General features: G+C 35.4%; 37 protein-coding genes and 1 tRNA gene (2 of these 38 only partly in view). 20 read left to right on the top strand and 18 right to left on the bottom strand.

From position 1 onward, the window contains the following. Nucleotides 1-712, top strand: partial view of a RagB/SusD family nutrient uptake outer membrane protein gene (locus AVL50_RS22630; protein WP_063850880.1) — the 3' end only. Its footprint begins 887 nt before the window's first position; only the last 712 of its 1,599 coding nucleotides appear in the window; its start codon lies beyond the left edge, outside the window; the stop codon is at nt 710-712. A 387-nt stretch (nt 713-1,099) separates the two neighbouring features. Continuing rightward, a complete protein-coding gene (locus AVL50_RS22625) occupies nt 1,100-1,654 on the top strand; it encodes a DUF4136 domain-containing protein (RefSeq protein ID WP_062618708.1) in 555 nt (184 codons plus the stop codon). A gap of 60 nt (nt 1,655-1,714) precedes the next feature. Here the strand turns inward: AVL50_RS22625 and AVL50_RS22620 are convergent, their stop codons facing one another. Then, nucleotides 1,715-2,947: a threonine/serine exporter ThrE family protein gene (locus tag AVL50_RS22620; protein WP_062618707.1), complete on the bottom strand. Its 1,233-nt coding sequence runs from the start codon at nt 2,945-2,947 to the stop codon at nt 1,715-1,717. Nucleotides 2,948-3,122: 175 nt separating this feature from the next. Beyond that, nucleotides 3,123-3,482 carry a helix-turn-helix domain-containing protein gene (locus AVL50_RS22615; protein ID WP_062618706.1) on the bottom strand — a complete coding sequence of 120 codons (360 nt, stop codon included), beginning with the start codon at nt 3,480-3,482 and terminating at the stop codon, nt 3,123-3,125. 198 nt (nt 3,483-3,680) lie between these two features. Here AVL50_RS22615 and AVL50_RS22610 point away from each other — a divergent pair, with 198 nt between their 5' ends. Then, the gene (locus AVL50_RS22610) at nt 3,681-4,280 is read left to right on the top strand and encodes a nitroreductase family protein (protein WP_062618705.1); all 600 of its coding nucleotides are present in this window, start codon (nt 3,681-3,683) and stop codon (nt 4,278-4,280) included. A gap of 69 nt (nt 4,281-4,349) precedes the next feature. Here AVL50_RS22610 and AVL50_RS22605 read toward each other — a convergent pair whose 3' ends face one another. Further along, a complete protein-coding gene (locus AVL50_RS22605) occupies nt 4,350-5,690 on the bottom strand; it encodes a DUF1566 domain-containing protein (RefSeq protein WP_082795966.1) in 1,341 nt (446 codons plus the stop codon). Between the two features lie 183 nt (nt 5,691-5,873). Here AVL50_RS22605 and AVL50_RS22600 point away from each other — a divergent pair, with 183 nt between their 5' ends. Further along, nucleotides 5,874-11,798: an alpha-2-macroglobulin family protein gene (locus AVL50_RS22600; RefSeq protein ID WP_172826903.1), complete on the top strand. Its 5,925-nt coding sequence runs from the start codon at nt 5,874-5,876 to the stop codon at nt 11,796-11,798. A 138-nt stretch (nt 11,799-11,936) separates the two neighbouring features. Here the strand turns inward: AVL50_RS22600 and AVL50_RS22595 are convergent, their stop codons facing one another. From AVL50_RS22595 to AVL50_RS22575, 5 genes are all read right to left on the bottom strand, one after another. Then, nucleotides 11,937-13,169, bottom strand: coding sequence for an alanine dehydrogenase (locus tag AVL50_RS22595; protein ID WP_062618703.1), 1,233 nt, complete (start codon nt 13,167-13,169; stop codon nt 11,937-11,939). A 21-nt stretch (nt 13,170-13,190) separates the two neighbouring features. Beyond that, the gene (gene tsaE / locus AVL50_RS22590; RefSeq protein WP_216639078.1) at nt 13,191-13,628 is read right to left on the bottom strand and encodes a tRNA (adenosine(37)-N6)-threonylcarbamoyltransferase complex ATPase subunit type 1 TsaE; all 438 of its coding nucleotides are present in this window, start codon (nt 13,626-13,628) and stop codon (nt 13,191-13,193) included. Nucleotides 13,629-13,800: 172 nt separating this feature from the next. Continuing rightward, nucleotides 13,801-14,493: an outer membrane beta-barrel protein gene (locus AVL50_RS22585; RefSeq protein WP_062618702.1), complete on the bottom strand. Its 693-nt coding sequence runs from the start codon at nt 14,491-14,493 to the stop codon at nt 13,801-13,803. A gap of 205 nt (nt 14,494-14,698) precedes the next feature. Beyond that, the gene (locus AVL50_RS22580) at nt 14,699-16,216 is read right to left on the bottom strand and encodes an alpha-L-fucosidase (RefSeq protein WP_062618701.1); all 1,518 of its coding nucleotides are present in this window, start codon (nt 16,214-16,216) and stop codon (nt 14,699-14,701) included. A 12-nt stretch (nt 16,217-16,228) separates the two neighbouring features. Continuing rightward, complete coding sequence (locus AVL50_RS22575; protein WP_062619168.1) at nt 16,229-19,066, bottom strand: glycoside hydrolase family 2 protein; 2,838 nt, start codon at nt 19,064-19,066, stop codon at nt 16,229-16,231. A gap of 163 nt (nt 19,067-19,229) precedes the next feature. On the opposite strand from AVL50_RS22575, the gene AVL50_RS22570 reads away from it, so the two are divergent. The 5 genes from AVL50_RS22570 to AVL50_RS22550 all read left to right on the top strand — a co-directional run bounded on the left by AVL50_RS22570 (nt 19,230) and on the right by AVL50_RS22550 (nt 28,547). After that, nucleotides 19,230-20,402, top strand: a complete 1,173-nt coding sequence (locus tag AVL50_RS22570) for a hypothetical protein (protein WP_062618700.1) — start codon at nt 19,230-19,232, stop codon at nt 20,400-20,402. Between the two features lie 321 nt (nt 20,403-20,723). Further along, nucleotides 20,724-25,025 carry a DNA-directed RNA polymerase subunit beta' gene (gene rpoC, locus AVL50_RS22565; protein ID WP_062619167.1) on the top strand — a complete coding sequence of 1,434 codons (4,302 nt, stop codon included), beginning with the start codon at nt 20,724-20,726 and terminating at the stop codon, nt 25,023-25,025. Nucleotides 25,026-25,616: 591 nt separating this feature from the next. Continuing rightward, nucleotides 25,617-26,771 carry an NAD(P) transhydrogenase subunit alpha gene (locus AVL50_RS22560; protein ID WP_062618699.1) on the top strand — a complete coding sequence of 385 codons (1,155 nt, stop codon included), beginning with the start codon at nt 25,617-25,619 and terminating at the stop codon, nt 26,769-26,771. Nucleotides 26,772-26,803: 32 nt separating this feature from the next. Next, nucleotides 26,804-27,124, top strand: coding sequence for an NAD(P) transhydrogenase subunit alpha (locus AVL50_RS22555; protein WP_044204502.1), 321 nt, complete (start codon nt 26,804-26,806; stop codon nt 27,122-27,124). Between the two features lie 34 nt (nt 27,125-27,158). Then, entirely contained in the window at nt 27,159-28,547 is a 1,389-nt protein-coding gene (locus AVL50_RS22550) for an NAD(P)(+) transhydrogenase (Re/Si-specific) subunit beta (protein WP_062618698.1), read from the top strand. 69 nt (nt 28,548-28,616) lie between these two features. Here the strand turns inward: AVL50_RS22550 and AVL50_RS22545 are convergent, their stop codons facing one another. Both AVL50_RS22545 and AVL50_RS22540 read right to left on the bottom strand, forming a co-directional pair. After that, entirely contained in the window at nt 28,617-30,395 is a 1,779-nt protein-coding gene (locus tag AVL50_RS22545; RefSeq protein WP_082795965.1) for a DUF4153 domain-containing protein, read from the bottom strand. A gap of 104 nt (nt 30,396-30,499) precedes the next feature. Then, a tRNA-Met gene (locus AVL50_RS22540) sits at nt 30,500-30,575 on the bottom strand. A 337-nt stretch (nt 30,576-30,912) separates the two neighbouring features. Between AVL50_RS22540 and AVL50_RS22530 the strand changes: the two genes are divergently transcribed. The 6 genes from AVL50_RS22530 (at nt 30,913) to AVL50_RS22505 (ending at nt 39,470) form a co-directional block, all read left to right on the top strand. Continuing rightward, complete coding sequence (locus AVL50_RS22530; RefSeq protein WP_062618695.1) at nt 30,913-33,174, top strand: tetratricopeptide repeat protein; 2,262 nt, start codon at nt 30,913-30,915, stop codon at nt 33,172-33,174. 96 nt (nt 33,175-33,270) lie between these two features. Beyond that, nucleotides 33,271-33,774 carry a 5-(carboxyamino)imidazole ribonucleotide mutase gene (gene purE, locus AVL50_RS22525; RefSeq protein WP_062618694.1) on the top strand — a complete coding sequence of 168 codons (504 nt, stop codon included), beginning with the start codon at nt 33,271-33,273 and terminating at the stop codon, nt 33,772-33,774. A gap of 148 nt (nt 33,775-33,922) precedes the next feature. Continuing rightward, nucleotides 33,923-34,837, top strand: coding sequence for an AraC family transcriptional regulator (locus AVL50_RS22520; protein WP_062618693.1), 915 nt, complete (start codon nt 33,923-33,925; stop codon nt 34,835-34,837). A 291-nt stretch (nt 34,838-35,128) separates the two neighbouring features. Continuing rightward, the gene (locus AVL50_RS22515) at nt 35,129-35,944 is read left to right on the top strand and encodes an SDR family oxidoreductase (protein WP_062618692.1); all 816 of its coding nucleotides are present in this window, start codon (nt 35,129-35,131) and stop codon (nt 35,942-35,944) included. A 297-nt stretch (nt 35,945-36,241) separates the two neighbouring features. Then, complete coding sequence (gene dnaK / locus AVL50_RS22510) at nt 36,242-38,161, top strand: molecular chaperone DnaK (protein WP_062618691.1); 1,920 nt, start codon at nt 36,242-36,244, stop codon at nt 38,159-38,161. A gap of 166 nt (nt 38,162-38,327) precedes the next feature. Continuing rightward, entirely contained in the window at nt 38,328-39,470 is a 1,143-nt protein-coding gene (locus AVL50_RS22505) for a M48 family metallopeptidase (RefSeq protein WP_062618690.1), read from the top strand. A gap of 36 nt (nt 39,471-39,506) precedes the next feature. Here AVL50_RS22505 and ald read toward each other — a convergent pair whose 3' ends face one another. Beyond that, nucleotides 39,507-40,631 (bottom strand): alanine dehydrogenase, encoded by a 1,125-nt coding sequence (gene ald / locus AVL50_RS22500; protein ID WP_062618689.1) that lies wholly within the window; start codon nt 40,629-40,631, stop codon nt 39,507-39,509. A 234-nt stretch (nt 40,632-40,865) separates the two neighbouring features. Continuing rightward, on the bottom strand, nt 40,866-41,846 hold the full coding sequence (locus tag AVL50_RS22495; protein WP_062618688.1) for a M23 family metallopeptidase: 981 nt from the start codon (nt 41,844-41,846) through the stop codon (nt 40,866-40,868). 530 nt (nt 41,847-42,376) lie between these two features. Between AVL50_RS22495 and AVL50_RS22490 the strand changes: the two genes are divergently transcribed. From AVL50_RS22490 to AVL50_RS22480, 3 genes are all read left to right on the top strand, one after another. Beyond that, nucleotides 42,377-43,852, top strand: coding sequence for a hypothetical protein (locus AVL50_RS22490; protein WP_062618687.1), 1,476 nt, complete (start codon nt 42,377-42,379; stop codon nt 43,850-43,852). Nucleotides 43,853-43,958: 106 nt separating this feature from the next. Then, nucleotides 43,959-44,927, top strand: a complete 969-nt coding sequence (locus AVL50_RS22485; protein WP_062618686.1) for an energy transducer TonB — start codon at nt 43,959-43,961, stop codon at nt 44,925-44,927. 274 nt (nt 44,928-45,201) lie between these two features. Further along, the gene (locus tag AVL50_RS22480; protein WP_062618685.1) at nt 45,202-45,774 is read left to right on the top strand and encodes a hypothetical protein; all 573 of its coding nucleotides are present in this window, start codon (nt 45,202-45,204) and stop codon (nt 45,772-45,774) included. Nucleotides 45,775-46,029: 255 nt separating this feature from the next. Here the strand turns inward: AVL50_RS22480 and AVL50_RS22475 are convergent, their stop codons facing one another. From AVL50_RS22475 to AVL50_RS22465, 3 genes are all read right to left on the bottom strand, one after another. After that, nucleotides 46,030-46,740, bottom strand: coding sequence for a hypothetical protein (locus AVL50_RS22475; RefSeq protein WP_062618684.1), 711 nt, complete (start codon nt 46,738-46,740; stop codon nt 46,030-46,032). Between the two features lie 343 nt (nt 46,741-47,083). Beyond that, nucleotides 47,084-49,693, bottom strand: coding sequence for an alanine--tRNA ligase (gene alaS / locus AVL50_RS22470; protein ID WP_062618683.1), 2,610 nt, complete (start codon nt 49,691-49,693; stop codon nt 47,084-47,086). A gap of 182 nt (nt 49,694-49,875) precedes the next feature. Further along, entirely contained in the window at nt 49,876-51,099 is a 1,224-nt protein-coding gene (locus tag AVL50_RS22465) for a serine hydrolase (protein WP_062618682.1), read from the bottom strand. Between the two features lie 736 nt (nt 51,100-51,835). On the opposite strand from AVL50_RS22465, the gene AVL50_RS22460 reads away from it, so the two are divergent. Further along, nucleotides 51,836-54,547 (top strand): family 14 glycosylhydrolase, encoded by a 2,712-nt coding sequence (locus AVL50_RS22460; RefSeq protein WP_062618681.1) that lies wholly within the window; start codon nt 51,836-51,838, stop codon nt 54,545-54,547. A 238-nt stretch (nt 54,548-54,785) separates the two neighbouring features. Continuing rightward, on the top strand, nt 54,786-55,760 hold the full coding sequence (locus AVL50_RS22455) for an AraC family transcriptional regulator (RefSeq protein ID WP_062618680.1): 975 nt from the start codon (nt 54,786-54,788) through the stop codon (nt 55,758-55,760). An 89-nt stretch (nt 55,761-55,849) separates the two neighbouring features. On the opposite strand, the gene AVL50_RS22450 is transcribed toward AVL50_RS22455, so the two are convergent. The 3 genes in view from AVL50_RS22450 to mutS are tightly spaced (at most 24 nt apart) and all read right to left on the bottom strand, a layout consistent with a single transcriptional unit that may run on beyond the window. After that, nucleotides 55,850-56,815, bottom strand: coding sequence for a glycosyltransferase family 2 protein (locus AVL50_RS22450; protein WP_062618679.1), 966 nt, complete (start codon nt 56,813-56,815; stop codon nt 55,850-55,852). A 24-nt stretch (nt 56,816-56,839) separates the two neighbouring features. Then, nucleotides 56,840-57,373 (bottom strand): DUF4199 domain-containing protein, encoded by a 534-nt coding sequence (locus tag AVL50_RS22445; RefSeq protein ID WP_062618678.1) that lies wholly within the window; start codon nt 57,371-57,373, stop codon nt 56,840-56,842. A gap of 8 nt (nt 57,374-57,381) precedes the next feature. Continuing rightward, on the bottom strand, nt 57,382-57,671 hold the 3' end of the coding sequence (mutS, locus tag AVL50_RS22440) for a DNA mismatch repair protein MutS (protein ID WP_062619165.1). Its footprint extends 2,284 nt past the window's final position; only the last 290 of its 2,574 coding nucleotides appear in the window; its start codon lies beyond the right edge, outside the window; its stop codon occupies nt 57,382-57,384.

The following is a 57,671-nucleotide window of genomic DNA, read 5'->3' as shown; positions in this document are numbered from 1 at the left end:
TGTTTATTTCACACAAGCAGGTGGACCAGAAGATGGAGACCCAATTAAAGAAGGTTTTGCAGGTGTACGTTCTGGTATTGATTTACCAGACGGTAGAGGTGACTATCAGTACTATTCAAGAATTAATACTGAGTTTATTAACCAAACAACGCCGATCGTATTGATGACTTCTGCAGAGGTTTATTTCTTAAGAGCTGAAGCAGCATTGAATGGATGGAATGCAGGCGGTGGAGCTCAAGCACTTTATGAAGAAGGTGTGAGACAATCATTTGCTCAACATGGTGTTGCAGACAAAGCTGATGCTTACTTAATGGATGATACAAGTGTTCCTGCAGATTATGTAGATGTTTCTGATGCAACTTATGGTACTGATTACTCTACTGCAGCAGTAAGTGATGTAACAATTAATTATGATGCTTCAAAAGCATTAGAGCAGATCATTACTCAAAAGTGGATTGCAATGTTCCCAGAAGGAATGGAAGCATGGTCTGAGTTCAGAAGAACAGGATACCCTCACATTTTCCCTGTGAAATACAACAAGAGTAATGGTGACGTTCCAGCGGGCGATTATATCAAACGTTTAAGATATCCTGATGGTGAAGCTGTAAACAACGTACAGGCCTACAATGCAGGTGTTGAAGCATTAAAAGCTGAAAACGCTAAAGCTACAGGTGACACTGGTGGATCACCTCTATGGTGGGACGTAGACTAGTCAATTTTTGAATTTAGGTGAATAATAATATAACGGACAATGAATTAAGTACAAGCAGAGGAAATTTTCTCCTCTGCCTGTTTTTCAAAATTGTTCTTGTGAGTACACTGTCCTTAAAAGATAGTACTTAGACTTTTTCAAAAAATAAAGAAAGACGTTACAGAAGTAGCGTCTTTTTTTGTTCTTGATCTATGATAATTTCCGATTAAAATGTTTAATGTTGTTAAGTTAAAATAGTATATAACCGCTTAAAGATTGTTAGGTCTTAAAACTTGCTAACGCTTAATCAGTAAACTTTAATAAAGAATTCGTGAGTATTTATAATATTTACGTATAAAATGAGATACTCGATTTTATTTCGTTCTAAACAATCAAAATATTATCATCATGAAAAACCTCAAAAAATTATTATTATCGGCTGCAATGTTGATCAGTGTTACATTTTTAGTAACGTCTTGTTCATCAACGAAAATTGTGACAGATTATAATCCTGGGACAAACTTCAATGCATACCAAACTTTTAGTCTTTTACCTTTCCAAAAGACAAACGCGAAAATTAATCAGTTTGACCGCGAAAGAGTAAAAAATGCAGTCATTGCTAACATGCAAAACTTAGGATATACTTATTCTGAGCAGGATACAACTGCCGACTTGCAAGTGGGTATGGTATTCACTACAAAAGAAAAGAAAAGCGTAACTTCTTATAATGCTGGATACGGTGGATGGTACGGCCCTTGGGGTATGGGTGCTACTCACTACTCTGAGTATGAATACACAGAAGGGACTTTTGTAATAGATATTTTTGATACTAATGCAAGAAAACTACTTTGGGAAGCAGCAGCGGTAAGTACATTGACTGAAAAGCAGGAAAGCCCAGTAGTCAGAGAAAGAAATATAAACCGTTTTGTGAAGAGTATTTTCAATAAATACCCTGCAAAATAGTAAAAGAGGAAACGTGTTAACTTGAAAGCATCGAGTAGTTGATTCTATTCGATGCTTTTTTTATATGACATTTTCTCTATTGTCTAGATTAGGATAGTACATGCTGTAAGCGACAAGCATACCTACTACAATAGCACAAAACATTAAGAGTCCTGAAGTACCAATACTTGGGTTATCAATTATGGGATCATTTCTGAATTGATGGGACAGCCCCATAAATAGTCGACTTCCTGGAACGAGAATAACTATACCTTGTAAGAGATAAACTGAAGGCGGTACATTTCTCCATTTACTCAATAATATACTCAAAAAAGTAATCAAGAATGCACTAATAAAAGTTCCAAAAATCCACCCTATATTTTCTTGAAAAATCATAGGTCCCCAAAAGGCAATAACAGCTAAAAATAAACCAATAAAGAGATCGTTGGGTTTGGTGTTGAATACAATTCCGAGTCCTATAGATAATACTGGCAATGCTATAAAATGCATCCATTGTGGAATTTCATTAATATAGACATCTTCTTCTAGTCCAAAAATAAAGTGACCTAATGCCATGCCTAGATAGACTCCAATAAAGAGTTTGAGGAAAATCATAATGGCATTAAAGAGGAAACCTGACCCGGAGTTGAATTGATTGAAAGAAATTTCTTCCAGTGCAATGGAAATTGTCAATCCCGGAACGTATAAGATCACTGAGGCCAAACTGAGTTCTATGACATCTAAATCAGGAATATAATATTTACACCAGCAACCTATAAAAGAGCATACAAATGCAGTATAAAACTCTACTGTATAGCGGGAAGTATTAAACCTGCTCACACTCTTTGCGATCAAATAGCCAATAAAACCCATCAGAAAACTAAATATAAAAGTCACCCAGCTAGCACCAATCAACCCCAAAAAAGAGGGAGGAATAATAGTATATGCTAATGCTAAAGTGAACTCGTTGTAGATCTTCTTTTTCTGAATGACCTTATCAATGTTTTGAGTAATTGTTTCATAATCATGTCCCTCCATAAAAGCCGTTCTGATTTGCTTGTGGAGGTCGGCCAATTTTCCCAGGTTGTTGCTTCCTAATGGAATATATTGCAGGAGGACTTGACGCTCTTTGGTCCGTGGATCTTCAATTTGATAATTGAGGGTATTCGTAGTCACTTGACAGGAAACTTCTACACCAATATGTTTGGCGACATCTTGAATGTAAGTTTCTACTCTAAGTGAAGAACATCCAAATTTATGAAGTGCATTTCCTATTTTAACTATTAAATTGTATTTCTCTTCGAAATTTTTCATGGGTTTAACAAAATATTATTTTGTTTTAGGAAGTGCAATATTAATTCAATTTTATAGTGATTGAAAATATTTTTTGAGATTGAGTATGGAATTTATCTATTATTAATACAGAAGGGATATATTTTATGAGCAGTATTTTGAAATGAGAAAAGGTGAGTCAAAAGGCTCACCTTTTCTATTCCTCAATTTCTTCAACTTTCGGATCCCATTTTACCGCTTCTTCACCCCATTCAGAAATCGTTACTAATAAAGGAATAAGTGTTTTCCCGAAATCTGTCATGCTGTATTCTACTCTCAAAGGAGGTTTGTCAGTAGGGATCACATTCCTTTCAATCAGTCCATCCTCTTCCAATTGCTTCAGTTGAAGGCTTAATGTCCTTTCACTTACCGTAGGAATTAATTTTCGAATCTCATTATACCTTAAAGTACCATTTTTTAGATGAATCAAAATCACTGACTTCCATTTGCCACCTATATATTTCATGGTCAAGCTTGTACAACAAGGGTACTCTTTTCCGTCTACCTTAAATTTCATGCTTGTTTTTATTAAATAAACGTTAAAAATAGATACTTACATTTTTGCCCGTTATTGATTTCTATGACAACACTAATTATGTTTGTAACTATCAAAAGTAAAGTTACTAAAATTTATTTAGATACTTATTCTAAAACAGAATTATTAGCAACTACTTTTCAATTTAAAGTTCAGAAAATCAAACAATAAAAAAACATTATGGAATTCTTAGAAGTAGCAAAATCGAGATACACTACAAAAAAATACGACGCCTCTAAAAAAGTAAGTGCAGTTGATATTGAAAAAATCAAAGAAATCCTTCAATACAGCCCCTCTTCAATCAATTCTCAACCTTGGAAATTTACGATTGTCGGTGATCAAGAAGTAAAAGAGAAATTAGGGAAAGCTTCGTATTTCAATGAGGAGAAATTAGTAGAAGGAAGTCACGTTGTAGTATTTAGTGTAGTGGATGATTTGGCGAAGTTTGAAGGCAAAATGGAGTCTTACTTAGCAGAAGGTGCAGTTTGGTACTACAATAATTTCTTAAAACCTCAAGGTGAAGAAAAAATCAAAACTTGGATGTCTGAACAAGTGTACCTTGCAGTAGGTTATTTCTTGTCAGCAATCGCTTCTATGGATATTGATTCTACACCAATGGAAGGTATTGAAAATGATAAGTATAAAGAGATTTTAGGTTTGGAAGGATATCAGCCACTTGTAGCTGTTATGATTGGTTACAGAGATGAGGAAGACGGTAACCAACCTTCTAAAACTTCAAAACAAAGACTAGAAATGCAAGAGGTGGTTGAGTTAGTCTAACCTCCGAAGTTGTATAATAAATGATAGATGAGTAATAGCCTTCAAGATTTTGTGAAGGCTATTTTTATATCAAATATTTCTAACTAAACGAACATAATTGTTGATTCGGATTGCATCTCCTTGAGGTCCTCTACCATTTTTATATTTTGAAGGATCACCAGATTTTGGGTCACTTCTTTGACTGCCGGCTCCATGAATATCAATCCAGTTAGGAGCTTGATTACTGTTACTTTGTCTCATAGAAGGGCCTTGCTGTCCTTGACCTTGTGGAGGTCTACCGCCAGGAGGAGGTCCCATAGGTCGTTGTCCATTTCCATGACCTCTTTCAGGTCTAGCCGGCATATTCCCAAGTGATTTTCCAAAGGCTACATAGACTGCTGTACCACCACCATTTCTACCACTATTTTCATGAGTGGTGTTGGACCAATAAAAAGCAAAGTCATTTTCTCCCCTTTCATTTTGGATAGAAGAAATCTCAAAGATAGGGTCAATGGCTGGGTGGTCATCATTCTTGGCTACTCTCTCATAGTCTACAATAGATTCCAGTTCTTTAGCATCAGGTAATCTCCAATCAGAGTGATTGCCGGTAGTATTTTCTTGGGCATATTTTAAAGCCTCTTCCCAGTTCATTCCCTTTTTAGAGTCGGCTTTCATCCACATTAAACCTGTGTTCAAATCTGAAACAGTTCCGTCCCCGTTATCCTTAAAATCATTGGTACCATAATCTGCATTTCCTCTTACTAGAAAGTAACCAAAAAGTTTTTCCTTATTACGTAGCTTCTTTCCATAACCTTTGATTCGTCCATCAGCAAAATTTACCCCAAATACCAATTCCTGTTCACCGTAATAGATCGTGCTCGTTGCACATTGCTGATCAATAAGTCGTTCGCCAGCATCAGTATCACCATAAGCAAAATCAAAATAATCAGTATTGATAAAAGGCTGATTACCGTTTACACTTTTCGCTTGAGGATTGATGTCTTGCCCACTAAACATAATCAATGAATACAGTTCCTTAATGGTAGGTAATCGCCAATCTGTATAGCCTCCCGTATTCTCCTTTTTCACTTGTTTCAGAAGGTCTTTATAAGATAGTTTATCATTTACATCAATTTTACCATCACCATTATGATCCAATGAATTTTGCCACATCAACCCTGTAACCAAATCAGTGACAGTACCATCGCCATTGTTTTTATACTTTGGAGTGTTCCCCAGGAAATTGGCATTTTGACCATAAAACGAATCACCTTCCTTAGGCAATTTTATTTCTTTTTTATTATCAAAAGCTTTGCTCTGATTAGTCCCAACAATAGGATATTTCAAGTTGTCTTTTGATTGACGGTTGATGGTGTAAGCGGAGCCTAAAATACTCAATGCCACCAATAGGATTATATATATTTTTTTCATTTCGTAGGTTATTTTTGATAAGAATAAAATTAAGAATCACATAATAGAATGGGTAATAAACTCTACCAATTGGATAAAATAATCTGCGAATTCATCAGTTGTGAAGATTATATTTGTTTAGGTGAAAAATCTCTACCTTTATATTTAATGATAAGAACTAACAACATTAATTATTCTATTACAATGACAAGCAAACTGAAGCTTTTACTTTTCTTTTTATGTATTTCTATATCCGTTTTTTCTCAGGATTTATTGAATTCACGTAGGTCAAGTTACTATACTTATATCTACAAAATCACCAATCAAGAGGCTGAAAAAATTTATCAAGATGGTATTTATGTAGTGGATCAATCTTTTTATCATACTTTGATTGACTCAATAGCATCAGACTCTTTTCCAAACGACTTATACCTTCCTTTAGGTCATTATTTGATAACAGAAATCGTCGGTAATGAACAGTATGTAGAGCTATATTCTGAGGAATCCTTGGAGGTTTTTGTATTGAATAATGATAAAGATTTGGTAGTACAAGTGTATGATCTTAAAGGAAATTGTATTGAAGGTGCAACGGTAAAGGTAAATAATAAAACACTTCGGTTTGATGAGGAAAGGAAAGCTTACATTGATAAAAAATCAAATAAAAAAGGATTACTGAAAGTATCTTATGATGGGTATGTTAGTTATAGACATTTGAATAGGAGGGTGGGTAACTCAGTATTCAAAAGAGGGTGGCGAAAAGTGGTCAATGGAACACCATTGAAGTATGTGTATTTTCCTATTTATTATGTGGTTTATTTACCAGTACGTTATGTAGTTCATTTACCGATTGATGGAGTGAAATCCATAAAATACAATTATCCACGAGGAACTATTTATCGAACAAAAGAATTTGCAATAAAAACAGCTGATAAAGTTGCCCGTTGCTTTGATGGCAATTACCGTAATAATAATCATAATTATTACAATAAATATAATGGATACTTTGTATTCAATAAACCCATATATAAACCTGCTGAAAAGGTAAGGTTCAAAGCATATATAGTTAATAAGAAAAATGGGAAGCCTTATAGTAAAGTGTTGACTGCTTATTTATATGGTTATGGTAAAGAAATTGACTTGGGAGAAATAATGCCTTACGAGAAGGGAGGGTACTCTTTTGAGTTTGATTTATCAGATTCATTGGAATTAAAATTAGATAAAAGATATAGTATAGAACTTAGGGATAGAAAAGGTAGAACGGTTACTTCTGGGTTCTTTAGTTATGAGGAGTATGAATTAGGGAAAAATCAATTGGAAGTGAGAGTAGATAATCATCAACATTACAGAAATAAAGACTTCAAACTTTTTGTAAAAGGAACAGATGAAAATGATCTTAATTTAAAGGATGCCACTGTTGAGGTTACCTTAACTTCAAATGCTGTAGATAAGTATCATGCTGATAGTGTTTTTGTACCTAATACTCTATACAAAATAAATAAAAAGTTATCTTCTAGTGGAGAAACTGAACTTCTTCTTTCGGATCAGTCCTTTCCTAAGGCAGATTTTGAATATGAGGTAAGTGTAAAAATGAGAACTTCAGATAATGAGGTGAAAATCCAAAAAGAGAAAGTTAATTATTTCTATAATCATAAAGAAATCACATCAAACCTAGAAGGGGAGAATTTATCGTTGAACTATTTAGTGAACGGTGAGGTCATACAGCAGGAAGGTAAGGTCTATGGCATTGATGCCTTCGGAAATAAAACTTTAGAACAAAAAGGAGCATTGCCATTTCAGGTTCCTGTGACTCCTTATTACAGAAAGTATCTTGTTGAAACAAGTGATGGATTTCAAGAGCAGGTTGCAATGAGAACTTTAAAATCTTCTCTACAAGTTTTTACAGAAAGGACAGCTGATTCTATCAAGGTAAAAGTAGACAATCCTAGGAATCTTCCTTTTAACTATACCCTATACAAAATCAATAAAGTTCAAGAAAAAGGATACGGACAAACACTTTCTTTTAATAGAGAAGTTAAAAACAAGAAGAATTATTACTTGACAGTAAATTATCTGTGGGCAGGTGAACTTAAGACAGAAAATTATTTGATACCATCTCCTAATGAGCTACAACTCGACCTGAAAGTTAACGTACCAAAACTAGTCACTCCGGGTCAAAAAGCAACTTTTGAAGTGCAAGTCACAGATTATAAAGGAAAACCAGTAGAAGGAGTTGATATTACAGCATTGGGCATTACCAATAAGTTTAAATATACCCCACAAAAAACACCATCATTTTCTAAAAAGAAAAAGAGAGGGAAATCATTAATCAATAATTTTAGTCTAGATCATGAACAATTAATAAGTAGTGACTTTATGCTGGATTATGCTACTTGGAAAGTATTGGCAGGGTTGGATAGTATTCCTTATTATAATTTCTTGTACCCGGAAAATAAGATATACCAGGCTACGTATTCAACCGAAAGTCAAATTACTCAATTCATTCCCTATGTGGTTTATAAAGGTGAAATTGAACCAATACATGTGATATATATTGATCATGTACCAGTTTATTTTGGCTGGACAACAATTTCGAAGCCCTATTCTATAAGAGTAGCAAGTGGTAAGCATAATGTAAGATTGAGAACAGCAAAGCATGAGGTCACTTTAAAAGATTATGAATTTGAAGAAGGTAAAAAAACTATATTGAGCGTAGACCGTTCTTACTCAGTTCCTAATATGTCAGTAATGGATAAGTCACCTTATTATACAGAAAGTGAGTTAAGATGGTGGTCAAAATACACGATGATTTATAAGAATGATTTTAAAAGTTATGCTTATCTGCTAGAAGAAAATAAAGATGTTTATCTATTGAGTCCAACATCTGCACAGCAATATCAATTTGCAGGGCCAGTAATTGATACAACTACATTAAAAGTACTGGGAGAATATGAACGAAGTTTTCAGTTTGAACCAAATTATTTATACGAGTTTTCAGAAGAATATATTAAAATGAAATCCTTTGATTTCAATAGTCAATTATTGGAAAAAAATATTTCAGCTAGGGGTTTTTATGAAGAAATACTAACAGAAGAAAAGGTTAAGCAATACTGGGAAGAAGATCTATATGAAAAACGAAGAATACAACCAGTATATGTTTTCCCTGAATCAACGGAAGAGCACCAAGGGAAGTTGAAAGTGAGTTTTAGGTCTACACTGAAACAAAAAGATAACCCGCTCAATAAATTATTGGTGAAACTGGATGATCCTCAATTTATGAGAGTTTATCCTGGAAATACGACCGTTTTTCATGCATTAGATAGTGGCTATTATCAGTTAATCTATTTCTATTCAGAAAACCGTTACCATATAGAAGATTCTCTTAAAGTTCAAGAGAGAGGAACTAATCACTTTATTGTTGATTGTCCTCAAGAGTATAAACAAGACGAATTTGGGAAGAAATTTTCTAAAATTATTGAAAAGTTGATTTACCCAACAGAAACGGATGATCTTGATAAAACGGAGGAGTGGAAAGAAATACAAAATTCATTTAGAGAAACCTTTAGCTCTCGAAGTGATGGGAAAATTGTTCAAGGAATTGTTACAGATAGTCAAGTTGGACCGATCCCAGGAGTAACAGTAATGGTAGAAGGAACTACTCATGAGACCATCACTGATTTTCAAGGATACTTTTCTTTATCAATGCCTAAAGCTATCAATAACCTAATTTTTAAATCTATAGGATATGAAAGTAAAACAGTACTAGTGGATGGAGATTTTATAGAAGTAGAAATGTTTTACGACCAGGAATCATTAGAAGAGGTTGTTGTGATTGGATATGGTACTACGAGAAAAAGATTTCCTTCTAATGCGGCAATACCTGTCCATGCCCAGGTTTCGGGGATAACAATCGATGAAACATCTACAGGTTTAAAGATCAAAGAAGTGAATAGTATCGAAGGAGTTCCTGCACCTTTATATGTAATTAATGGAAAAATCTACACAGGTGATGTATCTAAAATTGACCCTAATCTTATTCAAAAGTATTCAATACTGAGAGACGCTAGAAGCACGAGTATTTATGGATCAAGAGGTGCAAACGGTGTAGTCCTTATTGAAATGTCATCATCATCAATTGAAAAGCTAGGATTGAAATTAGGCGGGAATGCAGAGGTTACAAATGACTTTATGGCACAAGCTCAAAAGAGAACATCAATTAGAAATAACTTTAAAGATGATGCTTTTTGGCAACCAAAATTAAAGTCAGATAAAAATGGTAAAGTAAAGTTTGAGGTGACTTTCCCTGATGATATTACAAAGTGGGACACTCATTTCTTGGCTATGAATGGTAAAAAGCAATCAGGATATGCTGAAGAAAATATAAAATCTTATATGCCACTCACAGGACAAGTTAATTTGCCAAGATTCCTAGTAGCTTCTGATCAAGTAAAAGCTGTTGGTAAGTCATTGAATTATATGGGAGATACTCTACAATCTGATATTGTATTTTCTATTGATAAGAAGAAACAATGGGAAAAATCTGTAATCATTTCAGATGTGCATATCGATACTTTAACTTTTACTTCAACCAATGACAGTGTGGCATTAAGTTATACTGTCAATTCTCAAAATGGCTTTTTTGATGGGGAGGAACGTACTATTCCTGTTTATCCATTAGGCCTAGAAGTGGCTAAAGGAGATTTTTATGTTTTAGAAAATGATACCACAATTCAACTTCAAAGTAACGACGGTCCAACAAAACTGTATGCAAAGTCAAGTTATTTAGGTGCTTTAGAAAGTGAAATAGAACATGTTGTCCGTTATCGTTATTTGTGTAACGAACAGTTGGCTTCAAAGCTTAAAGCTCATCTGTCTGCTTATACCATTAGCCAGTATAAAGAGCAGAAATATGAAAATACTGCCCAAATAGAGAAATTGCTTACGAAGCTATCCAAAAAAAGAAATGAAGCTCAACTCTGGGGATGGTGGGAAGGAAATTCTACTTCTAATTGGATCTCGATTCATGTCTTGGAAGCTTTAGCACAAGCAAGAGAGCTAGGCTTTATAGTTCCAATAAACACTACAGAAACGATTGAAAGGTTATTAGTAAGTTTTCAATCTGACACACTTTCGACTCAAAAGTTGAAAACCCTTCAATTGGTTTATGCTTTGGACCCTCAAGGGAATTATCAAAAACAGGTTCATGACCTCGATAAGATTAAAACCTTCACCTTTTATGAGCAATTACAATTGATGCGAATGAAACAAAAAGCAGGGTTGTCAATTGAAATGGATAGTATCAAAAGGTATCGACAAGAAACTATGTTTGGGAATATCTACTTCGAAAATGAAGAAAAAGGTAGAGTAGGAGTATGGAGCAACCGTATAACAGATAATGCTCTTCAAAATACACTCTTAGTTTATCAGATATACAGAGATGATTCTCTTTATCATAATGAGAATGAAATGAGGAAAATGAGAAACTATCTTTTAGAAAAAAGAAAAGCAGGGTATTGGAATAATACTTATACTTCTTCGAAAGTGATAGAAACCATATTGCCAGATGTAATCAAACACAATGGGCAAGCAACTTCTTCTACGCTGATACTTTCAGGCAGTAAAAATGGAACCATAACGCAATTCCCATTGGAGTTAGACCTACAAAAGGGCGAGGAATTGACAATTTCAAAAAAGGGAGATTTTCCTATTTACCTTACGCAGTACAGCAACTATTGGGAAAGCTCTCCTCTAGAAAAGAGTGATCACTTTGAGGTGAATACTTATTTTGAAGATCAAAATACTCAAACTTTAAAATCAGGAGAGAAAATAAACTTGGTGGTAGAAGTAGATGTGAAAAAGAATGCAGATTATGTAATGGTAAATGTGCCAATTCCAGCCGGTTGTTCTTATGCATCTAAAAAACAAGGATTATATTATGAAGTACATAGAGAATATTTCAAAAATGAAGTAGCGATCTTCTGTAAAAAACTAAATAAAGGAAATTATACTTTCACAGTAGAACTATTACCAAGGTATACTGGGGAATATCACCTCAACCCTGCAAAAGCAGAATTGATGTATTTCCCAACTTTTTACGGTAATAATGAGTTGAAGGAAGTGGGAATTCAGTAAAAAGAATATGGCATCTAATTTTTAAGGTTAGATGCCGTTTCATTTTCACCAACTGCCATTTCTCCAATTTCAGCAGTTTGAAGAAATTGTTCGAAAATATTTTCTTGTAGTTCCAAAGGATATTTATTCCTTTTTTATCTAAATTCCAGCTGCAAGAATCAAATCCAGATTCTTTAATGGAAGATCAAACTTTTCCGCTATCATTTGATTCGTCACACAACCTCTATACGTGTAAACGCCTTTGGTAAACCAAGAGTGTCTTCTCATCATGGTATCAACACTACCTTCATCATTTAATTTCATCAAAGTAGTGGTGAAGATATTACTGATAGCAGCAGTTGCAGTTCTTGATACTCTTGACGCAATGTTAGGGACACAATAATGAATTACTCCGTGCTTCTTGTAAACAGGATGTCTATGATTGGTAGGCTCCGAAGTTTCAAAGCATCCTCCTTGATCAATACATACATCAATGATGATAGAATTTTCCCTCATACTTGCCACCATTTCTTCCGTAACGATAGAAGGTGTTCTTGTGCCGTGTGTATGTACCGCTCCAATTACAATATCTGCTCTGCTCAGAGCTTCTTGAATAGAAGTACTATCAAAAGCGGATGTAAATAAGTGAGGAAGGTTAAGCTCTTTTTTAAGTCTTCGAAGCTTATAAATGGCATTGTCAAAAACTTTCACTTCCGCTCCCATACCGATAGCATTTCTAGCAGCATATTCGGCTACTGTTCCTGCTCCAAGAATCACTACTTTTGAAGGTGGAACACCCGTAATACCTCCAAGAATAATTCCTTTCCCTCCGTTATAACTGCTTAGATATTCTGCGGCAATCAGCATTACAGTGCTGCCTGCAATTTCACTCATTGCTCTTACTAATGGCAAACCACCTACTTTGTCTTCAAGTAATTCAAAACCTAAAGCTGTGATTTTTTTATCATTCAAAGCTGTTAATACACTTTTTTGAATATCTCTCATATGAATAGCCGAAATGATGGCTTTATGTTTCTTCATATAAGAAACTTCTTCTACTGTAGGAGAGGCTATTTTTACCACAAGATCAGCTTCCATGGCTTCCTTATGTGTATAAACTATAGTAGCACCAGCGTCTGCATATTCCTGGTCAAGGTGATTTACATGTTGACCAGTTTTAGACTCCACTAATACTTCAATCCCATTGTTGACTAATATAGAAACAGCACCAGGTCTCAATGCACACCTTTTCTCGTCGGGATTTAGCTCTTTAGGTAAACCAATTTTCAGAGGAGATCCTTTTTTACTGACAGGTCCCTCCATTACCTCTTGAGGGTGAAATTGAAAATAACTTTCGGTAGCTTTCTCGAAGCCTTCACGTTGCTTTGCCATATGTTATCTAGAGAAGAAAGTTTAATTTAATCTAATAGAAATTTCCCTTGAGTGTTCGTCTAAGACTTTGATGTCTATATCAATGCAGTCTTCTGGTAATAGTCTTTCTACTTTTGAAGGCCACTCAATCAAGCAAAGATTTTTGCTGTATATATACTCTTCAAAACCTATATCAAATGCTTCCGTTTCATCTTTGATTCTATACATATCAAAGTGATAGATAGTATCGGCTTGATCTGTCATATATTCATTGACCAAAGCAAATGTGGGGCTGTTTACGTGATCCATAACGCCTAAAACTTCACAAATGCTTTTGATGAAAGTTGTTTTTCCGGCTCCCATTTCGCCATGAAAAAGCCAGACATTGGATTTGCCTTTAGTAAAGTCAATTACTTGTTGAGCTGCCGATGCTAAATCATCTATGCTGTTTGTTTTGATTACCAACTCTTTAGAACTCATGTTTAGTAAATATAAATCATTTGACGGTTTTATAGTACAGGTTCAGTAACGAATTTATTTAAATTATTCTTTTTGTGGTTATAATCTTATGATAATTATAGTGTACACCAAATAAAAAAGGCTACTTCGTCTATTATTTAACGAAGTAGCCTTTCTGTAATATGTATTTTTCTTAGAAATTCGAAACTGTAATACCAATAGTTATAGGTCTGTCAGTACCTGTAAATGCAACTCCATCTGTATTTAATAATTTATCACTTTCAAAAGTATTTGTAAGGCCATAGTAGCAGAAAAAGTTGATCCATCCGTAACCAATTCTACCTACTAATCCGGCTTTGAAAACGTTCATATTCAAATTTCCTTTATCTTTTGAAACACGGACATTGCCATATTCGTCTTCGTATTTCACTTTGGTATGACTGTCTACCAGCACACTCAATTTTGCACCAACAGCAAAACGAAAAGCATTTCTACCTGGGTGATTTCTGAAACGGAATTCTAATGGTACATCAACATAATTTCCTACAAACTTGCTTTTTCTTAATCTCTGATCACCACTTACAGCGTCTACAGGTAATGTGTTATTTCCATTATTATAAATTGTTACACCGTTTTTCATGAAATAATTGTCAGCTGTATATCCAACGCCAGGGTTGAAGGTAAACTGACCGTTTTTATCCAAAACTAATTCATACATGTAAGAAAGTGATACCGATCTAGATTGTGTTTCTAATTCTAGTCCTTTATCATCTTGCCACATTGTAGCTCCAAAATCTAAATAGAAGTTTCCGGGAATACCTGTTCCTTGTCCAAAAGTGTATAAACTAAAAAATAGGAAACAGAAAAAGAGATTGATTTTTTTCATTTTGTAATTGATTAATTAAAAAGACACATTTCAAAAATCTATTCAAATATAGATCAATATGAGTAGTAAGAAAATAACCTCAAGAATAAAAAGTTAAGAATTAAACGTCTTATTGATGAATACTTGACAATAGTAGAGTTATTTTATAGAAAATTGAAATGTGAGAGTAGACAAAATCTTTTTCAGTTTCTAATATTGATTGAATTTATTCTAATTCCAGTTTATACACATTTGCCATCAAATTATGATCAGCGTCTGGAATTGTAAAATAAAAATTATCTGTTTTCATTTCCCACTTTACCTCTTTACCTGTGCCTAAATCAATCATTCTTTTTATAGGAGTAGGAGTGCAGTTTCTATGTAAGCCTAAAGGTCTTACCTTCATTTTTTTTTCCGTTTTTGGTTTTCCGAGTATAAACAAATACACCGATTTATTGTCTTTTGAAATAGTAAAACGAACATCATTGGCAGTATATTTAACTTTAGCGGATTGACCATCATGTGAGCTTTGAGAAGGCTTTGCATTACCGTATCCAAACACATAATAGGGGCGAGTACCGTATACTGCTTCTCCATAGATCTTAAACCAATCACCAATGTCTTTTAGTATACTTCTTTGTTCTTGATTGATAATGCCATTTGCTTTTGGAGAAACATTAAGAAGTACAATGCCATTTTTACTCCAAACATCAATCATGTTTCTAAGAACCAATGATGAAGATTTGTAAGGGTGTCCTTCCACATACATCCATTTATGTTCCCCCAATGTAATATCAGTCATCCAGGGAATAGGGTAGATGTCTCTTCTTCCTCCTTGCTCAAAATCCAAAACACTAGATTCCATCGGTAAGTCATTTTGCTTATGACAACTGACTACTTCTTGTCCATTTTTAGCACCTTCATTGAAAAAATGAGCTAACATTTCTTTTCGGTAAGAGGCAGGGATGAAATTCAACCAAGAGTCAAACCAAATCATATCAGGTTGGTATTGATCTACCACTTCGTTGACTTGCTGAAGCCAATACTGATTGAACTCCTCTTCCGTATCAAAATTACCAAACAGCATTTTTAGTTTTGGATCTTTTGTAGCTGTAGGTAAATCAGGATGATAGGGATAATGGGAGTTGAATCCATTACGGCCCCAATTTTCAGGTATTGAAGCATTTCTTTGTCCATTGCGAGCATGGTGAAATGTAGCCAATGTTTTCATATTCCTCTTTTTCAAAGCTTGAAACATATCACCCAAAATATCCCTTTTTGGTCCCATTACTTGAGCATTCCAAGGATTCACCTGACTATTCCACATCGCAAATCCATCATGATGCTGTGCTACCGGGCCTGCAAACTTTGCACCTGCTTGTGAAAAAAGTTCTGCCCAATCTTCCGGGTCAAAATACTCAGCGGTAAACATTGGAATAAAATCTTGGTATCCGAATTCGTTTATATCACCAAAATTCTCTTCATGGAATTTATTGACATTAGACCCTTTGATATACATATTACAAGGGTACCAAGCACTACCATAAGCCGGAACGCTATAAGGTCCCCAGTGGAAGTAGATACCGAATTTTGCATCTTGAAACCATTCGGGAGTAGCATCATGTTTTGCTAAAGATTCCCAAGTTGCTTCATATTTTTCTGGATCATCAGCAGTACTGTTTGTACAGCCAAAAGCAATCCCTGTAACTAGGATTAAGCCTGTAATTTTTGATAGTATATTCATTTCATTGTTGGTTTAGAATTGGAAAGTCAATGCAATTTTCAAAGGCTCGTCACTATTCCCGTAGTAGATTTCGTCATTGCCATGAGGGCCGGTACTGTTTGACTCTTGGAACTTGGTGCCAATACCAGGGATATTATACACGAATGAAATATCACCTTTTGGGAAAAATGGAGTGACTCTGCCTTTTGGATCACCACTTGGTTTTTCAGGAGTAAGCATTCTTAAGAAAACATAAGGAGAGTGACAATAAACTTTAAAACCATCAGTCGATTTACTTTTTAATTCTACCCAATACAAATGTGAGAAGTAGCCTTTGAACTCAGGATAGACAAAGCCTGATTCACCGGTGATAGTGTTGTTGTAATCATTTTCCCAAACTTGAAAACGAGTCCCTTTGGTTCTATTTCTCCAAACTCTGTAAGGACCATCTCCAAGCCATTTCATACCTGCTACATCACCTTCATCATAATTAAATGTGATGCCTAAAACGTCTTTCGTCCTTTTCTTTCCTTTAAACTCAGCGTCAAGATCCAATAATCCATTTTGATGAACTCTCCACTTTATACTATCAGAACTTAGCACTACTATTTTCGTCCATTCCGGCATTTTATTCTTAGGCTCAAAAACAGCGATTATATCAATGTAATTCTCCTGTTGGATGACTTTGACGGTATCTACTTTATTCTTATTACCAAGGATAACAGGACCGTTTGATAATGGGATAATTTGATTGTTTTTAATGACCTTTTTTAATACACCGGTTTTATTCGAAAAAGTAAACTCGCATTCATCAGAAGCTACGATGATATTGTCTTTTTCATGCTTTAACTGTAATGTCCTCTTTGATTTATTTGGAGTTTGAGCTAGTAATTTTTTTGAAATAATTTTAGGACTTTCAATCGCATAAGACCAAGTAAATATTTCTTTTCCATAAGGATTATAAGCGGTAAGGTGAAGTGCGTCTGCTTTTTCCCAAAGTGGAGTTTTATTGACCTTAAATATTCCTTTTTGATTAGGAGATAAAGGAGGAAGCTCAACAGGTTTTTCTTCTAATACTGTTACTTTGTTTTCTTGGAAACTAACAAGTTTAGCGATCATTTTGCAAGAAGCCAGAGAAGTATAATGGTATCGATTTTCTATTCTGAAGATTCCATTAAAGTCACTTTTGATGGTACGATCTTCAATATAAATAGGAGACCATATTTCTTTGATGGTAAAATAGCTAGCTTCTTTTTCTCCATAAGGTCCTACAATACCATCAGAAGCATGATTGCCGTCGGTATCTAAAATGCCGTTTTTATCCGTTCTAACGACGGCTTCATCAGCAAAATCCCAAAGAAATCCACCAGCACTATTTGGCATATTCCACATCTTTTCCCAATAATCTTCCAAACCAGCACCATGTCCACCATCATATAAACCATGAAGAAATTCCGTAGGGAAAAAGATTTTATCTGTGGCAGGGCCGTCATTTGCTAAACCATGGAAATGGAAATAATGAAGCGTATTGGTTTTATTGAAAATATTCCATGGATGAATAACTTCACGTTGCTGAATATCCCAAAGTGCATAATCATCATCCAATTCAGTATTCCAACCAGATTCATTTCCATTAGCCCAAAGTAAAATCGAAGGATGATTCACATCTCGAACTACTGTTTCTTTGACGATCTTCTCTCCAACTTCTGTGTCTAAGGCAGGGGAATGCCAAGTACAAACCTCATCAATCACAAAAAGCCCAAGGGAGTCACAGACATCTAAAAAATGAACATCAGGTGGATAATGCGACATTCGAACTGCGTTCATGTTCATGTCTTTCATCATTTCCACATGTTCAATGCTCAAAGCTTTACTCGTAGTTCTGCCTGAAGAAGGGAAAAAAGAATGTCGGTTTACACCTTTGAACTTAATCCGTTCTCCATTGACATATATTCCGTCTCCCTCTAATAGTTCTACAGTTCTAAAACCAATACGTTGTTTGATTTGATGTTGTAACTGACCTTTTTTATTGAGTAATGAAAGTTCAAGTTGATAAAGGTGAGGAAATTCTGGGTTCCATGTTTTAATGTTATAAGCTTTAGTTTTTAATCTCCATTTTTGATTAGCTTTTGAAGTCTCAAGATTTAAGTCTTGAACTAGGTTTCCTTGAATATCTAGTAATCGAGCTTTTATATCACCTTCTGTTTTCTTTGAAAGAAATACATCCGCTGTAATATGTCCATTCGCTTTCGCATCAATTGCTACTCTTTCGATATGCTGTTTTGGAAGAGCTTCAAGATAAACGGGACGATAAATTCCCCCAAAAATCCAGAAGTCTGCTTTACGTTCCGCATGATTGATGGATTCATTGGCTGAAGCTTTATTTACTTTGACTTCAATAAGGTTTTCATTTCCATATTTAAGCAGGTTTGTAATGTCGTATTTAAATTCATAAAAAGCACCTTGATGAATAGGTCCTGCGAGTTTACCATTAACCTTTACTTCAGCATCGGTCATTACACCCTCAAAAACGATTTTGACTGTTTTATTTTTCCAATCCTTAGGTACGGAAAACTTATGCTTGTATAACCCATATTCATTGACTCTTTTCTCAAATGGATCATGACCGTAATTATAGTGACCAAATCCTTGAATTTCCCAGCAAGATGGTGTTTCAATAGTAGTCCACTTTTTACTATTCTGACCTGCGGAACAGTAGAAGTCCCAAGTCACAGTATTGTCTTTATCCGTTCCTGTTATATATCTTTTTTCTGTTTGCTGACTATTTTGAGCAGTTGTAGATCCTAAGAAAAATAGGGAGTAAATTATAAATAGACTCAAAAAAGAAACTATCTGTCTCTTGAAATTCATTTGTTGTTTTACCTTCATAATACTTTGTGATTTGATTTCAAATAACAGGCTTGTGGAAGGAATTCTATATCTGAAACATCACATTAACGGTCTCTATAACGGTTAAAATGATCGTTACAAAAGCCTTTCGCCCCCTATTTTTTAATCATTTTATACTTTTTAGATGAGGGAACAAAAACTTACCATAACACAGAAGCAACAGATTGTTGACGCTATACTACAGAGTGACACTTTTAAGAATGCACCGACTTCAATTGCTTTGTTGAAGTATCTTTTTGAAGCTACATATAATAATACTCCTTTGAAGGAAGGGGTGATCGAAATGGAATTCTTTAGAGGGGATCCTGATGGTAAATCGAATTCAAGGGTGAGAGTAAATGTGTACAATTTGAGAAAAAAGTTGACAAACTATTATTCGACTGAGGGTGCTGATGACGATTGGGAGTTGATGATTGAAAAGGGACAATATGGTGTGAAGTTCAGAAAAAATACGAGTCAGCCATCAAAAAATGTATCTCTAATCAATCTATTTCGATGGGATTCTAAATTTATACCATATATAGGATTGCTTTTGATTGCATTACTCAGTTATTTATGGAATGCACCTGAATCAGTTTCTCCCTTATGGCAAAAAATTATACAAAGTAAACAACCTACACATTTATATATAGGTGATGCCTTTGGATATAGAGGTAAAACTATTTCTGGAAACGAAGGATGGACACGTGATTTTAATATCAATAATGTTGAAGATTATTTGGGTTTGATAGAGGATAAGCCGGAACTAAAAGAAAAGACGAGGATGACCGATCTTTATTATTCAACAAGAATGGCTGAACACGCAACATATGATTTAGGACGGTACTTTCAGAAATGGAATGAAGAACTCTTAATAAAGTATGCGACCAATACCTCTTTCACTAACATTAAAAATGGCAACCTTATTTATGTAGGTCGTTTTTACAATCAAAGCGATTTTGTCTATCTATTTAACCAATACAACCCCTATTTTAAAATCAAGGACAAACATTTGATTTACACAAATAAAGAAACAGGGATCGAAAACAGTTATGAAACTAACAGCCAAGATTTGATAAACGACTTTACTATTGTCTCTAAAATTAAAACTTCTCAAGGAAGAACACAGTTTTTCTTTTTTTCAAATCATGACATTGGTGTAATGGCTTCTGTTGAATTTTTCACAAACACAGATTCTCTTAAAACTTTCGATAAGCGTTATGCTATCGGAGAGCAAAATTTTACAGCAGTTTTTATTGCTGAGGGAAAGGAAAGAATCAACTTAAGTCTGAAAGAGGAATTAGTAGTTACTTTTTAGTGAAAAGAGGTAAAAGTCCATTGTAATGTAGAAGAGGCGAGAGTATAAAAAGTTGAAAATTAAATAGATAATTGATGAATAGTTGGTAATAAAAGAGTTATTTTCATAGAACTGTAATAGAGTAGTAAGTGAAACCCAACCCGAACTTGTTCTGTTAAAGAAAATTATGAAATCACACTCACTTCTAAACTGATTGATTTTCAGTATGTTATAATTTTAATTTTTATAATTTAAAAAATTAGAGCTATTTTCTTTGTGTATAATGGAATTTTTGCTTATTAGTTTCTATATTTGCAGATTCAAGAAAACCGCAAATTGCAAATGTCGTTTAGAAAAAACAAAAAGATCAATAACGATTTCACTTCAGTAACAGTGAGTTTGGCCTCTCCAGAATCAATTTTGGAAAGCTCTCACGGTGAAGTGACTCAACCAGAAACCATCAACTACCGTACGTATAAGCCGGAAATGGGAGGTTTGTTCTGTGAGCGTATCTTCGGACCTGTAAAGGACTGGGAATGCCACTGTGGTAAATACAAACGTATCCGTTACAAAGGTATTATCTGTGACCGTTGTGGTGTTGAGGTAACAGAAAAGAAGGTGCGTCGTGAAAGAATGGGACACATCCAATTAGTTGTTCCTGTTGCTCACATCTGGTACTTCCGTTCGTTACCGAACAAGATTGGTTACCTATTAGGTTTACCAACGAAGAAACTTGATCAAATCATTTACTACGAGCGCTATGTAGTAATCCAAGCAGGTGTAAAAGAAGCCGACGGCATCGCAAAGATGGACTTCCTTACAGAGGATGAATATCTTGACATCATGGATAAGCTACCAAGCGAAAACCGACAATTAGAAGACGATCATCCAGACAAGTTCATTGCTAAGATGGGTGCTGAGGCATTAGAAATGCTTTTAGCTCGTACTAAACTGGAAGATATGGCTGCAGCATTACGTGACCAAGCGAACAACGATACTTCGCAACAACGTAAGGCAGAAGCATTAAAGCGTCTTCGTGTAGTGGAAGCATTCCGTGATGCGAAAACTAGAATTGAAAACCGCCCTGAATGGATGGTAATCCGTATGGTTCCTGTAATTCCACCAGAATTACGTCCATTGGTACCTCTAGATGGTGGCCGTTTTGCAACGTCAGACTTGAACGACTTGTACAGAAGAGTAATCATCCGTAACAACCGTCTGAAGCGTCTGATTGATATTAAAGCACCAGAAGTTATCTTACGTAACGAGAAGCGTATGCTTCAAGAAGCAGTTGATTCATTATTTGACAACTCACGTAAAGTTAATGCAGTGCGTTCTGATGGTAACCGTCCATTGAAATCACTTTCAGATATGTTGAAAGGTAAGCAAGGTCGTTTCCGTCAAAACTTATTAGGTAAGCGTGTGGACTACTCAGGTCGTTCTGTAATTGTAGTAGGTCCAGAGCTTAAATTACACGAGTGTGGTCTTCCTAAGAATATGGCAGCTGAATTATTCAAGCCGTTCATTATTCGTAAGTTGATCGAGCGTGGTATCGTAAAAACGGTAAAATCAGCGAAGAAAATCGTTGACCGTAAAGATCCAGTAGTTTGGGATATCCTTGAAAACGTATTGAAAGGTCATCCTGTACTACTAAACCGTGCCCCTACACTTCACAGATTGGGTATCCAAGCTTTCCAACCGAAACTAATCGAAGGTAAAGCGATCCAATTACACCCATTAGTAACAACAGCCTTCAACGCCGATTTCGATGGTGACCAGATGGCCGTTCACGTTCCTCTTGGACATGAAGCTGTATTAGAGGCATCTCTATTGATGTTAGCATCGCATAACATCCTAAACCCAGCCAATGGTAAACCTATCGCCGTACCTTCTCAGGATATGGTATTAGGTCTATATTATATGACAAAAGGACGTCGTACTACTGACACGGAAATCGTGAAAGGTGAAGGTATGACATTCTACTCGTCAGAAGAAGTGATCATTGCATTGAACGAAGGAGCAATCTCTCGTCACGCATGGATCTTCGTAAAAGGAAAAGAATTGAATGATGAGACTGGTGAGCTTGAGGAGAAATTCATCGAGACAGTAGCTGGTCGTGTATTATTCAACCAACACGTTCCTGAAGAAGTAGGTTTCGTAAACGAACTACTTTCTAAGAAAGCATTACAGGTGATTATCGCGAAAGTGGTAGATATCGTAGGTATGGCTCGTGCTGCTCAGTTCTTGGATGATATCAAACACGAAGGTTTCCAGATGGCCTATAAAGGTGGTCTTTCATTCGGTTTGGATGAAATCATTATCCCTAAAGAAAAAGCAGAATTAATTGAAGAAGCGAAAGGTGAAGTAGATATCATTCGTAACAACTTCATGATGGGTCTTATCACTGATAACGAACGTTATAACCAAGTGATTGACGTTTGGACGAAGACAAACAACATGTTGACGTCTACTGTAATGACGCAAATGGAAGAGGATAACCAAGGTTTCAACTCTATCTATATGATGATGCACTCAGGAGCCCGTGGTTCGAGAGAGCAGATTCGTCAGTTAGGAGGTATGAGGGGTCTAATGGCTAAGCCTCAGAAAAACTTAGGTGGAGCTTCAGGTGCGAACATTATTGAAAACCCAATTCTTTCAAACTTTAAAGAAGGTTTGGATGTATTGGAATACTTTATCTCAACTCACGGTGCTCGTAAAGGTCTAGCCGATACAGCCTTGAAAACTGCCGATGCGGGTTACCTAACTCGTCGTTTGGTAGACGTTGCTCAAGACGTGGTTGTTACTGAAGTAGACTGTGGTACTTTACGTGGTCTTACAGTAACTCCATTGAAAGAGAACGATGAGATCAAAGAAGCTTTATCAGACAGAATCGAAGGACGTACTTCATTGAACGATGTAGAACATCCTGAAACTGGCGAAATCATCGTTCCTGCAACTGGTGCTATTACTCCAGAAATTGCTCAGGAAATTGAAGAAGCAGGTATCGAGGAAGTTGAAGTAAGATCAGTATTGACTTGTGAAACTCGTAAGGGTGTTTGTGAGAAATGTTACGGTAAAAACTTGGCAACAGGTGGCGTAGCAGGAAAAGGTGAATCAGTAGGTGTAATTGCTGCACAATCAATTGGTGAGCCAGGTACTCAGCTTACACTACGTACATTCCACGTCGGTGGTGTGGCATCCCACATTGCAACTGATGCTTCATTGAAAGCGAAGAAAGCTGGTAAAGTAGAATTTATTGAAATGAAGTCAGTGAAGAGTACTGACCCTCAAGGTGACGCTAAAGATGTAGTAATGGCTCGTACAGCTGAATTAAACATCTTAGACGACGAGGGCAAAGTATTATTCAATGCTCATATTCAGTACGGTTCATACCTAAGTGTGAAAGAAGGTGATATGGTTGAAGAAGGTGACGTGATTTGTTCATGGGATCCATTCAACGCCGTAATCCTTGCACAATACAACGGTGTAACTGAATTCGAATCAATCGAAAGAGATATTACTTACCGCGTAGAAACGGATGAAATGACGGGCTACGAAGAGAAAGTAATTATCGATACTAAGGATAAAACTAAAAACCCAATCATCCATATCGCGGGTGACAACGGTGAGTCAGTAGCATCCAACTTACCAACAGATGCTCGTTTAACTGTTGAAGATGGTCAAAAAGTGAAGGCAGGTGATATTCTAGTGAAAATCCCTCGTTCTGCTGGTAAATCACGAGATATTACCGGTGGTCTTCCTCGTGTAACGGAATTATTCGAAGCACGTAACCCATCATCTCCGGCTGTAGTATCTGAAATTGATGGTATTGTGACTTATGGTGCGGTAAAACGTGCTAACCGTGAGTTATTCGTTGAGTCACGTGACGGTGTGAAACGTCGTTATATGGTGAACTTATCGAAGCACATCCTAGTTCAAGAGAATGACTATGTGAGAGCGGGTATGCCACTTTCAGATGGTGCAATCACTCCTGCAGATATCTTGAAAATTAAAGGACCAACTGCTGTACAAGAGTACTTGGTAAATGAAATTCAAGATGTATACCGTCTACAAGGTGTAAAAATTAACGATAAGCACATTGAGGTAATTGTACGTCAAATGATGCAAAAAGTCGTTATCGAAGATAATGGTGATACAACATTCTTGCCTGGTCAAGTAGTTGAGAAATTCACATTCCGTGAAGAAAACGATAAAGTGCTTAGCATGAAGATCGTTACGGATGCAGGTGACTCAGCGAGATTCAAGGCGGGTGCGTTAATCTCATTCCGTGAGATGCGTGATGAAAATTCATCGTTGAAACGTAGAGATATGAAAGAAATGAAGGTTCGTGATGCACAGCCAGCAATTTCAAGACCTACGCTTCAAGGTATCACTCAAGCGTCATTGGATACGAAATCGTTTATTTCAGCAGCCTCTTTCCAAGAGACAACTAAAGTATTAAGTGAAGCTTCTATTAGAGGTAAGCGTGATGAACTAGTTGGATTGAAAGAAAACGTTATCGTGGGCCACTTGATTCCTGCGGGTACAGGTCTTCGTGACTATGAAACACTTCGTGTTGGCTCTAAAGAAGAGTATGAAGCACTAATTGATTCTAGAGAAAGACACCTGACTACAGGATTCTAAAAATTTGCAAGCGGTTTAATAGAGCCCTTCATCGCAAGATGAGGGGCTTTTTTTGTACTCTTTTTGGAGTGAGAAAGTTTGGATTTCGTATTTAAAAAGCCCCTTTTTTTAATGATTTAGCTATTTTTTCATAATTGAGTAAATATTTTTTCAATTTTCTTTCTATCAGTACTTTAGCTTCGATTAAAATATAAAATTGTACTTTTCTAATACTGATTTGTAACTGTTTAATTCACGTTTAATTTTATACCCATCTTCGATCTGAAAGAGATAGAAGTTAATTAACAAATGTTTTGTGTTATTTTAAACTACGTGTTATATATCTGTATAGTTTATAACTGAATGCTTCCTTCTTGAATTTGCACTTTATCATGGTAAATAAAAGTGAATAAAAATAAGTGTATTTTTGAAACTTTTTTAATACAACCAAAGGATGATTATTGTTATTATAAAAAAACGATATTTTTATTGTATATTTGCTAAAACGTTCGGCTTAAAGTTGAATGTTTTATTAACAAACTAACTAACAAATGATAGGATAAGGTTATCCTATTGAATACGGAATATATTACTATTTAAAATCGCATAGGTATGCTATTTGGAATTTTAAAAGAACAAGATCAACGTGTGTCCGTTACTCCAGAATTAGCGAAGAAATTCATTTCTGAGGGGCATGAGGTTATTTACGAAAAAGGCGCTGGCGAAAGTGCTTTTATTAGCGACGAACTATACGAAGGTATCGGAGCAAAGTCAAAAAGTAGAGAAGAGGTATTAAGCTCATCTAATGTATTAATTACTTTAGATCCATTAAGCAAGGAAGATGTTGCGAAATTGGCTGAGGGAACTTTCTTATTCTCCTCTTTCCAACCTTTCCAAGACGCTTCAATCTGTGAAGTGTATGCTACAAAAGGGATCTCAGCTTTTAGCTTTGACATGATTCCAAGAACTACAATTGCTCAGTCAATGGACATTCTATCGTCTATGGCTTCAATCTCAGGTTATAAAGCAGTATTGAAAGCAACTGACTATTTGCCACGTTATATGCCAATGTTATCAACGGCAGCTGGTACAGTACCTCCATCTAAGGTGTTAGTAATGGGTGCAGGTGTAGCAGGTCTTCAAGCTATTGCAACAGCAAAACGTTTAGGTGCTCAAGTGGAAGCATTCGATACGCGTGCCGCTGCAAAAGAAGAGGTAATGTCGTTAGGTGCTAAGTTTGTAGAAGTAGAAGGTGCTACTGATGATACATCCGCTGGTGGTTATGCTGTAGAGCAAACTGAAGAGTACAAGAAAAGACAGGCAGAGTTGATCGCTCAGAAAGTTGAAAAAGCGGACGTAGTAATTACAACTGCACAATTAAGAGGTAGACCAGCTCCAACACTTGTGACTGAAGAGGCAGTGAAGACAATGAAAGCAGGTTCTGTAATCGTTGACTTAGCATCATCAACAGGTGGTAACTGTGCTTTGACTAAAGATAAAGAAGTTGTAAGAGCACACGGTGTAACGATCATCGGTAACTCTAATTTAGCTGCGGATATTAGTGAGCAAGCTTCTGTTTTATACAGCAAGAACATTCAGAACTACATGAAATTGTTCTTAACAAAAGAAGGTTTTGATTTCGATTTCAACGATGAGATCATTCTTCAAAGCTGTATCGTTTACAAAGGAGACGTTGTCTATGGAAACGAAGAAAAACAAAAGCAATTAGTTCCTCCTGCGAAAGTAGAGGAAAGTGTAGAAGCGTAAGCTAAACTAACAACAAACAAGTCGATACTAATATGGAACAAATTATAAATTTCTTAGACGATAACACTTTAGCCATGTTGTCGTTACTAGTACTTTCTTCATTTTTAGGAATGGAGATTATCGGAAAAGTACCAACAGTTTTACATACTCCTCTTATGTCAGGAGCTAACGCAATTTCAGGTGTCGTAGTAATCGGTGCGATTATTCTAATCAGAAGAGCTGATGCTACAGATTACTTAACATTAGTGCTTGGTTTTATCGGTATTGCCCTTGCAATGATCAACGTTGTAGGTGGTTTTGCAGTAACCAACAGAATGTTAGATATGTTCAAGAAAAAAGAACGTAAAAATTAATTACTTATTCACCTGAAATTAGATTCGTAAACAAATGGATTACTCGAATATAATCGACTTACTATACTTAGTAAGTATCATCGTATTTATTATTGGTTTAAAAGGTCTTTCGCATCCAGAATCTGCTCGTAAGGGTAACCAAGTAGCAGCTTTGGGTATGGGTATGGCCATCGTTATATCATTATTTGCTCCTGAAACGGGAGATAACAACTACTTATGGATCATTGGTGCAATGCTAGTAGGTGGTGGTATTGGTTTAACTTCTGCAAAGAAAGTGGCCATGACAAAAATGCCAGAGATGGTATCTTTATTCAACGGTTTAGGTGGTGCTTGTGCCATGTTGATCGGTATTGCTGAATTTGGAAACCTTCCTGCAGGAACTGAAATGATGAGTGGTGCTGTTTTGACAAACATCTTCGCTATGTTTGTAGGTGCTGTATCATTAACAGGTTCGTTAGTAGCTTATGGTAAATTAAACGGTTCTTTAAGAGATAACTTTACTTTACCTGCTCCACAACTTATCAACATCACGTCGTTGATCGGTATCATTGCATTATCAGTGATGATCATGACACAGCCTGAGTTGAACATGGCATTAGTATATGCTTTACTTGGTTTATCATTATTCTACGGTATCGCTTTCGTAACGCCAATTGGTGGTGGTGATATGCCAGTAGTAATCTCATTACTAAACTCAGTAACGGGTATTGGTGCAACTGGTGCAGGTTTGATCTACGGTAACAACATTATGATCATCGGTGGTATCCTTGTAGGTGCTTCAGGTATCATCCTTACTGTAATGATGTGTGAGGCGATGAACAGATCGTTGATCAACGTATTAGTAGGTAACTTAGGAGCATCTGGCGGTGGTTCTGGATCAGATCGTGAAGAGATCGTGAAAGAAGTAAACGTTTCAGATTTAGCTATCCAATTAAAATATGCTGACAAAGTGACTATCGTACCAGGTTATGGTTTAGCGGTAGCACAAGCACAACACATTTGCCACGAGATCGAAAATGCTTTGGAGGACGAAGGTGTTGAAGTAAGATATGCAATTCACCCAGTAGCAGGTCGTATGCCTGGTCACATGAACGTATTATTAGCAGAATCTGATGTGTCTTATGACAAACTATTAGAATTAGAGCCTGCTAACGATAGTTTCCCTTCTACTGACGTTGTACTTGTAATTGGTGCCAATGATGTAGTAAACCCATCTGCTAAAGATGATACTTCATCACCAATCTACGGTATGCCAATCCTTGATGTTGAAATGGCGAAAAACGTTGTTGTATTCAAGCGTGGTATGAGTACAGGTTATGCAGGTGTGCAAAACCCATTATTCTTCGGTGAGAAAACGAAGATGTTATTCGGTGACGCGAAAGCTTCATTGGGTAAATTAAAAGATGAAATAGCTAACGCTTAATTCCGAGCGATTTTTATATTAGTAATAGCTCTATTGGGATTTTCTCAATAGAGCTTTTATTTTGATTATTTACTTTTCACCTATATTAAAATACAGATCGAAGGAAATGTTATCGGTCTTCACCAATTCTTCAGTTTTAAATCCTGAAAATCGCTTAATATAAATTCTATAACTACCATTTTTAAAGCCTTTGTGATTAAAGTACCCATTTTCAAAAGCAGTATATGGAATATTAAAGGAATCCTGATTGATGGTTAGAATACCAATGTCTTTTGTTTTATTCATCAATTGAAAAGAAACTGTAATATCAGAGTTGTTGAAGTGGTATGTCTTGATCTCACTATCATTTGACAAGCTCCCTTTACGCATACTGATCGAAGTAGAATATTGATAGCCTTTGATATCATACAGCAAATCATACCTTTCAACAAAATCAATAGGCGTGTAACTTTCTACACTTTCCTCCTTTGAATGAGCATAGTATTTCTTCAGCTTCATTTCCTCTAATATTGCTTCTTTCTTTTTCCATCTTGAATCTTCCTCTTTCACTATTTCATCAAGATTTATATCCTTTAAAAGAGGTTGTAAAGTATTGTAGCCATGATGTTCTATCAGGTAAACTACAATAGAGCGTATGTTCTCATAATCTTCATTTACTTTAAAATCACTTTTTACCCATTGCCCTTCGATATTGATCCATTCATTTTTTTCTCCCAATTCATATAGTCTATTGTATTGACTTTTCTTACTGATATTAAAGGCGGATAAAGGTCCAAAAGTAGAAGTGAAAGTAAGTACTGCGAGTGCAATTGGAATCACTTTTATATTATTCTGTCCTTTGATCAAAAAGTAGATGGCAACGAAGAAGAGCCAGGTGCCGATCATGATCAAATAATATCTGAACTCTGTAATTCCGTATTCAGAAATACGTCTGTAAATAGCAGAGCAGAAAAGTAAAATGACAGGAAATAATGCATAATAAAAGCCTTTGCTAAACAAGGAAATCCATTTCAGTCCTTTATCATTCCGAATAGGATATATTATTAAAAGAGCACTGATGCCTAAAAAAGAGAAACCAATCGATAAGTAAGAAACCCAACCCTTGGGCCAGTTTTGTGCTAAAATTATTTTAAAGCCATAAGTATAAAGTATGACTAAATAAATGCAGACCAGTGGGAGTAAAATAAATTGTACAAGGTTTTTAAGTAAAAGTGGATATTCTTTGTCTTCTGTAGAGATATCAAAAGAATCTACTTTGCTAGTGAAAAATAAGGTGTTTAGAAATGCGAAATTAAAGACGCTGAGTTTGAGATAGGTATTTTCTTTGATGTTGATATCAAATAAAACCTCTATTGCGAGCAAGGCCAAAGAGATACCAATATTGATAATCACACTATAAAACAAACACTCAATAAAAGTGCTGATAATATTTTTTGCATTGAACCAGTAATTAAGATTGTTACTTTCCCTAACACTGATTCCAATAAAGGGTAATAAGAACGAAAATACAGTAAGGAGGGCACCTCTTGAAAAATGAATATAAGATAATTCATCAGGTAAGCTCATCACATAAAAACAGAGTAACAGCAACCCGGCAACTCTTATCGCATAAGCCTTAAGATTAGAAAGTTTTAATTTTTGGCTTAGGAAGGTAATAGCTATAAATGTTGGGATACCTATTTGAGCACCATGAAGCCCTCTTACCATCCAAATGTTTTTAGTATTGTCAGAATCTATAGTGGAAAATAAAAGGAATGTAAGCAGTATGGCAGATAAAATTGTAAAAGGAAATGTTTTAATGCTCTTTAAAAAAGCATTGAAGAGGTACTCTATTGAAGGTAATTTCATTTTTAATGAGTTTATATGAAGTTAGTCCTTGTAAGATAGTATTTTATTTAGATATTGGGGCTGTAAATGAAAAAAGGTTACCTCAAAAATGAGATAACCTTACTTGGTAGCGGGGACCAGACTCGAACTGATGACCTTCGGGTTATGAGCCCGACGAGCTACCAACTGCTCCACCCCGCACTGTTTTTCTTAAATGCTGTGCAAAAGTAGTCAAGATACGCTCGTTTTTGTACATCATCAAGAATTAAAGGCGGTTCGAGGTGGTAGAATTCACTTCGAATTGTTTAAAGATGAAACGATGACTTGGGGAGAAGTATTAAGCAATGACCAACCTGTTGTAATAAAGGGAAATTGGAAGTGTGATTCGAATAAAAATACATTAACTTTTACTTTAGATAATCTTACTAAACATTTTTTGATTATCTCTTTAAAAAATAATAAGTTAAAGCTTAAACAAATTAGCAGTTAATGCGTAAAGTAAAATAGGGATGATAATTACTTAGTTCTATCAAGATTAATGAAATTAAAAAACAACTTACTAATCAGTTTGTCGGCGATAGTGTTTTCAGGAGCAATTTATATAAGTTGTAACCAAGCGGACAAAGAAGAAAAAAAAGTGGAGACTACTTCGGAGGTGGTGAACCCTCATGCTGATCTAAATTTACAATATCCTGATTCAATCTTTGTGGGAACTGAGACCTGCCGTTCTTGTCATGAGGACGAATACCATAAATGGAAAGGTTCTGACCACGATAATTCAATGAAACTTGCTACTGACGAAACGGTTTTGGGTGATTTCAATAATGTTATTTTTAAAGCGAATAACGTTATCAGCAAGTTTTTCAAAAAAGGAGATAAGTTTTACGTCAATACTCAGGGTCCTGATGGTGCTAATCATGACTATGAAGTAAAATATACATTTGGCATCACACCGCTTCAGAACTATATGGTGGAGATGGAAAAAGGTAAAGTTCAAGTGATCAGAGAAACTTGGGATACTGAAAAAGGCGTGTGGTTTAATCAACATGATGATTTGGATGATATCCAGCATTATGAATGGTTACACTGGTCTAATGGCGGTGGAAACTGGAATACAATGTGTGCCGACTGTCACTCTACCAACGTTAGAAAAAATTACGATTTTGAAAAAGATGAATTTGATACAAAGTGGTCAGAAATCAACGTAGGTTGCGAATCATGCCACGGTTCAGGTAAAGAGCACGTGGAATTTGCTAACTCAGCAGAGTTTGAAGAAAAGAAAGATTTCGTAGAAGGTTTATATATTCAACAGTTTAGAACTTCAGATGATCAGAAGACATTGATTGAGTCATGTGCTCCTTGTCATTCAAGAAGATCTCAGCTGACGACTAACTTCAAGTATGGTCAAGGTTTCTATGATCAATTTGCTCCTGAGATTTTGAGAGAAAATATGTACTATCATGATGGTCAGATCTTGAATGAGGTATATGTTTACGGTTCATTTATTCAAAGTAAAATGTACCATGAGGGTGTAAAATGTACTGACTGTCATGATGCGCATAAAGCAGAATTGAAGTTTAAAGACTTGAATAAAGTATGTGCTCAGTGTCACGAACCTCAAGAATATGAAGTGAAATCACATACATTGCATGATACAGGTAAAGATGTAAGATGTGTGGATTGTCATATGGTAGGTGAAGTTTATATGGGTAATGACTACCGTAGAGACCATAGTTTCAGAATCCCAAGACCTGATTTGAGCTTGAAATATGAAGGAACACCAAATGCTTGTAACCAATGTCATACAGATAAATCGACAAAGTGGGCAGTAGCTAATTTTGAAAAAATGTGGGGAGAACCGCATTATGATTGGAGAGATACACTAGCATTGGGTAGAAGTTACTCAGAGGAATATGTTTCAGAATTGAAGCAAATGGTAGAAGAGCAAAAAGCACCGTTTATTGCAAGAGCAACGGCTGTTTACTACTTGGCTAGAACTCCTGGTAACGAATCTATCGAAGCAATTATTAATGGTTTGAAAGATCCAGAGCCATTAGTGCGTTTTACTTCAATTCAGAATTTATCTCAGTTGAGCCTTGACCAAAGAATTTCTTATTTGAGCCCTTACTTAAAAGATCCTGTAAGATCAGTGAGAGTTGCGGCGGCAATTGCTTTGGGTGATGCTCCTGAGAGCCGTTTCAAAGGAAAGTGGAAAGAAGCATTTGAGTTGGCTACAGCTGAAATGAAAAACTACTTCCGTCAAGCGAAGGATTTCAGAGAAGGACCTTTTGGAGAAGGACAATATCATGAAAGAAGAAAGGATTACGATAAAGCAATTGCATCTTATCAGCAGTCATTGAAGTTTGATACTTTAATGAATGAAGCAAGGTTTAGTTTAGCGAGGGTTTATTCTATTCAAGGAAAAATCAAACTAGCAGAACAAGCATTGGACAATGCGATTCTGACAGACCCTAACTCTGCTGAAGCGTATTATTCTAAAGGTTTATTATATGCTGAAATGAAAGATTGGCCAAAAGCTGCTGAAGCTTTAGGTAAAGCTGCCGAATTGAATCCTCAAAATTCTAGAGCATTTTATAACTGGGGCTTAGTATTACAGCAATTAGGTAAAGTACAAGAAGCTGAAAAAACGTATTTGAAAGGTCTAAGTTTCACGAAGCAAGATCCATCGTTACGTTATGCTTTGGCCGCTTTATACGAGCAAACAGGGCAAAAACAAAAAGCACAACTGTATTGGAAATGGTTGAAAGCCAATTATCCAAACGATCCTAGATTTAACTAAAAATCAATAAAATATAGAAAGGGCTTTGTAGGACAACTGCAAAGCTCTTATTTTTGCCACAATTTTAAAATCAAGTTATTTACAAACACCAGAACCATGAAAGTAGGTATCATTATGGGGAGTCAATCTGACCTGAAAGTAATGTCAGAAGCAGCTCAAGTTTTAGAAGAGTTAGGCGTTGAATACGAATTGACAATTGTCTCAGCCCATAGAACACCGGAAAGAATGTTTGAGTATGCAACTTCTGCAAAAGAAAGAGGTTTAGCAGCGATTGTAGCTGGAGCAGGCGGAGCAGCTCACTTACCAGGTATGGTGGCGTCTATGACTTCATTGCCAGTAATTGGTGTACCAGTAAAGTCAAGAAACTCAATTGATGGATGGGATTCTATCCTTTCTATCTTGCAAATGCCTTCAGGTGTTCCAGTAGCTACAGTTGCTTTAGATGGTGCTAAAAATGCAGGTATCTTAGCGGCTAAAATTGTAGGGGCAACAGATGAGAAGGTATCTCAAAATATTGAAAACTTCATGAAAGAGATGAAAGACAAAGTTTTAACATCAGCTTCTGAAGTAGAAACACAAGGATGGAGAAATAAGGTTTAATTGACCCCGTTCTAAATTTGAAGGTCTGTATTTTTTGAAAGTACAGGCCTTTTTTATTTGTTGTGTAGCTGATTGGTGTGAAAGAATCTGCGATTTGTGTTAAACTTATGTGCTAATAATCAATACTTTTGAAAAAAAGAATAATGTTATGAGTCAAAATATAATTCATTCAAAATCAATCGATGAGTTGGCTGCTTGCTTCGGGATGAAGAACACTCAACATCCATTGATTACCATTTTAAATACAGAAGAACTAGCGTACGGGGAGGAACATATTGGAATGAAATATTCATCTGATATGTACTGTATTGCTCTGAAAGATAAAAGCTGTGGTTTGGATTATGGCCGTAATCATTATGATTTCAATGAAGGGGTTTTGATTTTTACAGCTCCTGATCAAGTTCTTTCAGTTCGTAAAGCTCAAAAACGAGGAGAAGTAAAAGGTTGGATGATTTATTTTCACCCTGACTTAATCAGAAATACAACTCTAGGTCAGAAAATTGATGATTATAACTTTTTCAATTACGAAGTACATGAAGCATTGCATCTTTCTGTAAAAGAACAAGATACTTTAACACAAATTGCTAATTTGATTAAAACGGAAATAGCTGAGCGAATTGATAATCATACTCAGCAGGTGTTGGTATCGAACCTTGAACTACTATTAAACTATAGTTTAAGATTTTATGAAAGACAATTCAATACACGTTCTTCTCAGAATACGGATATTGTATCTAAAGTAGAAGTACTATTGAAAGATTACTATAAAAATAATGAGCTGGTAGAGACTGGTCAGCCAACAATTCAATACTTGGCAGACCAATGTTATTTATCTGCTAGTTATTTGAGTGATTTATTGGCGAAGGAAACAGGACGCTCAGCCAAAGATCATATCAATGATTTTATAATTGACAAAGCAAAGAATATGCTTTTGAACTCTTCTGATTCCATCAGCGGTATAGCTTATACATTAGGTTTTAATTACCCGCATTATTTCGGAAGATTATTCAAACAGAAAACAGGAAAGACACCCCAACAATATCGATCAACCATCGCAAATTGAATAATTCATATATATCTATGTTTAGAAGGTTATTTTCTCAAGAGAGGAGGTAACCTTTTTCTTTTTACCATCCAAAATGTTTTTCAGCGATTCGTGTTTTTACTGCCGTGATATGTGTTAAAGTGTAGAAGAAGTAAATGTCATATTTGTAATGTGATCAACGTTTAATGGTCTGATAATGAATAGAAAGTTATTAAACAAACGATCTGAAAATAGGTTTATAAAAGAGGATAAATCTACTGAAGTCAAATTAATTATTAAACACATTTACAACCCCAAAAGAATAATCAAATGAAAAAGACAGTATTAATCACAGGTGCAAGTAGCGGTATTGGTAAAGAAACTGCCAAACTGTTCCATAGTAAAGGATGGAATGTAATTGCTACCATGAGAACTCCTGAGAAAGAAGAAGAACTAACGCAATTAGAAGGTGTCAAAGTAGAGAAATTAGATGTATTAGACCTTTCTTCTATTGAAAGTGCTGTACAAGCCACAATCAATCACTTTGGAAAGGTTGATGTTTTATTAAACAATGCAGGATATGGTACTTATGGTCCTCTGGAAGCATTTCCAAGAGAAAATATCGTAAGGCAATTCAATACAAACGTAATCGGTTTATTGGATGTGACAAGATCCGTTTTACCTCATTTTAGAGAAAATAAAGAAGGTGCTATTATTAATATATCTTCCATTGGAGGAAAAATGACCTTCCCGTTAGGTAGTTTGTATCATGGAACTAAGTTCGCGGTAGAAGGAATTTCTGAAGCGTTGAGTTTTGAGCTGGGTGAAATTGGTATCAAAGTTAAAATTGTAGAGCCAGGTGCCATAGCCACTGATTTTGGTGGAAGATCATTTGATTTTCAAACAGCAGAAGGATTAGAAGAATATCAGCCTACAATTAAATCATTGATGGAGGGTTGGGGAGAAGCTGTAAAACAAGCCTCGCCAGCTTCGGTAGTAGCAGATGTGATTTATACAGCCGCTACTGATGACAGTAATCAGTTACGTTATAGAGCAGGGGAAGATGCTCATTTCTTATTGGACAACAGAAAGAAAATGTCTGATGATGAATTTATAGGTATGATTAAACAGCAGTTTATGAGTTAATTTTAAATTCAATCAGCAAGATAACAGCACAATATTCAAAAGGGTATTGTGCTTTTTTATAGACCTTTGGCACAGTCAAAAAAGGATTTTCAACAGAAATACTGTTTATTTTGACAGTATTCGTCATAAAAAATCTACTTTTCATTATTTTTTGTCAGCCCAATTTCCATGAATTCTGTCAAAATGTCCGCAAAATTCAATTGGCATATACATTGTCTAATAGAAAATGTCTTTGTTGAAAAACAGGGCATTAAAAATTGAATTAAGAAATAAAGATATAAAATTTAAATACAGATCATGGGAAAAATCATTGGTATTGATTTAGGAACAACAAACTCATGTGTTTCCGTAATGGAAGGTAACGAGCCAGTTGTTATTGAAAACGCAGAAGGTAAAAGAACGACTCCTTCTATCGTAGCATTTTTACAAGACGGCGAGCGTAAGGTAGGTGACCCAGCGAAACGTCAAGCAATTACAAACCCGAAAAACACTATTGCATCTGTGAAGCGTTTCATGGGTAAGCAATATTCTGATGCAGGTAACGAGATCTCTCAAATGGCGTATGACGTTGTTGAAGGTCCTAACAATACACCAAGAGTAAAAATTGGTGACAAATTATATACTCCACAAGAAATTTCAGCAATTACACTTCAAAAAATGAAGAAAACTGCTGAGGATTATTTAGGAACTGAAGTAGCTGAGGCGGTAATTACAGTACCAGCTTACTTCAACGACGCAGAGCGTCAAGCAACTAAAGAAGCAGGTGAAATTGCAGGTTTAAAAGTTTCTCGTATCGTAAACGAGCCAACTGCTGCAGCATTAGCTTACGGTTTAGATAAAGCAAATCAAGATAAGAAAATCGCAGTATTTGACCTTGGTGGTGGTACTTTCGATATTTCAATCTTAGAATTAGGTGATGGTGTATTTGAAGTATTATCAACTAACGGTGATACTCACCTTGGTGGTGATGACTTCGATAAAGTAATCATCGACTGGTTAGCGGAAGAATTTATGAAAGATCACCCAACAATCGATCTTCGTAAAGACCCAATGGCATTACAACGTTTGAAAGAGGCAGCTGAAAAAGCAAAAATCGAGCTTTCTGCAGGTGCTAAAACGGATATCAACTTGCCATACATCACTCCAGTAGATGGTGTACCTCAACACTTAATGAAAGAATTATCTCGTTCTGATTTCGAACGTTTAGCTGATACATTAGTTCAAAGATCATTAGAGCCTTGTCGTAAAGCATTACAAGATGCTGACTTATCTACTTCAGATATCGACGAAGTAATCTTAGTAGGTGGTTCTACTCGTATCCCTAAAGTACAAGAGGAAGTTGAGAAATTCTTCGGTAAAAAACCTTCTAAAGGTGTTAACCCTGATGAGGTTGTTGCAATTGGTGCAGCTATCCAAGGTGGTGTATTAACAGGTGAAGTAAAAGACGTTCTTTTATTAGACGTAACTCCACTTTCTTTAGGTATCGAAACTATGGGTGGTGTGATGACTAAATTAATCGAGTCTAACACAACAATCCCTACTAAAAAGTCTCAAGTATTCTCTACAGCGGCAGACAACCAACCTTCAGTAGAAATTCACGTTTTACAAGGTGAGCGTCCAGTAGCTAGCGGTAACAAGACTTTAGGTCGTTTCCACTTGAACGATATTCCTCCAGCACCAAGAGGTGTACCTCAAATCGAAGTAACATTTGATATTGATGCGAACGGTATCGTGAACGTTTCAGCAAAAGATAAAGCAACTGGTAAAGAGCAGTCAATCAAAATTGAGGCTTCTTCAGGTTTAACTGAGGAGGAAATCCAAAAGATGAAAGACGAAGCAGCTGCTAATGCTGATGCAGATAAGGCTACTAAAGAGCGTGCTGAGAAATTAAACGAAGCGGACTCAATGGTATTCCAATCTGAGAAGCAATTAAAAGAGTATGGCGACAAGCTTTCTGAAGGTAACAAAACTGCTATTGAGGCAGCATTGAAAGACTTGAAAGAAGCTCACGCTGCTCAAGATCTTGACAAGATCCAACCTGCTTTAGATGCATTGAATGCAGCATGGCAAGCGGCTTCTCAAGAGATGTACCAAGCTACGGGTGGTGACGCTGCAGGTGCGGCTGGTGCTGATCCTAACGCTGCTCAAGGTGGTGCGCAACAAGGCGGTAACGACGCTGATGACGTTACTGACGTTGACTTCGAAGAAGTAAAATAATTAACATAGCAGTTGAATAATTGCTTCAACGTTAGTTAGTATTTAAAATATAAAGAGGTTTTCTTCACAAAAGTGAATGAAGACCTCTTTTTTTTATACTTAAATAGTATATTCTCACCTTACTTTTTACCTTTACTCTATACATAACATTAGTATCAGAAGTTGAATGCACAATATTTTTAGAAAATACCTCTTATTTTTTTCTATTACTTTGTTAGGAGTTTATGCCAATGGGCAGTCTCTTAAATCAGAGTTGGAATTGGCCATTACAATCGACAGTGCGATCTATCATAGAGATGGAAGTATTGTGGATCAATGGATCAATTATGAGGTTTTCACTCAAAGGGTATTCAAGAGTTTGCATAGAAGGTCTACTGATTGGAAAGATTATTCTGAGTTATTCAAGCAGGATTTAAGGTTGGGAGAATTGCTCGTAGAACAAATTGGTACAGATGGGGAGTTATCTTTTGTGAAGGTATTAGAAGACACAGAAGGTAATGTGAACTTGCTTTATAGAGATTTGAAAGGAGATGGCTGGCTGGATTACAACGAAATGTTGTTAGTCAAAAATCATCAGAACCAGTGGAATATTGTAGATATTTATTTTTATTCTGGAGGAGGTTATTTCTCGGATATTATAGCAGCAATATTAGCCAAGGATGATGCCGACTTGGTACAGAATGCATCCTATCGAAATTCATTATTAAAAGTAATTGACCTTTTTGGCTATAATCAAGATGGCCTTTATGGAAGTACAATCTCAGCTTATGATTCCCTTTCACCTTTTTTTCAAAAACAGAAAAATACACAACTTGCATTAATACAAGCTCATGCATTTCAAGGAAATATTTCAGAAATGGAAACCCTTAAAAATGCTTACTTACAGCAGTATCCCGATGATAAGAGTATACGCTTGGTATTGATGGATATTTATGGTTCACTTGATAATTATGAGATGGCTAAAGTGATGTTAGATGAACTGTCTCAATTAGTTGGAGGAGATGATTATTTGTCATTGCGTGAAGCGGAAATTCTGCTTGCCTGGAACAAATCAGCCAAAGCCAAGAAGGTGTTGAAAAAAGTCATTAAGTCAGAAAACTTTGTTACAGATGCCCGCCTTTTATTAGTAGATGCTTATTATTCAGAACAGAACTATAAAGGTATGCTAGACGAGACCATTAAAGTATCAGATGTAGTAGGTGTGCCTATTGAAGAAATATTGCCTAAAGAAACTTATGGACAATTCTATAGTTCCTCTTCCTGGCAGAAATGGAAAAAACAAAATAAAAAAGGTCATGATTTAAAATAAAATCATGACCTTTTTGTTTGTTGGTACTGTACTGTCTTAAGCTTTCGCTAAAAGAAAGTCCTCAACGTTTTTATATTCAAGACCGAACGCATCAGCAACAGCTTTGTAAACTACTTCGCCACCAATGATGTTCAAACCTTTCTTTAACTCTTCGTTATCACGGCAAGCCGCTTCCCATCCTTTATCAGCCAATTGAATAGCATAAGGAAGTGTAGCGTTTGTCAATGCAAGTGTAGAAGTATAAGGAACTGCACCTGGCATGTTCGCTACGCAATAATGCATTACACCATCTACTTCAAATACTGGCTCAGCGTGTGTTGTTGGTTTTGTAGTTTCAAAACATCCACCTTGATCAACTGCAACGTCAACAAGTACTGCACCGTCTCTCATTGAGCTTAACATGTCTTTTGTGATCAAGTGAGGAGCTTTTGCACCTGGGATCAATACCGCACCTACTACCATGTCAGCATCTTTGATTTCTTCACGGATATTGTGCTCAGAAGAAACCATAGTTTTCACGTTCGCTGGCATGATGTCGTCCAACTGACGTAAACGGTAAAGGTCAATGTCCATAATAGTAACATCAGCACCCATACCTGCAGCAATCTTAGTAGCTTGAGTACCCACGATACCGCCACCGATTACAATAACTTTAGCTGGTTTCACACCTGGAACGCCACCAAGTAAAATACCTCTGCCACCCATTGGTTTTTCAAGGTATTTAGCACCTTCCTGAGTTGCCATTCTACCAGCAACCTCTGACATTGGAATCAATAAAGGTAAGCTTCTGTCCGCTCTTTCCACTGTTTCGTAAGCCAAACAAACCGGCTTCTGCTCAATCATAGCACGTGTCAACGGCTCATAAGAAGCAAAGTGGAAATACGTGAATAATAGTTGATCTTTTTTGATTAGAGAGTATTCTGCTTCAATTGGCTCTTTTACTTTCATAATCATTTCAGCAATTGCATAAGTTTCCTCGATAGTAGGAAGCAATTGAGCACCTGCAGCTGCATATTCTTCGTCAGAAAATCCACTGCCAATACCTGCTGTAGATTGAACATAAACGGTGTGTCCTCTTTTGATAAGCTCTTTAGCTCCACCTGGAGTTAAAGCAACACGGTTTTCATTGTTCTTAATTTCCTTTGGAACGCCTATAATCATGTCTAAAATGTGTTATATGAGTTACGTATGTGTTATAAAAAATAGGTTTCCTCTACAATGAGGAATGGAAGTTATGTGTGCTGCAATATATAAACGGAAATTTAGTTAATTAATATTTTTAAAATATTTTTTCGTTTTTGGGGTGAAAATGTATGGATTCTTTCGATTTGGCGTAAAAAAATCCCCATATACAGAATAAAAAGTATATGGGGATTATATTTTGATGTGTGTAATTTAGTATCCTAATGACTGGTTTTCAACTGATGCTTTTTCTAATAAAGTAGAATATTGATCTGCTGTAACATCTTTAGAGAAGTAACGAATAGGATTGACCTTTCTTTTCTTGTGAATTACTTCATAATGTAAGTGAGGAGCTGTAGAAGAACCTGTACTTCCCACTTCACCAATCTTTTGTCCTCTGTTCACTTTCTGTCCTTTCTTAACATAGAACTTAGACATGTGCGCATATTTGGTGACATATCCAAAACCATGGTCTACTTCGATCTCCCAACCATAGCCACGGTTTGATTTTTTTGCTTTGATGACTTTACCATCTCCAGTAGCATAAATAGCAGTACCTTTTGGAGCAGAGAAGTCAATGCCTGCGTGCATTTTCTTTACTTTCAGGATAGGGTGAATTCTCATACCAAAACCTGAAGCTAATCGCTTTAAGTCTTTATTGTCTACAGGTTGTATTGCAGGAATTGCTGCCAACATTTCTGATTTGTTCAAAGCTAAGTCAACAATCTCATCATAAGACTTAGTTTGAATATACATTTGTCTTTTCAGGTTGTCAATTTTAGAAAGAGTTCCTAAAATCATATCCTCTCTAGATAATTTTTTATCTAAAAGGTCTTGATACTTTTGACTACCACCAGTACCTGCTTTACGGATTTCGTTTGGAATTGGATCTGCCTCAAAAATCACACGATAGATTCTATCATCTCTGTCTTGAAGAGAAACCAAAACATTTTTTACGTCATCTACTTCTTTCTGAAGAAGTTTGTGAGAATAGAGTAAATCTGCATTCTCCTTCTGTAAACGTGCTTCCTTAGCAGAAGGGAAATATTTTATATATATAGCCGAAAAGAAAAAGCCGAATAAAGAACATGCGAAAAGAAGCCCCATGATATTGATAAACATATCAAAAGGAGAGGTTCTTATGCGTTCGTAACGACAAGTTTCAGTATCGTAATAATATTTAATCTTTGCCATATTTCAATTGTGAAGACCGAAGACTTCGATATTTGAGGTTCAAATATACAAAAAAAAACTTAGATGTTCTTTTAGCCTATTATGGTGTAGAGATACAACGTCAAAATGTGCTTTGATATTGTATAAAAGAAACGAGAATTTTGATAAAAAATCGGTTTTTATCACCAACAAAGAAAAGTATGAGATTATTGGAATAATATAATGTTCTAATTTGAATAAAAAGTTGGCTTATTCTTATAATAACAATGTATTGTGAGGCTATTTTTTGGTTCGTAATGTGGTGAAATTAATTTTGTTTTCAGAAAAGAAACTATTGTTTTCTCGAAGAGAGAAATATGTATATAAAAATAAATTTTCAACATTATTGGTGGTATCTATCTTTAACTAATTATTTGGCAGACTAGAAATTAACTATAAAATACAGTTGGTTTTTCATATTAAAACTTGAAGCAAATTTTTTGGTCGTGTACAACAATGCTCAAAAGTGAGATCCATTTTTAATGCTATTTTAACATAAACTAATTATTACAATGAAAACAATTATTTTTTCATTCTTTTTGTCATGCTTATTTTTTTCTTATACCAATGCATGTTATGCACAATTCCCCAAACTTCCTAAGGTCCCTAAGGAAGTGAAACAAGCACAAAATGAGGTAAAGAAAGCAAAGAAAACAGTTAACTCTACATTAAAGACAACATCAAGCAAGAGTTCAGGAACAAAAACAAGTTCTAGTTCTTCGTCACCAAGTTCTTCCACATCTAAAAGTAGCAACAATACTTTATGTGATAGAGCAGCTAATAATATGAAAAAGCATGAAGAAAATATATTGGAGCTTATGGCAAACCGTGAATGGGAAGGTTATAAAAGTCAGTTGTACAACTATAATTATAACTTGAAAAACTATTATAAAAGCGAGTGTGGTAACCCAGACCAGTATCAAGATAGATATAATGAACTTGATAGTTTAATTACGGAATTTAAACATGAGTTACAATGTGATGAATGGGTTAATGGAATTATCAAGGAAAATAAAGAAAACCAGGAGAACTTTGATAAAGGATTAGTGGATAAAGTTTCTTCAGCGACATGGATGTTTGATAAAATTAAGAAGCTGGAAGAAGCAGACTGTGGTGTGGATTGTACTTTATATAAAGAACAAGCTGAAAAATGGAGTGCTATTCGTTCCGATTATTATTTTCAGCAGAATAAAGAAGAACTCTTCAAAAAGGCATTATATACTAAGAACTATATGGAAGAGGTAAACAAAATGTTTGAGAGAGGTTTAGATCCGAAGGTTGATACTTTTACTATAAAACACGCGGCTGAAGCAGTAAAACTTGATGTGATAAAATTGTTAGTAGAAAATGGAGTAGCCTTAAATTTTGAAGAAGGAACAGCATTTGATTATATAGGATATAGTTCCAATGATGAAGAGCTCCATGCTGTTTTATTGTATTTAAAAGAAAAAGGAGCGAAGATAGAAAATTCCGATGCAGAAAAATTGGCCAACTCTTCAGTAAGACATGCTGATGTGAATTTATTTAAAGCAGTAGAAAAGTATCATAAATTCACTTGGCGACAATATGAAAAATTTTACAATAAGTGTAAAAGTTATAAAGTGTTTTCTAAAGATATTGCTACATATATAGGAAGCGTATTGAAAACTAAAAATGTTGAAAATAATTGGAGTGGTTATTATGAAGGGATAAAAGATGCAACATTGGAGGCCAAAATGCGTGCTTTGTTCAATAAGCAAGGGTATAATTATAAAGTTGTAGATCTTAAGATTAGAAGCGACCGTTGGGTTATTGAAAGAAATGAATTAACGGGTATTGTTGTAGGTAAATATCTAGAAACGTTTATGTATTTAATAGATGCAAAGGGTGTTTGTGGTGTCAAGAGAGTTTTCTTTTATAAATCTTATAATGGAAGCTCATACGAACCTATGCATCTTGGAAATATGCTTAAGCCATTTACATTAGTAAATTGTAGTAATGTGAACTAGAACTAATATAACATCATCCAATTTTTATTTAAAAGGGATCAAGCCACAACTTGATCCTTTCTTATTCATATTTGACAGCAAACTAAACTCTCAAATCATCTATTTAATGAAATTCTTTTATTTTTTAATTCTGCTGACTACAGTATCTTCTCAGACTTTTGCTCAAAAGAAAATATATTTAAATGAAAAACTTATTGAAGCAACAACAGAAGAGAATGCTATGTTCTATCTTCTATCAGAAGAAGGGATAGTTAAAGAAGGGACTTATTTTCATACCATTTATTATTTGAGTGGAAACATTTACCGCTCATACAGTACGTCCTTACCTCATTATTTGTATGCACCCAAAGGTCATTATACATCCTATTATGAAAGTGGGAATAAATATATGGAGGGTTTTTATTCTGAAAATTCCACAAAAAAAGGTATTTGGAAATTGTATCATGATAACGGACAACTTTGTTTGGAATATAAAATAAAACCAGAAGGAAGCGTCATTTCACCTCAAGAAACTATATTACTGATTAATGGCTGGAATGAATGGGGTAGGCAGACTTTGATAGATGGCTATGGTAAGGTAAAATATCTTTGGTCAGATTCTATACTAGGAGCTCAATACTATGAAGAAGGAAAAGTAGAGGAGGCAAAGAAAGTAAGTACTTGGAAAGCAAAATACCTTACAGGTGATAAGTATTTTAAAGAAAAATTTTCTAACGGAGTATTGAACAAAGGTATAAGCTGGGATGGTGAATTTAAAAAATACGTTTATTCTCAATTAAAAGAATCAGCCTCTTTTGAAGGAGGCATAGACAAGTTTTTAAATCATCTCCAAGGAAGAATTCAATTGCCTAGAATTGCAAGATTGAAAGGTAATAGAGGAACAACATATACGCAATTTGTAGTTTCTAGAGACGGAACTTTAACTGATATCAAAGTATTGCGAAGTGTAAGTCCCTCTATCGACCAAGAATGTATTAGAGTATTATCTCAAGCCCCAAAATGGAACCCTGCTAAATATAGAGGACAGCCGTTAGAGGCTTTAGAAGAAAGTATGGTTTTACCTATTACTTTTTGATGTAGTAGATAGATGAGCCTCCATTAGATATAAAAGGCCTTTTCTAAAATGAAAAGGCCTGATGATCATATAAAAAACTGTATTTTTTTAAGTTTAAGATGGCTGTTTTTTATTGTTAACTATTTCTTTAAGTTATGAAACTTATAGCAAGATTATTGATTATAAACGTACTATTTCACTTTTCTTTTAATTAAGAAATTTGGTTATTACTTACATAAAATTGTTGCTTTCTAAGCAAGTACTCTATTGTTACATCCATACAAATTCTCAAAATATGAAAAAGCTATTTATATTTTTTCTTTTACTTTACTCTCATTTTGCCGTGTCTCAAAATTTAGAACTTAATATAGGAGATGAAGCATTTAAACTAACTTTTTCTAAGGTTGATGATGAGTTAGAAAGGCTTGGTTGTGTTGAAATAGCTGGTAGCTGTGGAAATAAATTTGTTATAACTACAGGTATAAGAATTGATAATAGGATTAATCTTACACCTCCTGAAGGAAGTCCCTATTATAAGCAGGATTATTTTCTAATTGAGGGAGGTGCTACTACTGTTGGAGTTCAATTTTTGGGATTTAAAACCTTTTATTTGAGTCATGATGTTGTAATGACCAGCGGTATTGGAGATCAATTCTATTTTGATTTATCTGCTCCAACAACCTTTGTTTATAACCGTTTTAATGAACTTATTGAGGTACCCTGTGTAAGAGATAACAATGGAAATATTTTCAATATTTTTATGGTAGGAACGGTATTAGGAAGTTGGGATGGACATTTTCATAAATTTGATTTATCTATAGAATCTATTGCGACACTTGATGAGGATAAACCACAGGTATTGAAATAGAGTTTGGCTCTCAAATTATGTATCTCCATTGAAAACAACATAACTCGATCTCGTAATTTCGTTTATCGATTTTGTATTTGATAATCTTCAAATATTTGATATCGAAAAAGCCTAATTTATCTTAACTCTCAAATAGGAAGTTTTTAGATTTAATTATTTATCCGAATCTAAAAAATATGTGAGGGAAGATTAAAATCAGTTGTCATGATTTTTACAGTTTTATACTCGTTCTTAGAAGATGTAGTCCAAGACCGTTTAAACCCATGATTTTAAATCATGCTTCTGTTTGATTTGTTGAATTTCATCGTAAGTAAGATCATTTTTCATTTTATATGATCTTATACCATTTGTATACTCTTTAAAATATATACCGTTGTGGTAACAAAAATTGATGAATGCTGACACAGTATATTCTGTTGTTACTTCGTCTATAAAAAATGAATATCGATTAGCAGAACCTTTTTTTGGGTAAATTATAATCGAATTATAAGTTTTTTGTAAATGATAGCCATTACGGCCACCAATACTAACCTTATTTGGGTTTTGAATAAAGTCAGCCTTAATCTGTTCATCAATTTTGCTCCATGAAATATTGCCATATTGAATAAAGTCTAACTTGATTTGTTGAATACTATCAATTGACAACTCTTCTTCATTGACATATAACGTGTCAGAATTGAATTCGATTTTTCCAATAAGTGGGTATGTTTCATATACATTAAGTGTCTCAATATCAACTTCTAAAAAGAAGTAGGTCACAAGCGGTAATGATGAAAGAAGATAAAGACATATGATAAAACCTTTATATTGATCCTCTGAATAAATATTTCCCAAGAAAATACATAGAATTACTAGTATTATTGAGGTGACTATGAAATATTTAAAATGATATTTTTTTGGTTCATTTTTCGAAGGTAAGTGAAGTAAAGTTGCTTTAAGTTGAATACAATATTTTTGATCAGACATGGCACTTTTAGTAGTTACTGTTTATTAATACATTTACCGTAATAATAATACTTGTACTTGAAATGACACTTCGCCAATATTCAGTTCCAAGTGACGACTGTGCTTAACACTTGAAACAGAGTAGTATATAATGAATAAAAAAAGGGCATTGCTAAGAAATTGAAGCCATAGCAATGCCCATATTAATCTAACAAGGATTAATACTTAATGACAAAGGAACACATTTTTTCTTGAATAAGATGTATGTATTTAAATATAATTAGGTAATAACCTTAAATATTAAATAAAAAACTACCTCCCCAATTAAGAGAAGGTCGTTTCAATATCTATAAAAACGAGCTGATTAAGCTAACTCTTGTGCTTTTTCAACAACAGCATCCAAGCCATTGATATCTTTACCACCAGCAGTAGCGAAGAAAGGTTGTCCACCTCCACCGCCTTTGATTTCTTTCGCTAATTCCTTAACGATTTTACCAGCGTGAAGATCTTTAGCTTTTACTAACTCTTCGTCGATCATTACAGCTACTTGTGGTTTACCATCAACGTCTGCCGCTAAGATCAAGAACATATTTTCAACAACAGCTTTCAAGTCGTAAGCCAATTGCTTTAACCCTTGAGCATTTGCAACTGAAACTTTAGCTGCGATAAAGTTGAAACCGTCTTTAGCTACAGCTTTAGAAGCCAATTCGTTTTTCACTGCTTGAAGCTCTTTATTACGAAGTGCTTCAACTTCTTTCGATAAAGCCGCTTTTGCTTCAACCAAGTCAGCCACTGCTTTCTTAGGATCTTTCGCTTTTAATAGCTCTTTGATCTCTTGTAATAAAGTGATTTGCTCGTCCACATACTCTTCAGCAGCATCGGCAGTGATCGCCTCAATACGACGTACACCTGCAGCAACTGATGATTCAGCAGTGATTTTGAATAAACCAATTTTACCAGTAGCAGGAACGTGAGTACCACCACAAAGTTCTACTGAGTAATCGCTATCAAAAGTAATTACACGAACGAAATCACCGTACTTTTCACCGAATAATGCAGTAGCACCCATTGCTTTTGCATCTTCGATTGGAACGTTTCTTTGCTCGTTCAATTGGATGTTTTGACGGATTCTTTGGTTTACAATTTTCTCAATCTTTTCGATTTCTTCCGCTTCTACTTTTTGGAAGTGAGAGAAGTCAAAACGTAAGTGTTTTTCGTTGACCAATGAACCTTTTTGAGCCACGTGATCACCCAATACCTCTTGCAATGCAGCGTGTAATAAGTGAGTAGCAGAGTGGTTATTCTCTGTTAAAGATCTGCGTGAAGCATCAACTTTTGCTACTACTGGAGCTGAAGGATTAGAAGGTAATTTGTTAGCGAAGTGAATAATCAAATCGTTCTCTTTCTTTGTATCGAAGATAGCAATTGTCTCATCACCAGAAACTAAAATACCTTTGTCACCTACTTGTCCACCGCTTTCCGCATAGAAAGGAGTTTGATCAAGTACTAACTGTATAATTGTCTTCTTTTTCTCTGTTACTTCACGGTAACGTAAGATAGAAGCGTCTGATTCTAATGCATCGTAACCCAAGAATTCTACTGAGTCACCATCGTTTACATCAATCCAATCGCCTTTTTCTGAAGCTGAAGCTGCACGAGCTCTGTCTTTTTGCTCTTGCATAGCCACATCGAAACCAGCAGTGTCTACTGAGAATCCGTTTTCAGAAGCAATCAATTGTGTCAAGTCAAGAGGGAAACCAAATGTATCATACAATGTGAATGCCTCTTTACCTACGATCGTTTTGTCAGAAGCTGCGTCCATTGCTTTTTGAAGAATCGCTAAACCTTTGTCTAGTGTTCTTAAGAAAGCCGCCTCTTCTTGCATTACTACTTTCTTGATGAAGTCTTTTTGTGAAATTACCTCAGGGAAAGTTTCTTCAAACTGATCAGCAAGGATATCCACCAACTCATACATGAATGGCTTGTTGAAATCCAAGAAAGTATAACCGTAACGTACCGCTCTACGAAGGATACGACGGATTACATAACCTGCTTTGTTGTTTGAAGGTAATTGACCGTCAGCAATAGCAAATGAAATCGCACGGATATGGTCAGAGATCACACGGATAGCGATATCTATTTTCTCATCTTTACCATATTCTTTACCCGACTTCGCCGCTAAGAATTGAATCATTGGTTGGAATACGTCTGTATCGTAGTTTGATTCTTTTTGTTGAATCGCCATACATAAACGTTCGAATCCCATACCTGTATCGATATGTTTGTTAGGAAGAGAAACCAATGAACCATCAGCCTTACGGTTGAATTGCATAAATACAAGGTTCCAGATCTCTACCACTAGAGGGTGATCTTCGTTGACTAAACCAAGACCGTCAACTTTCGCTCTTTCCTCGTCATTACGAAGGTCAATATGGATTTCAGAACAAGGACCACAAGGACCTGTCTCACCCATTTCCCAGAAGTTATCTTTTTTGTTGGCAGGGATAATTCTGTCTTCGTCGATTAACCCTTTCCAGATATCAATAGCTTCTTGATCTAGTTCAGTACCGTCGCCTTCATCGCCTTCGAATACTGTAACATATAATCTATCTTTTGGTAGCTTGTAAACCTCAGTAAGAAGTTCCCAACCCCACTCAATTGCTTCTTTTTTGAAATAATCTCCGAAAGACCAGTTACCTAGCATTTCGAACATTGTATGGTGGTAAGTATCAATACCTACTTCCTCCAAGTCATTGTGTTTACCAGATACACGTAAACATTTTTGAGTATCGGCGACACGTGCATCCTCGGCGGCTTTGTTTCCTAAGAAATAATCTTTGAATTGATTCATACCTGCGTTGGTAAACATCAACGTAGGGTCGTTTTTAATCACAAGTGGTGCCGAAGGAACGATGGCGTGCTGCTTGCTTTGGAAGAATTCCAAGAACGTGCGGCGAATACTTTTTGCGTCCATGTATGTTTCTCTAGTGAGTTTTATAAATTTTCAAATTTTTGATCGTGCAAAAATAAGATATTTTCTTAATCTAAATAACGATATAAGCAATTGAAGTGCTGTAAATAAGGATCTTTTGAAAAAAATAAGAGATTTGATGGAGTTTCAATTCTAAAAATGGGAATTCAGCCCGTGTATCTCCTTTAATTTATGAGCTTCACTTTGTATTCATCCAGCTTTTCCCAAATGGTCCAAAGTTCGTTGAGAACAGCTTCTTCGCTGCCATCTATGTGTGTATTGACAATAATTAGTCGTCCTACTTTACGATCTGCGTCAAAGAAGAAAAGGGAAACAATTCCCGGATCACCACCAGTATGTCCATAGAATCCTGATGAAGTACTTCCCATGAATAGGTTAGACTCATACTTTACAGAAAAAACAGGGTTTTCCTTTTTGACAGTATCTGCTAATTGCACAATGGTCCTTTTTCCAAAGAGTGCCTCATAACTTTCAGGTTGTAGCAAATCTCCTTTTGAAGATTGTCCTTTGATCAGTTCTTTTAAAAGTAACGCTAAATCATTGGCAGAAGTCAAAAGTCCGCCATCAGGGTAACTTAAAAGTCTGTACAATGGAAGTGCATTTTCACCGAAATACAAAGTTGAATGCTTGGAGAGGTCAATCGTTTCAAAAGACCATCCTGAAGAGGACATCTTTAGCGGTTCAAAAATATATTGCTTTGTGAATTCAGGGTAAGATTGACCGCTGGCAATTTCTAGGATATAAGCTGCCAATGCCGCACCGACATTAGAATAAGCAAAATTTTCACCTGGCTTGAATTCTGCAAAACCTTCTTTTAAATACCAACCGCCTTCCTCAGAAAGTAATTTTGTCAGGAATTCGGGCATTGACATATAGGTATCTGCAGGTTGGAACGCTCCTTTTAGCTGTTCATTTTCAACCGAATCAGTATCTTCTTTCAGTACATATATATTCTCATCATAAAACTTTGTATCAAGAATGGAGGAAGTATGGTTGGCTAAATGTTTTATTGTGATGACTTCATCCGGAAATGCGGGGTTGAAAACTTTAAAAGGTAAGTACTTATTGATCGGGTCATTTAAATGTAACATGCCTAATTCTTGTGCTTTTAAGAGTGAAAGACCAATGACCACTTTAGAAACGGATCCAATATTCTGAATAGTTTGTGTGGTGTAAGGCGTTTTCTTTTCTTCATTTGAATACCCAAAACCTTTTTGATATAAAACATCTTTGTTGTCAACGATTGCTACTGAAAAACCTTTGATTAAACCTGTCTCTGAGATTTTTTGCAATTCTTTTGTTAGAGCTTTAGTCGTCTCATTGTCTGTTTTTTTGCTCTTGCATGAGATGAAAGAGAATAATAGTAAAATGAATAGTGTTTTGTTCATAGGTGATGTTCGATGAATAGTTTATTAATCTGAAAATAAAAGGAGTACTGTTTGTGTTCTTGTATTTTGTAGATTGTTAAATGTAGTAAACAAGGGAGAGGGTGACAAAAAGGTTATGTTACAAAATGTTGTAATGCTAAATATTTATATCAACTGTCTTGTTGATTCCCCAAAAATGAGTGAGACAATAGTATCTATTTTTGCATTGTTATTGATGTGTGATTTCATGTTTATCAACTATTTACTTAATAAGTGTCATTACAATAAAATAGACTCTTTTTTGAAGCGAAATAATTCTATTTCTTTTTCATTCAATATTGCTGAATAAGAAGGGTCGTAAACTAGGTTTTTCAGCTAAATTGAAATTGAAAAATAACATTATTGAAAATGTAATATTTTGATTTTCTGTGATGCTTATCTCATAATAATGCAAAAAATGATTTTATTGTTAGTTGATATTATTTCCTTCTGATAACATCTTGACTAAGCTTTTGAAATTTGTATCACAATTACATTTTGTTATATGAAGGTAACATTGTTTTAAATAATGAACCTTGATAATTAGCAGTTTATGTTACCGGTTGCTGAAAATATTTAGTTTGATTTTTAATTACTTGATTTCTTTCTCTATTAAAAACTTGATTATATTTACTAAACTAATTGTGTAATGACAATTGTCTTATGCTATGATTGACAGTTCATTTTTGAGCTGTTTCTAACTAAATTAATAAAGAAAATGAAGACTTTTGAAGTCAGATTACCGTACTCGATTCTATCTCCAGATACTTGTTTTTCACAGCATGATCCAGATTGGACAGATCTTGAAAAATGGATTGTCAGAGGAAAGAAAATTGGTATGGAAGTGGTTTTGGTGCCAGTGTTGTGGAAATTAGTTGAGGGAGAAGGAAAAGCATCAGATCAAAAAGAACACTACATTCACTACAATTGGCAATACTATAGAAGTTTGATCGACAAAATTATTGAAAGCGACCTTCAAGTGGTGGTGGAATTTAATTTTCAGATGATCAACAATTATGAAGAAAACTTCCTTTGTACATTACCAGACTGGCTTTGGGGACAACTAATGTGTGCTCATGATGAAATAAAGGTTTTAAGCCAGTTAAAGTACGTCAATAAAGCAGGAGGAAGCGTTCAAGACGCTGTTTCTTTATGGGCAGACCATTATGTGATGCCGTATTATGAGGAACTGATTCAGTCATTTAAAAATCATTTCCAAGATATTGCCGGCTCTTTCACCAAATTTATTATATCAGCTACACCGCAAGGAGAGTTAAGTTATCCGCTTAATGAGTGCTCTTTCCCAAGGAGAAATATGCAGTGTTATTCTCCGTTGGCAAAGGACGACTGGGATAATTATGTAAGAGAAAAATACAAAGGTTACAGAGAAGCAGGTGAAGCTTGGGGTATTGAAGGAATTACTGACAAAGAATCATTGTTGAATTACTTCACAACCAATGACGCACTTCAAGGAAGAAAATATATAGATACTACTTACGGGTTTGATGTTACTTCATGGTACAACAAGTCGTTATGTAGACACGGTAATAAACTTTTACATATCCTTCAGAATACTTTTAGTGATAAAGGATTCGAGAACACTAAGCTATGTATTAGAAGTTCTATTGCTTATGCAGAGAAAAATCTGAAAAACACACCTCATCAATTAGAAGTGGGTTCAGGAAGCATTGCCATCAGCAACGATGTGCCAATTGCTAAAGCTTATAAGAAATCACTTTCTATGATTGCTGATGGTATTCGTGAGGACAGATTAGGTATCATCATTCCAACGAAGAGCAGAACAGAATACAAGAAGGACTCGGAGTATGCTTTAAAAGTGAAGGAATTATTGACATTTGGTGAAGGAAATTTAATTTCATTCTATTTGGAAAACAGCTCTGTAGACGGACTAAACTCTCACGTGATATGGGATAATGCAGCGCTTTGGCTTCTGAAAAATGATACTTTGACAGGTTTGATTATCAATAATATGAAAGTATTGTTCGATCAATTAGACACTGGTAGTGCTCGTTTACAGGAGTTGATTAGAAAGGTGAAGTTCCAGGATGATCACATTGAAACCAAGCAGAAGTCTTTCAGAGTGATGGGACCTTTACACGTGAAAACACACAACCCTAAACGATTGCTTCAAGATCATGACTGGCTAACAGTTTCTCGTCAGTTGGATAGAATGAGAGATATTGGAGTATCGGCGGTTTCTATCGATATATGGTGGGGACTGGTAGAAGGTACACAATCCAACGTTTTTGATTGGTCTTACTATGATAATATGGTGAAACTGATTGAATCAAAAGGGTTGAACTGGGTGCCGATTTTATCATTCCACCAAGCAGGAGGAAATGTAAACGATGATTTTACGCAAATGATTCCACTTTGGATCTGGGGTAAAATTGTGGAGGAAAATCCTCAGCTGGAATCGATCCAAGATTTACAATATGTATCAGAAACTGGTGATGTAAGTGTAGAGTATGTATCGCTGTGGGCAGACACGTATGTGATGCCATATTATGAACGATTCATGGAGGCATTCAAACAACGCTATAAGAAATATGCTTGGATGACGGATGAAATCAATGTTTCTTTAGGACCTGCAGGGGAGTTGAGATACCCTTCTTACAACTCTCATGACTGGGGAGATTATCCAAACCGTGGTACCCTACAATGTTATAGCCGTTTGGCAAAAGAGGATTTCCAGCGTCACGTCATCAACCTTTATGGTAGTTTAGATTATATCAACGAAGTGTGGCATACAGGTTATGAAACAGCAGAGCAAATTCCAATGCCTGATGCAGATGCTTTATTTAAGAATAATAGCTACGCAACTTCTCGTATCGGTCAGGACTTCTTTAATTGGTACAATGACAGTTTAGCGAAGCACGGTAATAAAATCATCAGAAGAGCAATTGCGATCTTCAATGATGAGTTTGAAAAAGTGCCAATCGGTTTCAAAATGCCGGGTATTCACTGGTTGATCTCTGATCCAAACCAACCAAGGGTAGCTGAGATTACAGCTGGTTTGATAGCACCATATCCTGGAATTGGGTCTACTGACAGAGGTGAATATGAAGACATGTTGAAGAAAATCATTGACAAGGATTTCAAAGATAGAGTGGTTCTTCACTTCACTTGTTTAGAGAAAATGAACAAGGACTGGGAAGGTTACTCAAGAGCGGAAGACCTTGTGATGTGGTTCTCTAATTCTGCTAAGAAATTAGGTGTTCAAGTGATGGGTGAAAATGCACTTTACCATGAGCTTTATGGCCAGTCAGGATGGGATCAGATTGAAAAGGCATTAACGAGGTCAAATACAAGTTATTCTGGTATCACAATTCTCAGAATGCAAAACTTATTCTCAGATAATAACTTCCCAATTGAGAAATATGCAGAGTTGATCAATAAACTCCGCTAGTTTTTAATTGAGATTTCCATAAACCATTAGTAATTTCATCTAAGTACTAAGTCAAAAATAAATCATAGTTAATTCTAATTTATTTTTTGTGCGTTCAACACTAAAAAAACGTATTAATAGCAGTTCTATTAAAAGTTTTTTGAAGGAAGTAATCGCAAAACAAGAAATAGAATTAGTATTAGATAATTTTGAATTTGTACTTAAAGTAAATTGCTAATGGTTTTTTTATTTTCTTTTTATGGAACAAAGAGATTTTGATAAAGCTTTAGAAGCTTGGAGTAAAATATTCAATGCAAAGAGAGTAGGTGATTCTGTGATCTTTAATAATGAATTGGGAAAAGGAGTAATTGATGGTTTCCGTTTTAATGACCAAATGGAAATTCTTCGTTTTGATTTCGTATTAAAGAAAAAAATCGCATCAACAGGAAAGCAGTTGAACGCTATGGATCAGTACATTCCCATTTTTTTTGGAGAGCCTTCTTCTGAAAAGAAATCGTTTGATATTGAAAATGAAAATAAAGAAATAGAAGAGTTGGCATTTTTTACCGAAGGTGCATTTACCACTAACACAAAAGACACTGTAGGTTGGGAGCTTTTCCCTAATAAGAAAACATGTTTTGTAAGTATCCGGTTGGAAAAAGAGTACTATAAATCTTTAGCAAGCAAGTCAGCGTATTATGAACAGCTTTTTTTAGAGGATGCACCCTATTATATTTTTGAAGAATTTGATCACATTATGCATGGCATGTTTTGGAATCTTTATTCAGGTGATATCAAAAATGTATATGAAAAGGAGCTCGTTTATGCCAGTGCAATGTATCTTGTCGCTACTTTTTTTTCTAAAGTAAATGAACGCGAGAGTATTTTAGAATCCAATAAGTATCCTTTCAATACTAAAGCTGTTTTTAAAGCGAGAAATTATTTGAAAAGTCAATTGAGCCAGCAAGTTCAAATTGATGATTTAGCAAGGGAATGTGGATTGAGTGCGAGTAGACTGAGGACTTTGTTTAAGCAGGTTTTTGGAGTAACGATTCATCAGTTTCATCAAAATGTACGTCTTGATATGGCAAAAACGTATTTGCAGGAAGGAGAGCGTACTATGTCTATGATTGCCATGGATTTGGGTTTTTCCAGTGCTAGTCATTTTTCAGCCAATTTCAAGAAAAAATTCGGTGTTACACCAAGAGAATTTAAAGAGGACTTAAGAAAATAACACCTAAATTCTTTTACAGATTTAGGTGTTATCATATTTATGGTAAAAATAGTTTTTGCTTTTAATAAAGAGCTGAATCACAACTTTATTTATATTCTTCCCTTAATGCCATAATCATTTCGATTAGGTTGATTTAAAGAGACCATTTCTGCAATAAATCCAGTCATAAACATCTGACAACCTATAATAACGGCTGTAAGTGCAAGATAGAATAAGGGCTGTTCTACAACTTCTCTTTTAATCGGCAATCGGTTAATTGATAAATAAACCTTCTCACATAAAAGCCAAAGTGCAGCTAGTGTACCAGATAAAAATGAAAGTGTGCCCAATAAACCAAAGAAATGCATGGGTGCTTTTTTGAATCTGGATACAAAAGTGATCGACATCAAATCAAGGAAACCGTTGATAAAACGTTCTAACCCAAATTTAGTTGTACCGTATTTTCGAGCTCTATGCTGTACTGGCTTTTCACCAATTCTACCAAAGCCATTCCATTTTGCAATGACTGGAATGTAGCGGTGCATTTCACCATAGACTTCAATAGCTTTAACCACATTTTTTCTGTAAGCCTTCAAGCCACAGTTCATATCATGCAACTTTATACCTGATAAAGCAGTAGTGGCCGCATTGTATATTTTTGTTGGAATAGTCTTAGATAGTGGGTCATAACGTTTTTCCTTCCATCCAGAAACAATGTCATAATTCTCCTCTAGAATCATACGTCTTAATTCTGGAATTTCGTCAGGACTGTCTTGTAAATCGGCATCCATTGTAATCACAACTTCACCTTCAGCGGCTTGAAAGCCTACCTGCAGTGCGGCTGATTTACCATAGTTTCTTTGAAATTGAATGCCATGAATCCACTCAAATTTCTTTTTCAACTCCACAATAATGTTCCAAGAGTTGTCCGTACTTCCATCATCAATCAGGTATAAATCACCGTTGATGTTTTCAGCTACAAAAACCTTATTGATCCATTCTACCAATTCAGGAAGTGACTCTTCTTCATTGAGTAAAGGAACAACTACGGATACATCTATTTTCTTTTCTTCCATTTTAAAAGTAGTGAAGCTTGTAAATTAAAAATCGTAATCTTGATTAGGGTCAACGGGTTCTCTTTGCATTATTCTGGACAATAAAACAGAGAAAATATAACCAACTAATGTTAATATTAATACATTAGAAATTTGCAACAAAGGAGTATTGAAGAAGAATTCAATAATGTCATATGATTTTTCTAAGTCTGCTTCGTTGATGCCTGGCTTCTGAGCCATCATTTCTTTTGATAATTCTATACCTTGATCAAGTGCTGAACGATCAAAAAAATGAAAATAAACATACCCAAGAATATTTGAAATTGCTGAGGATGTGAAGGATAAAAGAATACCAATGCTCTTACCTGTTTCATAAAGAAGGACATTATTATTCATGCTCCTGTATTCGCGGAATGCAAAAACAAAGGTGGTAATTATCACAACTAAATTTAGGTTGATCAGAAAGACATTTTGAGTTTTTCCTAGATACTCCAAAAGGTGCGGATACCCAAAAGAGAAAATACCTAGTATTGCAGCGTATTTTAAGGCTATTGTTTTAGCCGATGGTCTATCTTGCATTTTTAGCTTTATGATAATAGTTTTTTCAATTCATTTAATTTCAGCATGGCCTCAATTGGAGTCATGGTATTGACATCAATTTTTTCAAATTCATCTTTTAACTTTTTAGCCACAGGGTCTACGGAGTCAAAAATTGATAATTGATAATTGTCTTTTGGCACTTCTTTGATACGTTCCGTATTCTTCTCTTTACGTTTGTCTTGTTCCAGGTGCTCCAGGATTTCTTCAGAACGTCTCACCACTTTTTGAGGCATACCAGCTAACTGTGCTACATGAATACCAAAACTGTGCTCACTTC

Source organism: Flammeovirga sp. SJP92, from assembly GCF_001583495.1.
Taxonomy (GTDB): domain Bacteria; phylum Bacteroidota; class Bacteroidia; order Cytophagales; family Flammeovirgaceae; genus Flammeovirga.
This window is presented reverse-complemented; position numbering and strand designations above follow the sequence as displayed.

Bases quoted from the DNA above. Each gene is read 5' to 3' on its own strand.
- AVL50_RS22625 (WP_062618708.1), top strand. From the start codon at position 1,100: ATGAAAAACCTCAAAAAATTATTATTATCGGCTGCAATGTTGATCAGT.
- AVL50_RS22620 (WP_062618707.1), bottom strand. From the start codon at position 2,947: ATGAAAAATTTCGAAGAGAAATACAATTTAATAGTTAAAATAGGAAAT.
- AVL50_RS22615 (WP_062618706.1), bottom strand. From the start codon at position 3,482: ATGAAATTTAAGGTAGACGGAAAAGAGTACCCTTGTTGTACAAGCTTG.
- AVL50_RS22610 (WP_062618705.1), top strand. From the start codon at position 3,681: ATGGAATTCTTAGAAGTAGCAAAATCGAGATACACTACAAAAAAATAC.
- AVL50_RS22605 (WP_082795966.1), bottom strand. From the start codon at position 5,690: ATGAAAAAAATATATATAATCCTATTGGTGGCATTGAGTATTTTAGGC.
- AVL50_RS22600 (WP_172826903.1), top strand. From the start codon at position 5,874: ATGACAAGCAAACTGAAGCTTTTACTTTTCTTTTTATGTATTTCTATA.
- AVL50_RS22595 (WP_062618703.1), bottom strand. From the start codon at position 13,169: ATGGCAAAGCAACGTGAAGGCTTCGAGAAAGCTACCGAAAGTTATTTT.
- tsaE (WP_216639078.1), bottom strand. From the start codon at position 13,628: ATGAGTTCTAAAGAGTTGGTAATCAAAACAAACAGCATAGATGATTTA.
- AVL50_RS22585 (WP_062618702.1), bottom strand. From the start codon at position 14,493: ATGAAAAAAATCAATCTCTTTTTCTGTTTCCTATTTTTTAGTTTATAC.
- AVL50_RS22580 (WP_062618701.1), bottom strand. From the start codon at position 16,216: ATGAATATACTATCAAAAATTACAGGCTTAATCCTAGTTACAGGGATT.
- AVL50_RS22575 (WP_062619168.1), bottom strand. From the start codon at position 19,066: ATGAATTTCAAGAGACAGATAGTTTCTTTTTTGAGTCTATTTATAATT.
- AVL50_RS22570 (WP_062618700.1), top strand. From the start codon at position 19,230: ATGAGGGAACAAAAACTTACCATAACACAGAAGCAACAGATTGTTGAC.
- rpoC (WP_062619167.1), top strand. From the start codon at position 20,724: ATGTCGTTTAGAAAAAACAAAAAGATCAATAACGATTTCACTTCAGTA.
- AVL50_RS22560 (WP_062618699.1), top strand. From the start codon at position 25,617: ATGCTATTTGGAATTTTAAAAGAACAAGATCAACGTGTGTCCGTTACT.
- AVL50_RS22555 (WP_044204502.1), top strand. From the start codon at position 26,804: ATGGAACAAATTATAAATTTCTTAGACGATAACACTTTAGCCATGTTG.
- AVL50_RS22550 (WP_062618698.1), top strand. From the start codon at position 27,159: ATGGATTACTCGAATATAATCGACTTACTATACTTAGTAAGTATCATC.
- AVL50_RS22545 (WP_082795965.1), bottom strand. From the start codon at position 30,395: ATGAAATTACCTTCAATAGAGTACCTCTTCAATGCTTTTTTAAAGAGC.
- AVL50_RS22530 (WP_062618695.1), top strand. From the start codon at position 30,913: ATGAAATTAAAAAACAACTTACTAATCAGTTTGTCGGCGATAGTGTTT.
- purE (WP_062618694.1), top strand. From the start codon at position 33,271: ATGAAAGTAGGTATCATTATGGGGAGTCAATCTGACCTGAAAGTAATG.
- AVL50_RS22520 (WP_062618693.1), top strand. From the start codon at position 33,923: ATGAGTCAAAATATAATTCATTCAAAATCAATCGATGAGTTGGCTGCT.
- AVL50_RS22515 (WP_062618692.1), top strand. From the start codon at position 35,129: ATGAAAAAGACAGTATTAATCACAGGTGCAAGTAGCGGTATTGGTAAA.
- dnaK (WP_062618691.1), top strand. From the start codon at position 36,242: ATGGGAAAAATCATTGGTATTGATTTAGGAACAACAAACTCATGTGTT.
- AVL50_RS22505 (WP_062618690.1), top strand. From the start codon at position 38,328: ATGCACAATATTTTTAGAAAATACCTCTTATTTTTTTCTATTACTTTG.
- ald (WP_062618689.1), bottom strand. From the start codon at position 40,631: ATGATTATAGGCGTTCCAAAGGAAATTAAGAACAATGAAAACCGTGTT.
- AVL50_RS22495 (WP_062618688.1), bottom strand. From the start codon at position 41,846: ATGGCAAAGATTAAATATTATTACGATACTGAAACTTGTCGTTACGAA.
- AVL50_RS22490 (WP_062618687.1), top strand. From the start codon at position 42,377: ATGAAAACAATTATTTTTTCATTCTTTTTGTCATGCTTATTTTTTTCT.
- AVL50_RS22485 (WP_062618686.1), top strand. From the start codon at position 43,959: ATGAAATTCTTTTATTTTTTAATTCTGCTGACTACAGTATCTTCTCAG.
- AVL50_RS22480 (WP_062618685.1), top strand. From the start codon at position 45,202: ATGAAAAAGCTATTTATATTTTTTCTTTTACTTTACTCTCATTTTGCC.
- AVL50_RS22475 (WP_062618684.1), bottom strand. From the start codon at position 46,740: ATGTCTGATCAAAAATATTGTATTCAACTTAAAGCAACTTTACTTCAC.
- alaS (WP_062618683.1), bottom strand. From the start codon at position 49,693: ATGGACGCAAAAAGTATTCGCCGCACGTTCTTGGAATTCTTCCAAAGC.
- AVL50_RS22465 (WP_062618682.1), bottom strand. From the start codon at position 51,099: ATGAACAAAACACTATTCATTTTACTATTATTCTCTTTCATCTCATGC.
- AVL50_RS22460 (WP_062618681.1), top strand. From the start codon at position 51,836: ATGAAGACTTTTGAAGTCAGATTACCGTACTCGATTCTATCTCCAGAT.
- AVL50_RS22455 (WP_062618680.1), top strand. From the start codon at position 54,786: ATGGAACAAAGAGATTTTGATAAAGCTTTAGAAGCTTGGAGTAAAATA.
- AVL50_RS22450 (WP_062618679.1), bottom strand. From the start codon at position 56,815: ATGGAAGAAAAGAAAATAGATGTATCCGTAGTTGTTCCTTTACTCAAT.
- AVL50_RS22445 (WP_062618678.1), bottom strand. From the start codon at position 57,373: ATGCAAGATAGACCATCGGCTAAAACAATAGCCTTAAAATACGCTGCA.